Origin of the sequence: Thioclava sp. F34-6 (assembly GCF_002213235.1) — a bacterium.
Taxonomy (GTDB): Bacteria; Pseudomonadota; Alphaproteobacteria; order Rhodobacterales; family Rhodobacteraceae; genus Thioclava; species Thioclava nitratireducens.
The window spans coordinates 1-55645 of record NZ_NBOA01000001.1 but is presented as its reverse complement, the minus strand read 5'-3'; the positions used below and the strand labels follow the sequence as shown (position 1 = coordinate 55645).

Annotated in this window: 54 protein-coding genes and 1 pseudogene; 26 read left to right on the top strand and 29 right to left on the bottom strand. The window is 64.4% G+C overall.

The genetic code is table 11. The features are described 5' to 3' along the window. The first annotated feature begins 523 nt into the window (after nucleotides 1-523). A complete protein-coding gene (locus B6V72_RS00275) occupies nucleotides 524-940 on the top strand; it encodes a universal stress protein (RefSeq protein WP_075777047.1) in 417 nt (138 codons plus the stop codon). A 141-nt stretch (nucleotides 941-1081) separates the two neighbouring features. Here the strand turns inward: B6V72_RS00275 and B6V72_RS00270 are convergent, their stop codons facing one another. The 9 genes from B6V72_RS00270 to B6V72_RS00230 all read right to left on the bottom strand — a co-directional run bounded on the left by B6V72_RS00270 (nucleotide 1082) and on the right by B6V72_RS00230 (nucleotide 12038). Beyond that, on the bottom strand, nucleotides 1082-2131 hold the full coding sequence (locus B6V72_RS00270; RefSeq protein ID WP_075777046.1) for a betaine/proline/choline family ABC transporter ATP-binding protein: 1050 nt from the start codon (nucleotides 2129-2131) through the stop codon (nucleotides 1082-1084). Nucleotides 2132-2141: 10 nt separating this feature from the next. Further along, nucleotides 2142-3185, bottom strand: a complete 1044-nt coding sequence (locus tag B6V72_RS00265; RefSeq protein ID WP_075777045.1) for an ABC transporter permease subunit — start codon at nucleotides 3183-3185, stop codon at nucleotides 2142-2144. A 114-nt stretch (nucleotides 3186-3299) separates the two neighbouring features. Further along, nucleotides 3300-4295, bottom strand: a complete 996-nt coding sequence (locus tag B6V72_RS00260) for an ABC transporter substrate-binding protein (RefSeq protein ID WP_088718383.1) — start codon at nucleotides 4293-4295, stop codon at nucleotides 3300-3302. Between the two features lie 426 nt (nucleotides 4296-4721). Continuing rightward, a complete protein-coding gene (locus tag B6V72_RS00255) occupies nucleotides 4722-5765 on the bottom strand; it encodes an ABC transporter ATP-binding protein (protein WP_075777043.1) in 1044 nt (347 codons plus the stop codon). Nucleotide 5766: 1 nt separating this feature from the next. Beyond that, on the bottom strand, nucleotides 5767-7035 hold the full coding sequence (locus tag B6V72_RS00250; RefSeq protein WP_240497659.1) for a hypothetical protein: 1269 nt from the start codon (nucleotides 7033-7035) through the stop codon (nucleotides 5767-5769). Nucleotides 7036-7038: 3 nt separating this feature from the next. Beyond that, nucleotides 7039-8253, bottom strand: a complete 1215-nt coding sequence (locus B6V72_RS00245) for a carbohydrate ABC transporter permease (RefSeq protein ID WP_088734117.1) — start codon at nucleotides 8251-8253, stop codon at nucleotides 7039-7041. Then, nucleotides 8250-9485 carry a sugar ABC transporter permease gene (locus B6V72_RS00240; protein WP_075777041.1) on the bottom strand — a complete coding sequence of 412 codons (1236 nt, stop codon included), beginning with the start codon at nucleotides 9483-9485 and terminating at the stop codon, nucleotides 8250-8252. The genes B6V72_RS00245 and B6V72_RS00240 overlap by 4 nt, the downstream gene beginning before the upstream one ends. 81 nt (nucleotides 9486-9566) lie before the next feature. Beyond that, entirely contained in the window at nucleotides 9567-10928 is a 1362-nt protein-coding gene (locus B6V72_RS00235; protein ID WP_088718379.1) for an extracellular solute-binding protein, read from the bottom strand. A gap of 30 nt (nucleotides 10929-10958) precedes the next feature. Beyond that, nucleotides 10959-12038, bottom strand: a complete 1080-nt coding sequence (locus B6V72_RS00230) for a LacI family DNA-binding transcriptional regulator (protein ID WP_088734115.1) — start codon at nucleotides 12036-12038, stop codon at nucleotides 10959-10961. Nucleotides 12039-12555: 517 nt separating this feature from the next. On the opposite strand from B6V72_RS00230, the gene B6V72_RS00225 reads away from it, so the two are divergent. Together B6V72_RS00225 and B6V72_RS00220 are read left to right on the top strand one after the other, a co-directional pair. Continuing rightward, nucleotides 12556-13635, top strand: coding sequence for a type III polyketide synthase (locus B6V72_RS00225; RefSeq protein WP_075777039.1), 1080 nt, complete (start codon nucleotides 12556-12558; stop codon nucleotides 13633-13635). Further along, nucleotides 13635-14132: an isoprenylcysteine carboxylmethyltransferase family protein gene (locus B6V72_RS00220; protein ID WP_088724472.1), complete on the top strand. Its 498-nt coding sequence runs from the start codon at nucleotides 13635-13637 to the stop codon at nucleotides 14130-14132. Before B6V72_RS00225 ends, B6V72_RS00220 begins: the two co-directional genes overlap by 1 nt. Nucleotides 14133-14191: 59 nt before the next feature. Here the strand turns inward: B6V72_RS00220 and B6V72_RS00215 are convergent, their stop codons facing one another. The 10 genes from B6V72_RS00215 to pcaD are packed head-to-tail and all read right to left on the bottom strand — an operon-like array spanning nucleotide 14192 to nucleotide 22945. Continuing rightward, complete coding sequence (locus B6V72_RS00215) at nucleotides 14192-15547, bottom strand: TRAP transporter large permease subunit (protein WP_075777037.1); 1356 nt, start codon at nucleotides 15545-15547, stop codon at nucleotides 14192-14194. Next, nucleotides 15547-16029, bottom strand: coding sequence for a TRAP transporter small permease subunit (locus B6V72_RS00210; RefSeq protein ID WP_075777036.1), 483 nt, complete (start codon nucleotides 16027-16029; stop codon nucleotides 15547-15549). The genes B6V72_RS00215 and B6V72_RS00210 overlap by 1 nt, the downstream gene beginning before the upstream one ends. A gap of 20 nt (nucleotides 16030-16049) precedes the next feature. Next, nucleotides 16050-17099, bottom strand: a complete 1050-nt coding sequence (locus tag B6V72_RS00205; RefSeq protein WP_075777035.1) for a TRAP transporter substrate-binding protein — start codon at nucleotides 17097-17099, stop codon at nucleotides 16050-16052. 47 nt (nucleotides 17100-17146) lie between these two features. After that, entirely contained in the window at nucleotides 17147-18316 is a 1170-nt protein-coding gene (gene pobA, locus B6V72_RS00200) for a 4-hydroxybenzoate 3-monooxygenase (protein ID WP_088718375.1), read from the bottom strand. Beyond that, entirely contained in the window at nucleotides 18313-19632 is a 1320-nt protein-coding gene (locus B6V72_RS00195; protein ID WP_168172983.1) for a lyase family protein, read from the bottom strand. The genes pobA and B6V72_RS00195 overlap by 4 nt, the downstream gene beginning before the upstream one ends. Then, on the bottom strand, nucleotides 19629-20471 hold the full coding sequence (locus tag B6V72_RS00190; RefSeq protein WP_088719343.1) for a 3-keto-5-aminohexanoate cleavage protein: 843 nt from the start codon (nucleotides 20469-20471) through the stop codon (nucleotides 19629-19631). Before B6V72_RS00190 ends, B6V72_RS00195 begins: the two co-directional genes overlap by 4 nt. Nucleotides 20472-20474: 3 nt before the next feature. Beyond that, a complete protein-coding gene (pcaG, locus tag B6V72_RS00185) occupies nucleotides 20475-21074 on the bottom strand; it encodes a protocatechuate 3,4-dioxygenase subunit alpha (protein ID WP_088718373.1) in 600 nt (199 codons plus the stop codon). Then, a complete protein-coding gene (gene pcaH / locus B6V72_RS00180) occupies nucleotides 21074-21796 on the bottom strand; it encodes a protocatechuate 3,4-dioxygenase subunit beta (protein ID WP_088718372.1) in 723 nt (240 codons plus the stop codon). Before pcaH ends, pcaG begins: the two co-directional genes overlap by 1 nt. Next, nucleotides 21793-22167 carry a 4-carboxymuconolactone decarboxylase gene (gene pcaC, locus B6V72_RS00175; RefSeq protein WP_206184168.1) on the bottom strand — a complete coding sequence of 125 codons (375 nt, stop codon included), beginning with the start codon at nucleotides 22165-22167 and terminating at the stop codon, nucleotides 21793-21795. The genes pcaH and pcaC overlap by 4 nt, the downstream gene beginning before the upstream one ends. Beyond that, nucleotides 22160-22945: a 3-oxoadipate enol-lactonase gene (gene pcaD, locus B6V72_RS00170; RefSeq protein WP_088734111.1), complete on the bottom strand. Its 786-nt coding sequence runs from the start codon at nucleotides 22943-22945 to the stop codon at nucleotides 22160-22162. Before pcaD ends, pcaC begins: the two co-directional genes overlap by 8 nt. A gap of 76 nt (nucleotides 22946-23021) precedes the next feature. On the opposite strand from pcaD, the gene B6V72_RS00165 reads away from it, so the two are divergent. The 4 genes from B6V72_RS00165 to B6V72_RS00150 all read left to right on the top strand — a co-directional run bounded on the left by B6V72_RS00165 (nucleotide 23022) and on the right by B6V72_RS00150 (nucleotide 27613). Continuing rightward, nucleotides 23022-23942, top strand: a complete 921-nt coding sequence (locus tag B6V72_RS00165; protein WP_088734109.1) for a LysR substrate-binding domain-containing protein — start codon at nucleotides 23022-23024, stop codon at nucleotides 23940-23942. 171 nt (nucleotides 23943-24113) lie between these two features. Beyond that, nucleotides 24114-25058, top strand: coding sequence for a phosphoadenosine phosphosulfate reductase (locus B6V72_RS00160; protein WP_088734107.1), 945 nt, complete (start codon nucleotides 24114-24116; stop codon nucleotides 25056-25058). A 36-nt stretch (nucleotides 25059-25094) separates the two neighbouring features. Beyond that, a complete protein-coding gene (locus B6V72_RS00155; protein WP_088734105.1) occupies nucleotides 25095-25940 on the top strand; it encodes a hypothetical protein in 846 nt (281 codons plus the stop codon). 278 nt (nucleotides 25941-26218) lie between these two features. Further along, nucleotides 26219-27613: an MATE family efflux transporter gene (locus B6V72_RS00150; RefSeq protein ID WP_088734103.1), complete on the top strand. Its 1395-nt coding sequence runs from the start codon at nucleotides 26219-26221 to the stop codon at nucleotides 27611-27613. A gap of 161 nt (nucleotides 27614-27774) precedes the next feature. On the opposite strand, the gene B6V72_RS00145 is transcribed toward B6V72_RS00150, so the two are convergent. Then, complete coding sequence (locus tag B6V72_RS00145; protein WP_088734101.1) at nucleotides 27775-28233, bottom strand: hypothetical protein; 459 nt, start codon at nucleotides 28231-28233, stop codon at nucleotides 27775-27777. A 194-nt stretch (nucleotides 28234-28427) separates the two neighbouring features. On the opposite strand from B6V72_RS00145, the gene B6V72_RS00140 reads away from it, so the two are divergent. Then, a complete protein-coding gene (locus B6V72_RS00140; RefSeq protein WP_088734099.1) occupies nucleotides 28428-28667 on the top strand; it encodes a hypothetical protein in 240 nt (79 codons plus the stop codon). Here B6V72_RS00140 and B6V72_RS00135 read toward each other — a convergent pair. After that, complete coding sequence (locus tag B6V72_RS00135; RefSeq protein WP_240497122.1) at nucleotides 28639-29595, bottom strand: LysR family transcriptional regulator; 957 nt, start codon at nucleotides 29593-29595, stop codon at nucleotides 28639-28641. The genes B6V72_RS00140 and B6V72_RS00135 overlap by 29 nt on opposite strands. Before the next feature lie 120 nt (nucleotides 29596-29715). On the opposite strand from B6V72_RS00135, the gene B6V72_RS00130 reads away from it, so the two are divergent. Genes B6V72_RS00130 through B6V72_RS00120 form a run of 3 tightly spaced genes read left to right on the top strand, consistent with a single transcriptional unit; the run spans nucleotide 29716 to nucleotide 34096 of the window. Beyond that, the gene (locus tag B6V72_RS00130) at nucleotides 29716-30945 is read left to right on the top strand and encodes an aromatic ring-hydroxylating dioxygenase subunit alpha (RefSeq protein WP_088734097.1); all 1230 of its coding nucleotides are present in this window, start codon (nucleotides 29716-29718) and stop codon (nucleotides 30943-30945) included. 4 nt (nucleotides 30946-30949) lie between these two features. Further along, a complete protein-coding gene (locus tag B6V72_RS00125; protein ID WP_088718364.1) occupies nucleotides 30950-32020 on the top strand; it encodes a hybrid-cluster NAD(P)-dependent oxidoreductase in 1071 nt (356 codons plus the stop codon). 39 nt (nucleotides 32021-32059) lie between these two features. Further along, a complete protein-coding gene (locus B6V72_RS00120; protein WP_088734095.1) occupies nucleotides 32060-34096 on the top strand; it encodes an NADH:flavin oxidoreductase in 2037 nt (678 codons plus the stop codon). Between the two features lie 52 nt (nucleotides 34097-34148). Here the strand turns inward: B6V72_RS00120 and B6V72_RS00115 are convergent, their stop codons facing one another. From B6V72_RS00115 to B6V72_RS00105, 3 genes are read right to left on the bottom strand one after another with little or no spacing between them, the layout of a single operon-like run. Continuing rightward, on the bottom strand, nucleotides 34149-34898 hold the full coding sequence (locus tag B6V72_RS00115; RefSeq protein ID WP_088726348.1) for an SUMF1/EgtB/PvdO family nonheme iron enzyme: 750 nt from the start codon (nucleotides 34896-34898) through the stop codon (nucleotides 34149-34151). A 16-nt stretch (nucleotides 34899-34914) separates the two neighbouring features. Beyond that, the gene (nirK, locus tag B6V72_RS00110; protein WP_075777019.1) at nucleotides 34915-36138 is read right to left on the bottom strand and encodes a copper-containing nitrite reductase; all 1224 of its coding nucleotides are present in this window, start codon (nucleotides 36136-36138) and stop codon (nucleotides 34915-34917) included. 59 nt (nucleotides 36139-36197) lie between these two features. Continuing rightward, on the bottom strand, nucleotides 36198-36626 hold the full coding sequence (locus B6V72_RS00105) for a pseudoazurin (RefSeq protein ID WP_075777018.1): 429 nt from the start codon (nucleotides 36624-36626) through the stop codon (nucleotides 36198-36200). 209 nt (nucleotides 36627-36835) lie between these two features. Here B6V72_RS00105 and B6V72_RS00100 point away from each other — a divergent pair, with 209 nt between their 5' ends. Then, nucleotides 36836-37543 carry a Crp/Fnr family transcriptional regulator gene (locus tag B6V72_RS00100; protein WP_075777077.1) on the top strand — a complete coding sequence of 236 codons (708 nt, stop codon included), beginning with the start codon at nucleotides 36836-36838 and terminating at the stop codon, nucleotides 37541-37543. A gap of 16 nt (nucleotides 37544-37559) precedes the next feature. On the opposite strand, the gene B6V72_RS00095 is transcribed toward B6V72_RS00100, so the two are convergent. Further along, nucleotides 37560-37775: a DUF1858 domain-containing protein gene (locus tag B6V72_RS00095; RefSeq protein ID WP_075777017.1), complete on the bottom strand. Its 216-nt coding sequence runs from the start codon at nucleotides 37773-37775 to the stop codon at nucleotides 37560-37562. Nucleotides 37776-37899: 124 nt separating this feature from the next. On the opposite strand from B6V72_RS00095, the gene B6V72_RS00090 reads away from it, so the two are divergent. Genes B6V72_RS00090 through B6V72_RS00055 form a run of 8 tightly spaced genes read left to right on the top strand, consistent with a single transcriptional unit; the run spans nucleotide 37900 to nucleotide 44696 of the window. Next, entirely contained in the window at nucleotides 37900-38352 is a 453-nt protein-coding gene (locus B6V72_RS00090; protein ID WP_075777016.1) for a cytochrome c, read from the top strand. Between the two features lie 12 nt (nucleotides 38353-38364). Further along, entirely contained in the window at nucleotides 38365-39714 is a 1350-nt protein-coding gene (locus B6V72_RS00085) for a cbb3-type cytochrome c oxidase subunit I (protein WP_075777015.1), read from the top strand. Between the two features lie 2 nt (nucleotides 39715-39716). Further along, nucleotides 39717-40514, top strand: coding sequence for a CbbQ/NirQ/NorQ/GpvN family protein (locus B6V72_RS00080; protein WP_088734093.1), 798 nt, complete (start codon nucleotides 39717-39719; stop codon nucleotides 40512-40514). Between the two features lie 10 nt (nucleotides 40515-40524). Continuing rightward, on the top strand, nucleotides 40525-42429 hold the full coding sequence (locus B6V72_RS00075; protein WP_088734091.1) for a VWA domain-containing protein: 1905 nt from the start codon (nucleotides 40525-40527) through the stop codon (nucleotides 42427-42429). Nucleotide 42430: 1 nt separating this feature from the next. Continuing rightward, a complete protein-coding gene (locus tag B6V72_RS00070) occupies nucleotides 42431-42604 on the top strand; it encodes a protein NnrT (RefSeq protein ID WP_075777012.1) in 174 nt (57 codons plus the stop codon). Continuing rightward, nucleotides 42601-42825 carry an NnrT protein gene (locus B6V72_RS00065; RefSeq protein WP_075777011.1) on the top strand — a complete coding sequence of 75 codons (225 nt, stop codon included), beginning with the start codon at nucleotides 42601-42603 and terminating at the stop codon, nucleotides 42823-42825. The genes B6V72_RS00070 and B6V72_RS00065 overlap by 4 nt, the downstream gene beginning before the upstream one ends. A 12-nt stretch (nucleotides 42826-42837) precedes the next feature. Next, complete coding sequence (locus B6V72_RS00060; protein WP_088734089.1) at nucleotides 42838-44037, top strand: NnrS family protein; 1200 nt, start codon at nucleotides 42838-42840, stop codon at nucleotides 44035-44037. Beyond that, complete coding sequence (locus B6V72_RS00055) at nucleotides 44034-44696, top strand: NnrU family protein (RefSeq protein WP_088734087.1); 663 nt, start codon at nucleotides 44034-44036, stop codon at nucleotides 44694-44696. Before B6V72_RS00060 ends, B6V72_RS00055 begins: the two co-directional genes overlap by 4 nt. Nucleotides 44697-44704: 8 nt before the next feature. Here the strand turns inward: B6V72_RS00055 and B6V72_RS00050 are convergent, their stop codons facing one another. Continuing rightward, nucleotides 44705-46918 carry a heavy metal translocating P-type ATPase gene (locus tag B6V72_RS00050; RefSeq protein WP_240497658.1) on the bottom strand — a complete coding sequence of 738 codons (2214 nt, stop codon included), beginning with the start codon at nucleotides 46916-46918 and terminating at the stop codon, nucleotides 44705-44707. 109 nt (nucleotides 46919-47027) lie between these two features. Here B6V72_RS00050 and B6V72_RS00045 point away from each other — a divergent pair, with 109 nt between their 5' ends. Both B6V72_RS00045 and B6V72_RS00040 read left to right on the top strand, forming a co-directional pair. After that, nucleotides 47028-47456: a helix-turn-helix domain-containing protein gene (locus tag B6V72_RS00045; protein ID WP_088724489.1), complete on the top strand. Its 429-nt coding sequence runs from the start codon at nucleotides 47028-47030 to the stop codon at nucleotides 47454-47456. Between the two features lie 330 nt (nucleotides 47457-47786). Continuing rightward, nucleotides 47787-49238 (top strand): MFS transporter, encoded by a 1452-nt coding sequence (locus B6V72_RS00040; protein WP_075777006.1) that lies wholly within the window; start codon nucleotides 47787-47789, stop codon nucleotides 49236-49238. A gap of 352 nt (nucleotides 49239-49590) precedes the next feature. Here the strand turns inward: B6V72_RS00040 and B6V72_RS00035 are convergent, their stop codons facing one another. Next, complete coding sequence (locus B6V72_RS00035) at nucleotides 49591-50124, bottom strand: hypothetical protein (protein WP_088734084.1); 534 nt, start codon at nucleotides 50122-50124, stop codon at nucleotides 49591-49593. Nucleotides 50125-50345: 221 nt separating this feature from the next. Further along, nucleotides 50346-51527, bottom strand: coding sequence for an NO-inducible flavohemoprotein (hmpA, locus tag B6V72_RS00030; protein WP_088734082.1), 1182 nt, complete (start codon nucleotides 51525-51527; stop codon nucleotides 50346-50348). A gap of 154 nt (nucleotides 51528-51681) precedes the next feature. Between hmpA and B6V72_RS00025 the strand changes: the two genes are divergently transcribed. The 4 genes and pseudogenes from B6V72_RS00025 (at nucleotide 51682) to B6V72_RS00010 (ending at nucleotide 55182) form a co-directional block, all read left to right on the top strand. Next, entirely contained in the window at nucleotides 51682-52107 is a 426-nt protein-coding gene (locus B6V72_RS00025; protein WP_075777003.1) for an Rrf2 family transcriptional regulator, read from the top strand. Nucleotides 52108-52159: 52 nt separating this feature from the next. Continuing rightward, nucleotides 52160-52746: pseudogene (locus B6V72_RS00020) on the top strand (DDE-type integrase/transposase/recombinase); the annotation flags it as partial. Nucleotides 52747-53162: 416 nt separating this feature from the next. Further along, nucleotides 53163-54269, top strand: a complete 1107-nt coding sequence (locus B6V72_RS00015; RefSeq protein ID WP_088734078.1) for a glycosyltransferase family 4 protein — start codon at nucleotides 53163-53165, stop codon at nucleotides 54267-54269. A 121-nt stretch (nucleotides 54270-54390) separates the two neighbouring features. After that, nucleotides 54391-55182 carry a glycosyltransferase family 25 protein gene (locus B6V72_RS00010; protein ID WP_346394060.1) on the top strand — a complete coding sequence of 264 codons (792 nt, stop codon included), beginning with the start codon at nucleotides 54391-54393 and terminating at the stop codon, nucleotides 55180-55182. Nucleotides 55183-55355: 173 nt separating this feature from the next. Here the strand turns inward: B6V72_RS00010 and B6V72_RS19340 are convergent. Further along, a partial coding sequence (locus B6V72_RS19340) for an IS3 family transposase (protein WP_240497656.1) occupies nucleotides 55356-55645 on the bottom strand: 290 nt, incomplete at its 5' end.

Below are 55645 nucleotides of genomic sequence, written 5' to 3'. Positions count from 1 at the left end.
CATCACGACTGACGGTCTTTTCGAGCGCTCAGCGGGAACCTGCCGCCGACCTTCGCGAAGGTTCGGATATTGTTGGCAAAGTTCGTTTCATGGCTGTCGGCGCGTTATCGCCTGAAGATTTTGCGACTATCGTTATGGTTGTATTAATTCCCGAAACTCAACCGAGTTCCCCTGCTATCATCGCGATTTCTCGTTGAGCCGCCTCGTCCGAAACCAGCCCCATCGCGTCAAAACACACGTCGAAAGCGAGGCCCAAAAGAGACTGTGCACGGACGCGTGTGAAAGCCTCCTTCCTGCATGCTCGCGCGGCAGCGTCGTTGCGAGGCCTTCGCGGCGATACGCAGGGGGCCTGAATGCACTGTGGCGCTCTTTGCGGGCGCCTATGTCGCTGCGCGACATCGGAGTGACGCTTATGCCCATTTCGAGCTCCGGAATTCGTCGTAGGGGCGAGGCTGTTTCAATCCGGGTACGCGCCCGGTCGCCACGAGGTTCATTTTCCGCCTCGAACTTCCCGGAGGCCATCATGGCACGCCAGACAAAGCTCATCCTCTGCCCCATCAACCTGCGCCACGCCCAAGTCGAACATCATGCCTACATGGAAGCCGTAGAGATGGCGCGGCGGCGCCAAGCCAAGCTGATCGTCGCGACGATCGCGCCCGAGATCGAGCGCAATCTCAACATCTACAACTCCGATACCTATTGGGGCCAGCAGCTGCGCAAGTTCGTCAACGACAATCCCGCCAGCGGGGTGCCCGAGATCGAGATGGTCGTACGCAAGGGCGCCGTGCATCGTCAGATCGTCAAGCTGGCGGACGAGCGCAAGGTGGACCTCATCGTGATGGAAGCCGCCAACCCGAAGGTGAAGGACTATCTGCTGGGCACCACGGCGTCGCATGTCGTGACCCATGCGGAGTGCTCGGTCTACGTCGTGCGCAGCTAAGGACACGGCCCGGGATGCGACAGCACACCGGGCAGCGCGCACCCCGCTCCTGCGGCATCCCACGCTTATATTTGGGAAAAGCCCGCGCCTGTCGCGCGGCGGGTCGGACCCGCCCCAATACAGGGGCGGATCCCTTTCTTCTTACCTCTTGGCGGTTTCGCCCGAGGATTGCGCGGGCACCAGCGCGCGCATGATCGAGGGCATGGTGAGGCTGCCCACCGGCTCGCCCCCCATCATCACGCGGTAGCGGCGGTCGAGCGCCCCTTCCGCCTTGGCGATGACGCTCTCGAGGTTGTCGTTGCCGTCGATATCGCCCGACATCTCGCCTTCCGGCGCGCCGCGCTCCATCACCGAGCGCACGCGCAGCACGCGGGCGCGGTTGATGTCGGCCACGAAGTCCTCGATGTAGGGATCCGCCGGGTTGAGAAGGATCTCCTGCGGTTCGCCCTGCTGGACCACTCGACCGTCATTCAGGATCACCAGGTGATCGGCGAGCTTGAGCGCCTCGTCCAGATCGTGGGTGATGAAGATGATGGTCTTGTGCAGCTCGGCCTGAAGCTCGAGCAGCAGGTCCTGCATGTCGGTCCGGATCAGCGGATCGAGCGCCGAGAAGGCTTCGTCCATCAGCATGATGTCCGAGTTCGACGCCAGCGCCCGGGCGATCCCCACGCGCTGCTGCATCCCGCCCGAGAGCTGGTGCGGGTGGTGGTCCCCGTAGCCCCCGAGCCCGACACGGTCGAGCCATTTCTCGGCCTCCGCGACATAGTCGGAGGCCGGGAAGCCGCGGGTGGCCAGCGCCATCGCCGTGTTCTCCGCCACCGTGCGGTGCGGCAGAAGGGCGAATTTCTGGAACACCATCGACATCCGCTCGCGCCGCAGCTTGCGCAGCTGCGCCTCGTTATAGTCGAGGATGTTCTCGCCATTGACGAGAACTTCCCCCGCGGTCGGCTCGATGAGCCGGTTGAGGTGCCGGATCAGCGTGGATTTACCCGAGCCCGAAAGCCCCATGATGACGGTGATCTCACCCTCTTTCATGTCCACGTTGATGTCGCTGAGCCCGAGCACGTGGTTGCGCTTCTCGAGCAGTTCCGGCTTGCCCATGCCTGCCTTCACGTCTTCCAGCGCCGCTTGCGGATCCGACCCGAAGATCTTGTAGAGATGTCGGATCGAGACCTTGATTTCCTTGGTCATGCCTGTCTCCTCACTTGCCGCTCTTGCTGGTGTCGATCCGCGCCAGCGAGGCTTTCGTCACGCGGTCGAGCAGGATCGCGATGATCACGATGCCGAAGCCCGCCACGAGACCAACACCCAGTTCGAGCGACCGGATACCGCGCAGCACGAGCACGCCCAGACCCGGGGCCGAGACGAGCGAAGCGATCACCACCATGGCGAGGCTCATCATGATCGTCTGGTTCACGCCGGCCATGATGTTGGGCAGCGCGAGCGGGATCTGCACGCCGAACAGCTTCTGGCGCTTGGTCATGCCGAAGGCGTCGGCTGCCTCGATCACGTCGGGATCGACCAGTCGGATGCCGAGATCGGTCAGGCGCACCACGGGCACGATCGCGTAGAGGATGATCGCGATACCGTAGAGCTTCGGCTCGGTCACCGAGAACAGGAAGATCAGCGGGATCAGGTAGACGAAGGGCGGCAGCGTCTGCAGCATGTCGAGGATCGGGATCACGGTGCGCTGGAGCCTGTCGCTCCGCGACATCGCGATACCTATGGGCACGCCGAAGAGAACGCATATGAACGCACAGACGAAGATGATCGCCAGCGTCTGCATCGCCGCGTCGTAATGGTTGATGAAGGCGAGGAAGGCGATCGAGACCAGCACGAAGACCACAAGTCTCCAGGACCGCGTTACCAGCCAGGTGATCAGCATCAGGATCGGCACCATCAGCCACCACGGCGTGTTGGTCATGATCCAGAGCATGTCGCGCAGCGCCCAGCTCAGCGGCTGGGTCAGCGGGTCGACGACGGCACGCAGACCGCCACGGATCGCGAGAAATCCGTCTTCGAGGCCCTGCGTCACGTCGCGCGAGGGCGGGATCGCCGCGCAGGCCTTGTTGAGGGCGTCGAGCGAGGGAAAGGGCCAGTTCCACAGGGAGGGGCCTTGCGTCGTGGTGCCGTCGGTCTGTGCGATCAGGTCGGCCATCGACGTCATGCCGCCGCCACCGTCACCGCCAGCCGAGCACCAGTCCTTCAGCCCCACGGCGTTAAAGAAATTCTCGTAAGCTGCCATTGGTTTTCCGGGTCATTGGGGAGGACCCGCCCCATGTTGTTGCGTGATGGATCGAAAAAGGACGGGGCCTGCCTCGGCCCCGTCCAAGGTGTGCGCATCAAGCGCGCGTCACGATCATCCGCCGATCAGCTTCGAAAGCTTCTTCTGAGCGTCGGCGTTGAGCCAGTTCTTCCAGGTGTCCTGATAGTTCTTGATGAAGTAGACCGCGGTCTCTTCACCCGACGCCTTGTTCTCGTCCTGCCACGCGAGCAGTTTCGACATGGTGTCGGTCTTGAAGCTCATCTTCGAGAAGAACTCGGTCTCGGCCGGGTGGGTCTTCGCGAAGTCGCTCGTCACCGAGGTCAGCACGGGCGCTGCCGGGAAGTCGGAAACCTGCGGATCCTTGGTGTCCTTGTTCTGGAGCTTGTCGAACTTGGCCTTGTCGTAGTCACCAAGCTTGACGCGGGTCATGTCATAGTTGCCCATGACCACGGTCGGGCCCCAGTAGTAGCCGAACCACGGCTTCTTGTCGGCGAAGGCCGAACCGATCGACGAGGCGAGCGTCTGGCCGGAGCCGTGGTTGAACACCTCGATGCCCGAGCTCTTGAGGTCGAGCGCCTTGATCAGGTTGTCGCTCACGACGCGGCAACCCCAGCCGTCCGGGCAGTTGTTGAACGTGCCGCCGACCCAGTCGGGGTGCGCCATCACGCCCTCGATGGTCTTCAGCTCGGGGTGCTCCTTGGCGAGGTAGGTGGGGATCCACCAGCCTTCGACGCCGCCCGGCTGGAGCGTCTTGGCGACGCGCTTGATCTTGCCTTCGCTCTCGAGCTTCTTGTAGGCGTCGCCGGCCGAGTTCAGCCACAGGTTGGTGACGACGTCGGGGCGGCCGTTTTCCGCGATCGAGGTGATGGCCGGGATGGTGTCGGATTTGACCAGGCTGGTGTTACAGCCGTAGCCTTGGTCCAGCATGAATTTCGCGATGTTGGTGGTGACCTCGGCAGCGGCCCAGTTCATCTGGGCGATCGAGATGTCGCCGCACTGCTCGGCAGCGCGGGCAGTCCCGGTCTGAGCTGCAAAACCGGTCACAATTGCAGTCGCACCGGCGACCGCGAGAAGTGTCGTCTTCCGCATGTGTTTTCCTCTCATCCGTTGGATTGTTTGCGATCGTTGTCGGACCGCATTCGCTTTGCGCGTGATGAGACCGCCTGACCTCCCCGCACGGGCGTGTTTTCTCACCCGGAGGAGCGTCTCGGCCCATCGTCGACCATCAGGTTGCGCAATGCACGCGAATGCGCCCGCTCGACGATTGCCGCAAAACCTAGCCTCCACGGCCCCGATCAGCAATCGTCCGCCGGTAACATTAATTTGAGAAAAGCGTCACGGAACCCAATGATTATTGAGAAAAATTATGTAAACGCCGCCGCTTGCCCGACCTTCCGCCAGTACAACAGCCCGATCGCCAAAAGGCATCGGACTGCCGATTTCGGTGCCTTTGAACGGCGAGCTAAGGCCTGCGCCCTGCCCTGCGGCCCGGGATGAGCGCCCGGGCGCGCGGTTTCAGACCGCCATGCCGTCGGCGTCGAAGAACACCGTGCGGTCGGCCTCGAAGGCCAACCCAGAGACATCGCCCGGGCGCAGGTCGGTATCGCCCGCGACGCGCACATTGATCGCGCCCAGCGGTCCGCAATCGAACAGGATGAACGTATCGGCGCCCAGGAATTCCACCACATCGACGCGACCGTCGCATTGCCCCTCGCCCTCAGCCACGAGCGAGATATGCTCGGGCCGGATACCAAGCTGCGTGGTCTGCGGCGCGGGACAGGCCCCGCTGCGCCCGCCTTCGAGGCTGTAGCGGCCATCCGAGACCGCGCAGGGCATCACGTTCATCTTCGGGCTGCCGATGAATTGCGCCACGAACAGGTTCGCGGGCTTCTCGTAAAGCTCGCGCGGGGTGCCGACCTGCGCGATCTTGCCATATTCCAGCACCACGATCCGGTCCGCCAGCGTCATCGCCTCGACCTGGTCATGGGTGACGTAGATCATCGTGCGCTTGAGATTGCGGTGCAGCCGCGCGATCTCAAGCCGCATCTCCACGCGCAGCGCCGCATCGAGGTTCGACAGCGGCTCGTCGAAAAGGAACGCGGTCGGGTCGCGCACGATCGAGCGCCCGATTGCCACGCGCTGACGCTGGCCGCCAGACAGGTCCTTGGGCCGCCGGTCGAGGAAGCTCTGCAGTTTCAGGATGTCCGCAGCCTCGTCGACCTTGGCGCGCCATTCGCCCTGCGGCGCCCCGGCCATCTTGAGCGAGAAGCCCATATTCTCGGCCACCGACATATGCGGGTAGAGCGCGTAGGACTGGAACACCATCGCGAGGCCGCGTTTCGAGGGCGGCTGATCGGTGACGTTCGCGCCGTCGATCTCGATCGCCCCGCGCGAGGTATCCTCGAGCCCGCCGATCATCCGCAGAAGCGTGGACTTGCCGCAGCCGGACGGGCCCACGAAGACGACGAATTCGCCATCCTTGATCTCGAGGTCGATCCCCTTGATGACCTGCACCTCGCCGAACCATTTCTCGACACCGTTTAACGTGATCGAACCCATGTCAGCCCTCCTTGCCGGCCCAGGCGAGCCAGACGGCCGCCGTCCAGGTGAATGCCTTGCCGCCCGCAGCCGCTCCCGTCATCGGGTCGAAATACTCGACGAAACCGTAGCGCCCGATCACCTCGCGAGTGCGCTTGCGGACCTCTTCGCCAAGCGTGACGCCCCGTTCCGAGGCGCCCTCGCCGATCATCATGTTCATCATCCCCCAGGTCGGGCCGCGCCAGTAGCGCTTCGCGTCGAAGCGCGGATCGAACGGCGCGAGCGAGGGCACGCCATAGGGCGCGGCATCTAGCACGCGGGCGAGGTGTTGCTCCATCTGCGGCGCGTCGAGCCCGCCGAACCAGCACAGGAAGGAGGCGTTGGTCAGCGCGTTCGACCAGATGCCGTTGTTGCAGTTGTAGCTGTCGTAAAAGCCCATGCCGGGGTTCCACAGCGCCTGAGCACCGGCCCCCAGTTCGGCCAGCTGCGCGGCCATGTCGCCGGTATCGAGATCCTGCGCCTCACCTGCCGCCAGAAGGTCGCGCAGGCCCCGCATCAGGATGAAATGCATGGTCGGATCGGCCACCTTGAACGGGTTGTCCTCGGCGACCTTGGCATCGTCCCAATCCAGCGCCTTGGCACGCTGCACCAGCCAGATATAGCGGTCGTAATCGTATTTCGTGGGCCGCATCGAGGCGTCGACATGCTGGGTGTCGCGGCGCTCGTAATAGCCCACGTCCTGCGGGTCGATCTTGCTCATCGCGTCGTCCCAGTCCGGCGCATTGTCGCGGCCGGATTCCCACGGATGGATCACGAAGATCGCGCCCTTCTCGTCACGGCGCCATTTCAGGAACCACTCCGCCCATTTGCGCATCTTCGGATAAAGGGCCGCGAAGCGAGCTTTCCCCGCCTCCGGATCGGCCGCCAGAAGCCGCGTCGCGAAGCTGAGTGCCACGGGCGGCTGGGTGATGCCCGAGGACGCGATCGGCCCGTTGCAACCCCAGACGTCGGGACCGGGGAAATAGCCCGGATCGGGTTTGTGGAAGATGATATGGGGGACCATGCCGCTGTCCCATTGCCCGGTGAACAGCGTCTCGATTTCCTGCCAGGCGCGGTCCAGGTCGAATTCGGCGAAACCGAGACTCGCAAAGGCGCTGTCCCAGTTCCACTGGTAGGGATAGAGGCCATCGGTCGGCACGGTATAGCCGCCCCGGTCGTTCTGCGTAAGGATTTCGCGCGCCGCAGCGTCCCGGTCGGAGAAATCGGTGGCGGCCACAGTTTCGGTCATCATGTCTTATCCTTTCACCGCGCCGGCCGTCAGGCCGCGGGTCATGAAACGTTCGAGCCCGAGGAACAGCGCCATGATCGGCACCGTCGCGATGACGGCGCCCGCCATCAGGTGCTGGCGCGGGATCTCGGAGGAGTTGAGCGAAGCGATGCCTCGCGTGAGGGTGAATTTGCTGGGATCGTCGAGCAGCATGAAGGCGAGCAGGAACTCGTTCCACGCGATCATGAAGACATAGAGCCCGACCGAGGCCATCGCGGGCAGCGCCAGCGGCAGCGTGATCTTCCAGATCACCTTGAGCCGCGAGAGCCCGTCCATCAGCCCCGCCTCCTCGACCTCGACGGGGAGGCCGCGGAAATAGCCCTGCAGCATGTAGAGCGCGACGGGAATAGTGGTGACCGGATAGATCATCACGATCCCGAGGATCGAGTTGCGCAGACCCACCATCGAATAGGCGATGTAGATCGGCAGCGCGAGCACGATCATCGGCACCATGTAGATCAGCAGGATACCGCGCGAGAACACTTTCTGCCCGCGGAAGCGCAGCCGCGCCACCGCATAGGCGCCGGGCACCGAGAACAGCAGCGTCAGCAGCACGGTCAGCACCGAGACGTAGAAGCTCGTCCAGAGGTAGCGGCCGAAATGGAACCGCGTCATCAGCTCGTAATAGCTGTCGAACAGGTGCCAGCCCCGGCTCAGGTCGATCGAGAAATCGAGCGGGTTGAGCATCAGCTGCTGCTGCGACTTCATCGAGGTCATGACCATCACGTAGAACGGGATGACCACGATCGCGGTGAAGAAGATGTAGCCGAAACCGGTCAGGAAGCGGATCACCGCATCCTCGAATTGGTGGCGGGTGAGCGCGCCGAATTGCAGCTCGCGCAGGATCGAGTTGAGCGGGATCGACACCGTGCCCGCGAGCACAACGCTGAGGACGACGCGCCAGACAAAGTTGAAGCTTTCGTCGAATTGCAGCGCGCCGAGGCCCACCGCCATCAGCACCAGCGCCACGATCACCGCCACCGCATCCGCAGCCCATCGATTGGCGATGCGCACGCGGGCAAACCCGGTCGCAAGCCCGAGGATCAGCGAGCCGATCAGCGCAGGCTTGGCCGCAGCCCCGGTGGCGAAGGAAATCGCGACCCCCAGCGTGACCGACATGACCAGCGCCCAGAGCGCTCCGATGATCGGTCCGGCGAGATAGCCTTTGTGCAGGATTTTCATAGCCCTTCCTCCCGGCTCATGGTGCGGAAGAACAGCCCCGAGAAAACCAGAAGGCAGGCGAAGATCACCACGGCGACCGCGGCACCCGCACCGATATTCGACACCGCGAAAGCCTGTTCGTAGACATTGACCGTCAGGACCCGCGTGCCGGCATTACCGCCGGTGAGCAGGAAGATGTCGTCGAACTTGTTGAAGGTCCAGATGAAGCGCAGCAGGAACAGGACCGAGAGGATCCCCAGCAGCTGCGGCATCGAGAGATACCAGAATTTCTGGAACGGCGAGGCCCCGTCCATATCCGCCGCCTCGTACATATCCGTGTCGATGCTCTGCATCCGCGCGAGGATGAAAAGGAACGAGAGCGGGAAATAGCGCCAGATCTCGAACACCGTCACCATGATCAGCGCGAGCGGCTTGGCCCCGAAGAAGTTGATCGCGCCTTCGCTCACGCCCATCTGCACCAGCAGCGCGTTGGCGGAGCCGGAATAGGGATCGAACAGCGTGATCCAGGTGAAGGCCACCGCGATCACCGGGGCCACATAGGGAAACAGGTAAAGCCCGCGCAGGATACCCTGCCCGCGGAAGCTCTTGTTGAGCAGCAGCGCCGCGAACAGCCCCACGACCAGCGCGCCCAGCGTGCCGAAGACCGTGTAGAACAGCGTGATGCCCAGAACGCTCCAGAACTCGCTGCCCGAAAAGAGCCGGCGGAAGTTCTCGAGCGTGAAGGTGGAATTCGTCAGGACGTTCGAGACGTGACCGGTCGCCGTGACCTCGGCGTCACGCATCGCGCGCTCTGCCGCGCGGGTATCGCCGGTCACCTGCGCATCGACGCGGAACCGCTCGTTCGCGCCGGGTTCGAGCGTGCCGAAATCGCAAGACAGGTCCTGCCCGTCCATCGCGCAGCCCTGAGGCAGATCGCCGGTCAGCGTCACGCCCTCGGGCAGGGTCACATTCAACCCCGCCTTGGTCATCTCCTGCTCGCCCGACGGATTGATCACGCGCAACTCGAGAAGCGGCTGATCGCCCCGCTCGCGCAGCGCCACCCGCGTGCGGATCTCGGCCGGACGCAGATCGCCCAACGTCACCGGCTTCACGGAGATCCAGAAGATCGCCAGCAGCGGCACGATCACGACGAGCGCCACGATCGCGATGGTCGGGAACAGCAGGCCCCAGGCGAGACGCGCTTCGCGACGGGCAAGCGCGCCGCGCCCCTTGGGCGGCGATATGTCGGTCATGACAGTCTCCAATGCATGCAGTCAGAGCGGGCTTCGGCCCCGGGGCAAGGCGCGACCGCCCTGCCCCGGCCAGAGGTCGGATCAGTTGATCTTGCCCAGCTCGTCGTTCATCTTCGCGACCGCATCCTCGGCCGAGATGTTGCCGTCGATGAAGTCGCGCACAACCCGGTTGATGACCTGGCTGTTGAGCATCTTCGAGGCCAGCGCGAGCTGCCCGTCTTTCACGCCCCAGCGCTGTGCAGTGTCGAGACCCTTGGTGATCTCGTCGACCACGGCCGGATCGTAGAGATCCTTGAGCGGCGCCTTGCGATCCACGCCCACCGGCAGGGTCGCCCAGAGCTTGGTGAACTTCTCCGGATCCTCATCGGTGCCGCGACGCGTCGGGAACTTGCCCTCGGGCGCGATCGACAGCGTCTGCTCGTAGCCGTCATTCATCGAGTAATCGACGAATTTCTCGGCCGCATCGGTGTCGGCGTCGGCGGTGATGGTGAAGTAACGCAGGTCCGCCCAGCTCGCACCGTCGGGGTTCGACGGGCCCGCGAGGTTGGTCACGACGCCAGTATCCTTCGACAGCTCGGTCGAGGTCGGATCGTCGTTGATCATCGGCGGGGCGCTGTCACGCAGACCGGCCAGTTCGTCGAGGATGAAGGGCGACCACATGATCATCGCCGCCTTGCCCGCGAAATACAGCTCGCGCGACTGCTTCCAGTAGTTCTCGCCGGGCGGGGAAGCGTCGGCCAGCTTCTTGTAGAAGTTCAGCACTTCGACCGTCTTCTTCTCGTCGAGCGGCTTGAAGCCGTCCGGCCCCACCGGCGAGACGCCGTTGGCGAGGAAGATCTGCTCGAGGATCTGGCTCATGTAGTTGTCGTCGACCTTGGTCGCGGCGACGAAACCATACATGTTCGGCGGATCGTTGAGCTTGTCGAGCGCGGCCTCGATCGATTTGAAATCGGTCGGCGGCGCGAGGCCCGCCTTGTCGAACAGATCCTTGCGGTAGAGGATCATCTGCGTCCAGCCATCGACCGGCACGGCGGCATAATCGCCATCGGTCTCGACCATCTTCAGCGCGCCGGGGGCGAAGGTCGCCGGATCGAGCTTGTCGACCACGTCCGAGCTCGCCAGCGTGTCGAGAATGCCCGCATCGGTCCAAGGCAGCACGTTCTGCAGCGGCGTGTAGATCACGTCGGGCAGGTCCCCCGCCGCGAAGGCTGCGGTCGCGCGCTGGTTCAGGTCGCTTTCGGTGACCGGGATCACGTCGACGGTGATGCCGGTCTTGGCCTTGAAGTCGTCGGCCATCTGCTGCTGCTTGGCCAGACGCTCGGGCTGTTCCTCGGTGGTCCAGAACTTGATCGTCTGCGCCTGCACCGCGACGGCGCCCGCCATCAGCGCAAGCACGGTCGAGCCCATCAGCATCGCCGTTTTATGTCCAAGTATCGATTTCATTTACTTTCCTCCCGGTAGATTGCGTTACTCTTATGGGTCGACGGGCGGCCCGTCGGAGCCTCCCGGTTCCAGTTGCGCCGCCACCAGTTCCGTCAGCTCACCGGGCGGCGCACCACGGAGCTGCGCGATCAGCAGCGACGCGAGACGCGCGCCCGCATGCTGGCTGTCGACTGCGAATGTCGTGAGGGGCGGATCAACCATCCGGCCCTCGGGAATGCCGTCATAGGAGATGACCGACAGATCGCGCCCGATCGTCAGCCCCCGCTCGCGCGCCACGTCATAGGCGCCGAGCGCCGTCGCGTCGGTGGAGTAGACGATCGCCGTCGCGGGCTCGGCCAGATCGAGCAACTGGCGCGCGGCCTCTGCCCCTTCCGCGCGGTTCGAGACCTCCATCACCTCGAGCGCGGGATCGAAGGGCAATCCGGCCTCTTCCAGCCCCTTTCGGTAGCCGTCTCGGCGCAACAGCGCGAAATTGTAGCTCATATGCGACCCGGCGAAGGCGATGCGGCGATGGCCGAAACCCGCCAGACGCGCGACGGCGGCGCGCATCGCCCCCTCGCCATCGACGTCGAACCACGACAGGCCCGGATCGGGCTTGCCGTGACCGGTGCGGCCGAACAGAACGAAGGGCACATGTTTCGATTGCAGGAATTTCACCCTCGGGTCGACGACCTGCGTTCGCGGCAGGATGAAACCATCGACCTTGTGCTCCTGCAGAAGCCGCGTGACCGTGTCCTCCATCTCCTCGCGCGAATTCGACGAGGCGATCGTCAGGGTCCAGCCTTCCAGCGAGGCTTCCTGCGTGATCCCGCCCAGAAAATCCGTAAGGAACGGGCCGTAGCGGTCCGGTGCGTCCAGTTCGAGCACCAGCCCCAGCGCCCGCACCCGCCCCGTACGCACCGCCTGCGCATAGGGCATCGGCGCGTAGCCCATCTCGGCTGCCACCCGCGCCACGCGTTCGCGGGTTTCGGGCGAGATGTCGGAATAGTTGTTGAGCGCGCGCGACACGGTGCTCTTGGTCAGCCCCAGCGCCTGCGCAAGGTCAGAGATCCGAACTCGGCGCGGTGCCGGCTCGGACGGTTTCTTATCGGTGTCGCGAATCTCCTCCATGGCGAGAGACTAGGTCACCGAAACCGATTTCGTAAAGCCGAAACCGGTTTCGAAGCGCGATTTCAGCCTCAAGTCGCCGTGTGCCGCACTGCGGCGTCGCCGTCGCGGATCATTTCGGTTGGGGGCGCGCCGGTTTCGAGAAATCATTCAAAACCAAAGCACTATGAGGCGACTTTAAAGTGACAAAATGCCGCCGCAGGTTCCGCTCACGTGCCTGCCTTTCGTCGATGACGAAAGCTGACCGTGGAACCGATGCGCCAGCCAACGATCACAGCTTGGTGTTGAGGTCGGAAAGCTGCGCAGGTCCATTCACACGAAACCAAGCGCTTTCAGGCACCTACAAGGCGACCTTAAACCTAGAGGACAACGTCGCGTGTCCCCGCTTTCTCCTCCTTGCGGCTGAACCAAACCCGGCTCCGGGCCGTTGTCTTACAGGGCAATCCAGCGCGCCCCCGAGATTTTCGAACAGTTTCCTCAAGGACTGACCAGCATCAGCCTTCAGCGAAAAGGAATTGCCATGTCAGTTTACCTCCACGGTCTCTCCACCGCCCTGCCGCCGCATTGCCTCGCGCAATCCGAGGTGCGCGAGCGGGCCGAGATCATCTTCGGCGAGACCTACCCGCAATTCGAGCGGCTCTCGAAAACCTTCGACACGGCGGGGATCGACCGGCGTTATTCGGTCGTGCCGATCGACTGGTTCTCGGAAGCCCACGGCTGGGCGGATCGCAACGCGGCGTTCATGGAGGGCGCGAAAGCGCTGTTCATCGACGCGGCGCAGGCGGCGCTCGACGCCGCAGGCTGGCAGGGTTCGGAGGTCGATTGCGTGGTCACCGTCTGCTCGACCGGCCTCGCGACGCCCTCGCTGGAGGCGCAGGTTCTGGGCGAGATGGGCTTTCGCGACGACATCATGCGCGTGCCGATCTTCGGCCTGGGCTGCGCGGGCGGCGTTTCGGGACTGTCGACGGCGCAATCCATCGCGGCAGGCCGTCCGGGCGCGAAGGTGCTGCTCGTCGTGGTCGAGACCTGCTCGCTCTCGTTTCGCGCCGACCGGATGCAGAAGGCCGATATCGTCGCTGCCGTCCTCTTCGCCGATGGCGCGGCTGCGGCCTGTATCAGCACCGAGGCGCCGGGCGCGGGTCAGGTGATCTCGCTCGGTCAGGGGCACCAGAAGACATGGCCCGACACGCTCGACATCATGGGCTGGGACGTCGACGAGATCGGCTTCGGCGTGATCTTCGACCGCTCGATCCCGGGCTTCGTCAATTCCGAATTCGCGACGGCGGCGGAGGGCGCGCTGCGGGCCGCGAACCTCGATCACGCCGATATCGACCGCTATGTCTGCCATCCGGGCGGCGCGAAGGTCGTGGAGGCGATCGAGGCCGCGTTGCATCTGGAACAGGGCGTGCTGGATGCCGAGCGCAACGTGCTGCGCGAGGCGGGCAACATGTCGGCGCCGACCATGCTCTTCGTGATGCGCGCGGTGTTGGATGCGGGCAAGACCGGGCAGATGATGGGCTGCGCGCTCGGGCCGGGCTTTACCGCCTCGTTCCTGCCCTTCCATGTCGGCCCGCCCCAAATCGAGGCGGAGGCCGCGTGATGTCCCTCCCGAGCGTTCTCTTTCTGGCCTTCATCATCGTGCAACGGCTGAGCGAGCTTGTCATCGCCAGGCGCAACACCGCCCGGCTTCTGGCGCGTGGAGCCCATGAGGTCGGCGCGGCGCATTACCCGGTGATGGTCGCGATGCACAGCGCGTGGATTCTGTGCCTGATCGTCTTCGGCCTCGGCCAGCCCGTACACTTCGGCTGGCTCGCTCTCTTTGCGGTGCTGCAGGTGCTGCGCATCTGGATCCTCACCAGCCTCGGCGGACGCTGGACGACACGGATCATCATCCTCGAAGAGCCGCTGGTCGCGCGCGGGCCGTTCAAATACGCCTCGCACCCCAATTACATGCTGGTCGTGGCCGAGATCTTCGTCGCCCCGATGGTACTGGGCCTGCTCTGGGTCGCAGTTCTGTTCACCGTACTGAACGCCGCAATGCTCTGGGTGCGGATCGGGGTCGAGAACAAGGCCCTCGCCCCGATGCGCGCGGGGTGAATGCGAAACGGGGGGCAATTGCGCCCCCCGTTCCGTCTCATCCGCTTGTCTTGAGTGGATCAGCCACCAAGCACGCGAGGCAGCCACAGCGTCAGCGCCGGGAAGCCTAGCAGAAGCGCGACGCGCACGAGCTCGGACAGGAAGAACGGGAAGACACCGCGGAAGGTGGTGCCCATCGGAACGTTCTTCGCCAGCGCCGAGATCACGAAGACATTCATCCCCACCGGCGGCGTGATCAGCCCCAGCTCCACCACGACAAGCGCAAGGATACCGAACCAGACCTTCAGCTCGTCGGTCGAGAGGCCGAAGCCCGAGCCGTCCGCCATCTGGTAGAGACCGCCATTGATCTCGACCAGCACCGGCCAGAAGAAGGGCAACACCAGCAGGATCATCGACATCGAGTCCATCAGGCAGCCCAGCACGATCAGCGCGATCAGCAGGATCGCCATCACCATCATGGGCGGCAAGCCGGAATTCACCGCCATATCGGCAGCCGCCTGCGGCACCCCTGCCCGCGACATGAAGATCTTCAGAAGCTCCGCGCCCAGCAGGATCAGGTAGATCATGCCAGTGGTGCCCGCCGTCTCGAGGATGGACGAGCGCAGGGCTTCGCGCGACATCAGCCCGCGGAAGAGGCCGTAGACGAAGACCGCGAAGACGCCGATCGCAGCGGCGGGCGTCGGGTTGTAGAAGCCCGCATAGATGCCGCCGATGACGACGCCGAAGATGCCCAGCACCGGGAGCACGCCGCGCGTGGCCGCCCAGAACTCGGCCTTGTCCGACACGCCCTGCGCGGGGCCCGCGCTCGGCACGAGGCGGACATAGATCGCGATGGTCAGCAGGAACAGAGCGACCGCGATCAGGCCGGGCACCAGTGCCGCCATGAACATCGTGACGATATTGGCCTCCACGATCACCGCGTAGATCACAAGGATCACCGAAGGCGGGATCAGGATGCCCAGCACGCCGCCTGCCGCGACCGAACCGGTCGCGAGCGCGGGAGAGTAGTTGTAGCGCTCCAGCTCCGGCAGGGCGACCTTGCCCATCGTCGAGGCGGTTGCGAGCGAGGAGCCGCAGACCGCGCCGAAGCCCGCACAGGCGGCGATCGAGGCCATCGCGGTGCCGCCGCGCATCCAGCCGAACCACGCATTGGCGGCGCGGAACATGTCGCGCGACAGGCCCGTCTTGGTGGCCAGCGCCCCCATCAGGACGAACATCGGCACGACCGAGAGGTCATAGATCGAGAATTGACCGTAAGCGAGCGTCTTGAGCTGGCTCAACAAGATCGCCGGGCCGTTGATGATCGCGGTGCCCCCAGCGCCCACGAGGATCATCGCGTAAGCGATGGGCACACGCATGACGATAAGCGCCACGAGAATGGCGAGGCCAAGCAGGCCGAGAGTAATCGGGTCCATCAGGCACGCCCCGTCCAGTTGTCCCGCAGGCTCAGCGCTGCGGCGATGAAAAGTAGCGCAAGCGAGGCAAGCGCGGGAAGGTAAGCCCACCAGACCGGGATCTGCAGGATCGTGGTGGCGAGCGAATATGATTTCTGATCGAGCATCCCGAAATACATCCGCCACAGCAGAAGCGCGGCAAACCCCAGCGCCAGCACCGAGCCGATGGCCGAGAAGCGACGCTGCACGGCGGCGCTAAGTTTCGAGGTGAAGATATCCGCCGTGACGTTCTGATCGGCCAATTGGCAGTAGGGCAGGAACATGAAGGCCGCGATGGCGACCCCCATCTCCGTCAGTTCGAAGTCCCCCGCGAAGGGCAGCCCGATAAAGCCGCCCAACACTGTCCAGACGTTTACGGCGACGATCGCTGCAAGCACCCCGCCTCCGGCGAGGGCCCAGGCATAGATCGCCTTGCGCAAGAAAGTCTCAGTTGCAGAATGCATGATCGTCGCCGCTCCGTTGGTTACTGGCTCGCCAGGTTCTTTTCTTCTTCAGCGGTCAGCTCGCGGGCTTCTTTCACCAGCGCCGGACCGTCGATGCCCTGGCCTTTCACCTCGTCTTCCCAACGGGTGACGACCGGCTGCATCGCATCCTTGAAGGCTTGGGTCTCGTCGGCCGAGAGCGTGATCAGCTCGTTGCCATCCGCTTCGGCGGCCTTGATCCCGTTATTGTCGCTGGTGCGCCAGATCTGGCCGACTTCCTTCAGCCACTCCTCGTCGGAGGCCTTGCGGAACGCCGCCTTGACGTCATCGGGCAGGCTGTCCCATTTCGCCTTGTTCATCGACACCTGGAAGATCGAGGTGCCCAGACGCCAATGGTCCTGCCCTTCGATCTGGTACTGTGTCTGCTGCTGCAGCTTCAGCGCGGGGATGATTTCCCACGGGATAAGCGCCCCGTCGACGACCTTCTTCGACAGCGCCTGCGGCAGTTCCGGCACCGGCATCGCGACCGGCTGCGCGTTCAGCGCCTCGATCACCCAGGCCCCCGTGCGCGACGGCGTGCGCAGCTTCAGGCCCTTCACGTCGGCGGGGCTGTGAACCGGGGTATCGACGGTGTGGATGCCGTTGCCCGCATGGGCGTGCAGGAACATCACTTCGAGGCCCTTGTCCTCGTATTCCTGCTTCAGTTCCTTGTCGAACATGTCGCGCATCGCGAGGTTGGTCGCGGCCGGGTCGTTGTTATAGACCGTCGGCAGCTCGAACACCTCGGTCCGCGGGAAGAGACCCGGCGTGTAGCCGTTGAGCGTCCAGATCAGATCGACCACACCATCGCGCGCCTGCTGCACGAGTTCCGGCGGGCGACCGCCCAGCGTCATCGCCGGGTAGATGTCGATCTTGACCTTGCCGTTCGACAGCTCTTCGACGCGCTTGGCCCAGGGCTCCAGCATCTGCGTCTGCACCGGCGCCTTGGCACCAAGGAAATGGTGCAGCTTGAGGGTGATCTCCTGTGCGAAGCTCCCGCTTGCCCAGAGCATGGCTGCGGCGCTCAGGCCCAGCAGTTTCGTAAGTTTCATCGTTATTTCCTCCCTTTGTGCCCCTTGCGCGGGGGCGGTTCGGCCCGTCAGTAAGGCAGGCCCACGTAGTTTTCGGCAAAGCTCTTGCGTGCGGTCTCCGACATCTGGAGATACTCGAACTCCGCGCGCTGCATCCGGCGCTCGAACGCACCCGTTTCCGGGAAATCGTGCAGCATCGAGGTCATCCACCACGAGAAGCGCTCGCATTTCCAGACCCGCGACAACGCCGTCTCGGAATAGGCGTCGAGCCCTTCGGACGTGCCGTGGTTGTAGAACCGATCGAAAGCGCGGTGCAGATAATAGACATCCGAGGCCGCGAGGTTCAGGCCCTTCGCGCCGGTCGGCGGCACGATATGGGCGCTGTCGCCAGCCAGGAACAAACGCCCGTGGCGCATCGGCTCGGAGACGAAGCTGCGCAGCGGCGCAATCGACATCTCCAGCGGCTCGCCGGTGACCAGCGTCTCGGCCACATCGGCCGGGATGCGGGTGCGCAGCTCGTCCCAGAACCGCTCTGCGGGCCAGTCTTCCAGCTTTTCGCTCAGCGGCACCTGCACGTAATAGCGGCTCAGCGTGGGCGAGCGCATCGAACACAGCGCAAAGCCCCGATCATGGGCCGCGTAGATCAGCTCGGGCGCGGCGGGCGGCGTCTCGGACAGAAGGCCAAGCCAGCCGAACGGATAGGCACGCTCGAATTCCTGTCGGTGGCTCTCCGGGATCGCCTTGCGCGACGGCCCGTGGAAGCCGTCGCAGCCCGCGACGAAATCGGCGGTCAGGGTCTTGGCCTCGCCCTCATGGGTGAAATGCACGGTGACGCCGTCGCCCTCGATCCCCTCGATTGCCGTTACCTCGGCCTCGTGCAGCACGGTGCCGCCGCGCGCATCGCGGGCGGTGTAGAGGTCCTGCGTCACCTCGGTCTGGCCATAGACCATTACCCCTCGGCCCGTCAGGCTCTTGATGTCTATATTGAGCCGCTCGTCGTGCCACGAGATCTCGACACCGTCGTGGATTTCGCCCTGACGGTCCATTCGCGCGCCCACTTCGGCGGCGCGCAGCAGATCGACGGTGCCCTGTTCGAGCACCCCGGCCCGGATGCGCGACAGCACGTAATCGCGCGAGCGGCGCTCCAGCACGACGCTCTCGATCCCGTGCAGGTCGAGCAATTGCGAAAGCAGCAGCCCGGCCGGGCCACCGCCGATGATGGCGACTTGAGTCTTCATGCGTTTCCTCCGCAAAGGTCATTGCAGCGCTGCGCGAAAGCGCGCGCCTGCACCGGGGCCTGCCCTGCCGCAAGAAGCGGATTGGTCAGGGTGTCCCCGTCGAGTTCGGGATGGGCGGCCAGAAGCGCCGCCACGGGATCGGGTGCGGCCATCGCCTCTTGCACCGCTTTCTTCGCCGCGTTGCGCGGCAGCGTCTTCGCGAGCGTAAAGATCGCGCGCTCGGCATAGGGGCCGAAGCCCGCAGCCTCGAGATTGGCGCGCATCCGGGGGGCGTCGGCCTCGAGCCCTTCCAGCATCTCTCCGGCAAGGCGCAGCGACGCGCCACAGGCCACGAGGATCGGGCGCAGGCTCATCCATTCCAGCGCCCAGGCGGCGCCGTCGCGGAACTGACCATGGAGCGCGGATTCAAACAGGCTCCCCTGCAGATGCGCCGCGTGACGCGCCAGCGCCACCAGCGCCTCGGCGGCCACGGGGTTCGATTTATGCGGCATGGTGGACGAGCCCCCCCCCGAGATCCGCACCTCGTTGATCCCCGATTGCGCGAGGGTCACGACATCCATGCCGATCTTGCCCAGCGACCCGGTCAACAACACCGCCTGCGCGCCGAGCCCGGCCATCGCGTCGCGGCGGCTGTGCCACGGCTGATCCTCGGCCTGAAGCCCCAGCGCCTCCGCCATGCGGTTACGTACCGCCTGCGCCTTGTCGCCCAGCGCCGCGTCGGTGCCGACGGCCCCATGGAGCGCGACCCGCCCAGCGCCCTGCATCACCGCCATGCGCGCCGCCGCGTCGATCAGCGGCTGGCCCCAGGACGCGACCAGCGCGCCGAAAGTCACCGGCAAACCGATTTGGCTGCGGGTTCGCCCGGCCATCACCGTCTCCGCCTCGCGCCCGGCCAACTCGCCGGTCACGCGGATCACGCGCCGCAGCCGCGCCGCGATCACGGCGAGCGCCTGCGTCATCAAAAGCGCCGTCGCGCTGTCGATGATGTCCTGCGAGGTCGCGCCCCAATGGATCGCCTGCCCCGCCTCTTCCGACAGCTTGGCGCGCAGATCGCTCAGCAGCGCCGGAACCGGCACGCCGTCGCGCGCGGCCCCCTCGGCCAGTGTCGCCGGATCGGGCTGGTAACCGGTCAGCTTCTCGGCAATCTCGGTCGCCGCAGCCTCGGACACGACGCCTTCGGCCGCGCAGGCCTCGGCCAGCGCCACTTCGACGCGCACCATCGCCGCCAACAATGCGGCATCGTCGAGCATCGCACCCAGTTCCGCATCGCCGTAGAGACCGGACCAGAGCGGGCTGTCGAGGGGAGAGAGGCTCATGCGGCCCCCTTCATGGGCAGCGCGAGGATTTCGCGCGCCTGCTGCCATGTGGCAACCGGACGGCCCGCTTTTTCACACAGATCGACCGTGCGCTGGACAAGCGCCGCGTTCGAAGGTGCGAGCGTTTCGCGATCCAGCCGGATATTGTCCTCCAGACCGGTGCGGCAATGCCCGCCGGTCTCGATGCACCATTGGTTGACGACCACCTGCCCCGGCCCAACGCCTGCCGCGCACCACGTCGCCTCGGGCAGAACGCGGGCGCGGGTCTCGCGCATGAAATCGAACGCCGCGCGGTCGACCGGCATCGCGTTCTTCACGCCCATCACGAATTGCACATGGACATTCGCGGGCAGCCGCCCGTCGCCGACCAGTTTCGCGGCCTGAAAGATGTGGCTGAGATCGAAACACTCGATCTCGGGACGCACATCGTAGGTCTTCATCTCGCAGGCCAGCCAGTCGACCAGATCCGGAGGGTTCTCATAGACCCGCGTCGGGAAGTTGTTCGACCCGACCGAGAGCGAGGCCATGTCGGGCCGCAAGGGCAGCATCCCGCCGCGCGTCTTGCCCGCGCCGGAGCGCCCACCGGTGGAAAGCTGCACGATCATGCCGGGACAATGTTCATGCAACCCCTCCATCAGTCGTGCGAAGCGGTCGGGATCGGAACTGGGCGAGCCGTCCTCGTTGCGGACGTGGCAATGCGCAATAGTCGCACCCGCCTCGAACGCGGCCTGCGTCGACTCGATCTGCTCGGAGATCGTGATCGGCACCGCCGGATTGTCGGATTGCTGCGGCACGGAGCCGGTGATCGCGACACATATGATGCAGGGGTCCTGGGTCATGGCTCAGATATCGAAGAAGACGGTTTCGCCCGCGCCTTGCAGGCGGATGTCGAAGCGGTATTCGCCCGGGCCGGTCGCCTCGGCGACCATCGTGGCGATCCGGTCGCGATGCTCGATCCGCGCCAGAAGCGGGTCGCCCGACAGATCGTCCTCGGGGAAATACATCCGGGTGTGCAGCCCGTGATTGATCCCGCGCGCGAAGATCCAGAACGAGATATGCGGCGGCGTCTCGCGGTCGCCCGAAAGCGCAATCGCGCCGGGCTTGATCGTTTCGAAAATGATCTCGCCCGTGCTGAAATCCGCGGGGATGCGACCGAAGCCGGAGACCGCCGGATCTGCCCCCTCCTGGCCGGGATAGATCCCGGCGGCATCGGCCTGCCAGGTCTCCACCAGACAATCGCGCAGCGGCAGATCGCCGCCATCGACGACGCGGCAGGTCACCTTGATCCGCTCGCCCTTCGCCTCCGGCCCGGCGATCTCGCGGCCCAGCGTCTCGAAAGGAGCCCCCTCGATGCCGCCCGCCTCGGGAGCGAGCCCGATATGGACGTAAGGCCCTGCCGTCTGCGAGGGCGTCAGGATCGGCTTGTCGAATTTCTGCACCATTACATGCCCTCCGGACGGTTCTCGAAATGGGTCTGGCGGTGGCCGCGCAGCACGATGTCGAAGCGATAGGCGATCGCGTCCATCGGTTTCGTCTCGCTCATGTCGAGCGCCGCCACGAGCCGGTCGAGCGCGGCCTTGTCGGGGATCGTCTGCGCGATCGGGCAGCGTGCGATCAGCGGATCGCCCTCGAAATACATCTGCGAGATCAGGCGCTGGCCGAAGCTGTGCCCAAAGATCGAGAAGTGGATGTGGGCCGGGCGCCATTCGTTCGGACCGTTGGGCCACGGATAGGCGCCGGGCTTCACGGTGCGGAACGCGTAGGAGCCGTCCTCGCCCGTGATCGTGCGCCCGCAGCCGCCGAAATCGGGATCGAGCGCCGCCAGATAGCCGTCTTTCTTGTGGCGGTAACGCCCGCCCGCATTGGCTTGCCAGATTTCGATCAGCGCGTTCGGGATCGGACGGTTGTTCTCGTCGAGAAGCCGGCCATGCACGATGATCCGCTCGCCAATGGCGCTGGTGCCGGGGCGGGCATAGTTCAGCAGCAGGTCGTTATCGAGCGCGCCGAGCTTCACATGGCCGAAGGTCGGCCCGGTCTCTTCGCTGGGCGAGCTGTCGAAGGCGATCAGCGCGCGCTGCGGACTGCGCAGCACCGAGGTCTTGTAGGCCGGCGTGAAGAGAGGCGGGTGGATACCGGCCTCGCGGGGGATCAAACGACCGGTCATTGGCCCATCTCCTTCAGCGTTTCCTTGATGATCTTGATCGCGTGATTGGCGCGCGGCACGCCCGCATAGACCGCGACATGCAGCATCGCTTCTCGCAGATCCGAAGGCGTGGCGCCGGTATTGGCGGTGGCGCGGGTATGCATCGCGATTTCCTCGTGATTGCCCTGCGCCGCCAGAAGCGCGATCGTCACGATGGAGCGTTCGCGCGGCGTCAGGTCAGGCCGCGACCAGACCGAGCCCCAGGCGCCCTCGGTGATGAACTCCTGAAACGGCGCGTCGAACTCGGTCTTGCTCGCATCGGCGCGGTCGACATGGGCGTCGCCCAACACACGGCGGCGCGTTTCCATCCCTGCTTCATATCGCTCAGACAAGCTCGTGCTCCTTCAGAAATTCAGTGATGAGGCGCGCCACCTGCTCGGGCGCCTCGATTGCGGGAATATGCCCCGCGCCTTCAATCAATTCGGCCCGCGCGCCGGGAATGGCGGCGGCCATTTCCATGACCTGCTCGGGCGGGGTCGCGCCGTCATGGCTGCCCGCGATCACCAGCGTCGGGGCGGAAATCTCGGGCAGCGCGTCGCGCAGATCAGCTCCGGCGAGCGCCTTGCAGCAATTCGCATAGCCCTTGGCATCCATGCGCGCGACTTCCGTCACCCAGAGCGCGCAGTCGGGATGGGCGCGGAACGCGGGGCCGAACCAGCGCTCGATCACGCCTTCCGCCATCGCGGGCAGACCTTGACTTTCCACCGTGGCGATCCGCTCTGCCCAGCTTTCCTCGGTGCCGATCTTGGCGGCCGTGTTGCTGAGCACCAACGCACGCACCCGCTCGGGGGCGATCCGCGCGATCTCCTGCGCGATCATGCCGCCGATGGAGCAGCCGACGAACACTCCCGCCTCGATACCCAGATGATCGGCGACCGTCAGCGCATCCTGCGCCAGATCGGTGATCGTGGGGGCGGCGTCAGAGGTCGCGCTCAACCCGTGACCGCGCTTGTCCATGCGCACAAGACGATAGCCGGAGAGCGGGGCGACAAGGCCTTCCCACATCCGCAAATCGGTGCCCAGCGAGTTCAGACATATAACCGGGACGCCCTGCGCCGCGCCGTCTTCGCGGTAATGGATATGCCCCCAGTCGCAATTAAGTGCGTGCATCCTCTTCCTCCCGCCATAATCTTTTCTGAAGTTTTCGCTTGAGCCAAATATAAAATGCACGTTAATCCATAACCCCATGGCTATGCATAAAGGTCTCAAGCTCCGTCACATCCGCGCCTTTCTCGACACGATCGAGGCAGGCGGGGTCTCGGCTGCGGCGCGTAAGCAGGGGATTTCACAGCCTGCCTTGTCGAAGACCCTCTCCGAGATGGAGGCAATGCTGGGCGGTGCGCTGCTGGAGCGACGCGGGCGGCGGTTGACCGTGACGCCGGCGGGCGAGGCGTTTCGCCGCCATGCGATACAGGCGTTGCAGGAACTGGAGGCCGGCGCGGCTGCGCTCAGCGGCGACGGGATCGGCGACGTGATCAATGTGGGCGCGCTGCCGACGGTGGCGGGCTCGATCTTTCCGGGCGTAGCCCTCGAGTTCAGCCGCGCCCATCCGGGCACGCGGCTCTCGATCAGCACCGGGCCCAACCTGTATCTGCTCGACCGTCTGCGCTCGGGGGCGATCGACCTGATGATCGGACGGATGCCCGCCGCCGCCGACATGCCGGGGCTGCGTTTCGATTTTCTCTACGAGGAAGAGGTCATTCTAGCCGCGCGCGCGGGCCATCCATTCGCGCGCCGCCCCGCCCCCGAGGCGCTGCGCCAATGCGACGTGATCCTGCCTACGCGCGGCGCGATCATCCGGCGCATCGTCGACGATTATCTGGGCGCGCAGGGCATCACCGAGCCGCGCTGCCCGATCGAGACCGTGTCGCTCGCGACCGGACTCGGGCTGTTGGAAGGGTCGGAAATGCTGTGGTTCATCTCGCGCGGCGTGGTCGCTCGCGAACTGGCCTCGGGGCTTCTGGTGAGCCTGCCGCTGGGCGCGCAGTTCATGTCGGGCGCTGTCGGCTTGACGATGAAGCACGAGATGACCGAGCGCCCCGAGGTCGCCCGGCTGACCGCGATGATGCATGAGGCCGCCCGGTTGCGCGCGGCCACGTCCGGTTGAGGCTTGGCCGAGCCGCCCTGCCCCAGTGCGCCAAGCCGCGTGCTGCAGGCTGGACCCCATTCGTGCTATCCGCCATATTGTGAACGATTTTTCATGATTTCTCGCCCCCGAGAGGCGCCCGACATGGCCACGATTTCGGGCCCCGCCAAACCGCCGAGATAGGTTACACCAATGCCTGATACCGCCTTGAAAGACCGCCAGATCGCCTGGACTGGGCAGCTCGAACGGATCGGGGCGGATCATGGTTTCTACCGCCGCCTCGATGCCGAGCATAAGGCACTATTCGTCGAGGGCGACGACACGCTGGTCGTGACCTTCGACAATCTCGACGATGCGCGCCAGAAGGTCGAAGAGCGCCTGCCCTGGGGCGTGAATTTCATCAACTCGCAGGGCTGGTCGGCGCTTGGCATCGGGGCGCATGGCTGGACATGGTACCGCGCCGAAGCGGTCTATGATTTCTTCGACGAGATGCGCGAGACCGGATTTTTCGAGCGGTTCCGCCGCGTGGTGTTCTACGGCACCTCGATGGCGGGCTACGCGGCAGCGGCGTTTTCCTCGGCAGCTCCCGGCGCCACGGTGCTCGCACTCTCGCCGCAAGCCACGCTCGACCGCGACGTGACCGGCGGCTGGGAAGGGCGCTATCGCGCGGTCTGGCGGCGCAATTTCACCGACCGCTACGGCTATGCGCCCGATGAGGCCGCACAGGCGGCGCAGATGTGGCTCCTCTACGATCCGACGGTGCGCGAGGATTCGATGCACGCGACCTTGTTCCGCGCGCCCAACGTGACCCGGATCCGCTGTCGACGCTTCGGCCATCGGCTGGGGTCATCGCTTACCGCGATGGGCGTTCTGAAACCGATCACGCAACGGGTGGTCGCGGGCGACGCGACCCCGGCGGAGATCTACGCTTTGCTGCGTGCGCGCCGCTCCGTGCCCGCCTATCAGAAAACCCTGCTGAAACAGCTTCTCGCGATGAAGCGGCCGCGCCTGACCTATGACTATGCCCATGCGGTGCTGAGATCCTCCCACCCCGCGCGGCGACCGCATTACCGCAAGGCGATGGACGAGATCGCCAAGCAATTCGACTGGCCCAGCTACACCCCGCCTGCCGTCTGAGCGCCGCGAAAGACCCTTCCGAACAGGAGCCTACCCTTGTCCCAATTGCCGACGATCGCAACCCTGTGGATCGGTGACCGCCTGTCCTGGCTCGAACAGCTGAGCCTGAAATCCTTCGTCGATGCGGGCCATGACACCCTGCTCTATTGCTACAACCTGATCCCGAACGCCCCGCCCGGCGTGACGCTGCGCGATGCGCGCGACATATTTCCGGGCGACGAGATCATCCGCCACAAGCGCACGGGAAGCCCGGCTATCCATGCCGATCTGTGGCGGCTGCACCTGATGGAGAAGACCGATTACATCTGGGTTGATGCCGATGTGCTTTGCGTGAAACCCTTCGATTTCACGGATGACTACGTATTCGGGCTCGAGAAACCGCACCTGATCTGCAACGCGGTGATGCGCCTGCCGGCGGAGTCGCAAACCCTGCGCGGGCTGCTGGATTTCGTGGCCGACCCTTACGCGATCGGGCCATGGCTGAAGGAAGAGCAGCAAGAGGAATTGCGCGCAGCCCGCGATCGCGGCAAACCGGTGCATTTCTCCGAGCAGGAATGGGGACTGACCGGCCCGGCCGCGCTGAGCCACTTCCTGCGCGAGACCGGCGAGTGGGACCATGCGCTCTCGCAACAGGCCTTCTATCCGATCTCCTTCAAGGACCGGAACAAGATGATCATGTCGCGCTTCGACGTGGAGGCGGATTTCCTCACCGACGAGACCTATGCAGTGCATATGTGGGCGCGTCGGATGAAACCGCGTCTGGAAGAGGCCGAGAACAACCGCCCCCGGCGCGGAAGCTACATGCACAAGGCGCTGCTGAAACACGGCATCACGCCCTCCGAAGCGCCGATCCCGCCGAAGGTGAAGCCCGTCGACGCCTGACGCAATGGCGCGTCGCCGCGTCGACATCGGCAACGCGCGCGCCCAAGGCGTGGCAGAGGGACATCATGCGCTGCGAGAAACGGATCCGGCCGAGCTGCGCCATATTGCCCGAGCGGTGATTTGCGGCTATCGAACGGACAGGTGCCGGGCACCTGCCGCCTGCAGACAAACGTCACGGTGAAGCCCGGAGCAAGATGACATCTCACCCTCGATGCATTTCGCAGGTGGGCAATGCAGGCACCCTCCCCATTCGAAATGCCTCTGCGGAGGAGTGAGCGATGTCTGTTGGACCCGCTTCGAACACTGTTGAAAACCGCTTTCTGACCCGCCCCGTCGGGCGATTGTTCCTCTCGAATGCGCTCCCCATGGCGGTTGTCATGTCCACCGGGGGGCTGTTGAACGTGATCGACGGCATCTTCGTCGGTCGTTTCATCGGCGCTGAAGCCTTGGCCGCCGTCAGCCTGGGCTTTCCGGTCGTCATGTTGCTCACCGCGCTGACCGCCCTGGGCGGCGGCGGCATGTCGAGCCTGCTCGCCCGCCATCTCGGAGCCGGCGATCGAAGCAAGGCGGGCGCCGTGTTCGCCCGCGCGCACGGCTTGGCGCTCGCGATCAGCGCGGGGTTGATCGCCACGGCGCTGACTCTCGGCCCGTCCGTCGTCGCCGCCCTCGCCGCCGGGAACGAAGCGGTCGCGGCGGAAACACGCAGCTACCTGCTGATCCTTATCCTCGGCGCGCCGGTCCAGTTCACCTTGGGGCTGCACGCCGATGCCCTTCGCAACGAAGGACGCGCGGGGCTGATCGCGCTGCTCTCGGTGCTGGTGAACCTGCTGAACATCGCGGCGAACTATGTCGCGATCGTGCTCCTCGGGCTGGGCGTCGCGGGCTCTGCCCTCGGCACCGTGAGCGCGCAGATCCTCGGGCTGGCGCTGGTGCTGATCGTGCGGGCGCGCGATCGGGATCTGCTGCCGCTCGGGGCCCTCGTGCAGGCCAGTTGGCTGTCGGGTTGGGTGCGGATTCTCGCGCTCGGCCTGCCGCTGTCGCTGACCTTCATCGGGATGGCGCTGGTGAGCAGCACCGTTCTTCTTCTGATCGGCACCACCTCCGCGTATCACGCGAGCTATGTCGCGGCCTATGGTGTGGTGACGCGCATCCTCGGGCTGGCCTTCCTGCCGCAGATGGCGATCGCGCTGACGACGCAGAGCATTACCGGAAACAATGTCGGCGCAGGCCGCATCGCGCGCGCCAGTGCGGCCCTGCGCCTTGCAATCGCTGTCGTGTCTCTCTGGTGTGCCGGTGTGGCGCTGACGTGTCTGGTCGCGGGTGAACCGCTTGGTGCGATGTTTTCGGAGGATCCGCAGGTCACGGCTGCAGTCGCCGCGATCCTGCGACCGATGACGGCGCTCTACGTCTTCACCGGGCCGATACTCGTTCTCGCGATGCACTTTCAGGCGATGGGCCATCCGCTGCGGACGGCGGTGCTGACACTGGTGAAACCCTGGTTGTTGGTGCCGGCCCTGCTGGTCCTCATGAATGCGCTGGCCGGTATCGAGGGCCTGTGGTTCGCCTTTCCGATTGCGGATGCAGTTCTGCTTGGCCTCGCGCTGCTCCTGATCAGGCGGGTCCGTCCTATAGCCTCCCTCTCGGCGGCCCCGTCTGCCGAGAAAGCGGCCTGACATCGCCGCTCCCGAGATCGCGTCGGCCTAGGCCGGATGACGCGGCTGCGAACGGACGCGCGCCCCCAACCGGGGCGCGTGTCTGTATGTGACCCGACCTTTCCAAATGCGATCGGCCGCTTCGCCTTACCGGCCCACCAGTCGGCAACGAGATCGCGTTATCAGCCGTCGGACCGGTTCCAGACGGCGCTGGAAGACGCGGGCCTCAGGCCGGGCGGCGCGGTCTCGAGATAACGCCGGAACTGCCGGACCAATTCGTCGGCGATCACCGGCTTTTCGAATTCCGCGACGATGTTCGGGAACTTGGATCGTTCGAAATTGACGACCTCCGCACCGCTGCCGACGATGACCGCGGGAATCCCGTGCCGTTTCAGCCAGGGAAGCGCTTGGGCAGCGGCGGCTTCGTGCAGCGTGACGTCAATCACCGCCGCCAGAATCCCGCCCGGGCCATAGGCCTTCAGCTCACTCACATCGCACGTGGCGCAATGCGCGACGCGGAATCCGGCCTCTTCCAGCACCTGCTCGAGGTCGAGCGCGAGGACTGTTTCACTCGTAAAAAGCACAACAGGGCGAGAACGAACCAGATCGCCTTGATATGTCTCTGCGTTCTTCTGTTCCATGTGTGAAGTCTAGCATAAATTTGAGGTTTTCGGTATTCATTTCAATTACATAAACTTAACACCCTCGGCCACTTGACAACCTTGACTGCGAGCAGTTCGTGACCTCCCTGCCCTCAATTGACAAACTGCTCGAAGGTATTAACCTTGGGTAAGCTGATTTAAGTTGAGTAAGTTTAGTCGGTCCGGAGGGTTTCATGGCGAACGACCGCGGCAAGCGCCTGACCAGACTCCAGATCATGGTTTCGGACGACGAAATCAAAGCACTGGATGACTGGCGTTTTTCCCAGCGGATGCCGAGCCGTGCTGCCGCCATTCGCGAACTGCTCCGACGCGGCCTCGGGGCCGAAGGCTATATCGAAGAGGCCGGCAAGCAAGGCGATTCCAGCAGTTTCGGCGTCATTGACGTCAACCCTGATCGCCCGACATCGCGGTGATGCGCGCTCGGGCGCTGTCCGTCGTGACGCTCTGCGCGACGAGCCAGTCGCGGAATTTCTTCGCCTTTGCGGAGGCGCGCCGGTGAACCTTGATGTAGAAGCACTGCGGTGACACGACGCTTTCCGCCCCGAGCGTGACGAGCTCTCCGGCCTCGATCAGGTGACCCACGAGGCCGTCCCAGCCCAGCAAGGCACCGATGCCTTCCTTCGCCATCTGCAACCCGATCATGTAATTGTTGACGGTGATCCGTTTGCCGGTCGGCTGCGGGCACCCAAGCTCGGACAGCCAGTCGGGCCATTCGGTCCAGCGATGGCGCTCGCGGGTGATGTGGATCAGCGGGACACGATGCAGGTCATGCGCGGAGGCGATGCCGTAACGCGCGGCAAAAGCCTCCGAGCCGACCGCGCAGATACGGTCCTGAAAGAGCTGCGTGCAGCTTTCGTCCCCTTCGGGGAACACGCCGTAATGCAGGCTCAGATCGACGGTCGCTTCCAAATCCACCGCGTCGCTCACGATCTGCGAGACGTTGATGTCCGGGTGGGTCAGCCAGAATTCCGTCAATCTCGGGGTGAGCCAAAGCGAACTCACCGCGGTCGAGGCCAGCACCATCACGTCGTCTTCCGCGACGGGCCCGCGCATGTCGCGCACCACGTCGGAAATGGCTTCGAAGCTGCGCTGCACCGCGTTGAAAAGATAGGCCCCGGCTTCGGTCAATTCGACGCCGCGATGCTGGCGGCGGAAAAGCTGCTGGCCAAGCTCCGTCTCGAGCGCCCGAATCTGATGGCTGACGGCCGTCGGGGTCACGTTCAGCTCTGAAGCCGCCGCCTTGAAGCTTAATTTTCGGGCAGCCGCCTCGAAACAATTCAGTGAGCTAAGCGAGGGAAGATCATAGGGGCGCTGCATGATGTCGGTTTCGAACCATTCCATGTCGAAATATGTCTTGGATGAGTTCAATTCACCCCGGATGAATATTTATGACGTTGAGAGGCACAGAAAAGCAAATTTGAAATGAGGTGAAATCACGCTTGGATAGGAAAGGCCGCGCCCGTGACACCTCCTCTTGCCGATCTGCTCGCACATCGCAAACCCGGATATTCGCTCGACCGGGCCTTCTATACCGACCCGGGCATATTCGAGGCGGATCTCGAGCATATCTTCTATCGCCAGTGGCTCTTCGCCATTCCCGCCTGCCAGCTGGTCAAGACCGGCGACTATGCGCGCCTGAAGATCGGGGCCTATGACGTCGTTCTGGTCAAGGGCAGCGACGGCGAGATCCGGGGCTTTCACAACACCTGTCGTCACCGTGGCTCGATCCTGTGCAAGACGAGCGCGGGCCGCGTGGCCAAGCTGGTCTGCCCCTATCACCAGTGGACCTACGATCTCGATGGCAGCCTGCTCTGGGCGCGCGACATGGGGCCGGATTTCGACCCGGCAGCGCACAGGCTGCGCCCGGTTCAGACCCGCGACCTCTGCGGTCTGATCTATATCTGCCTTGCCGATGACGCCCCCGATTTCGAGGCCTTCGCCGCGATGGCCCACCCCTATCTGGAGGTCCACGACCTGCACCGGGGCAAGGTCGCCTTCACGTCTTCAATCATCGAGGAAGGCAACTGGAAGCTGGTCTGGGAGAACAACCGCGAGTGTTATCACTGCTCGAGCAACCACCCCGAGCTGTGCAACTCCTTCCCGCTCGACCCGGAAGTCGCGGGCGTTTCCCCAGATGGCTCGATCTCGAGCCGGCTGCAGGGACATTTCGACCGCTGTGAGGCATCCGGCGCCCCGGCGCAGTTCCGTCTGGGTGGCGACGGCCAATACCGCCTCGCGCGGATGCCGCTGCAGGACAACGCCGTCAGCTACACAATGGACGGTCAGGCGGCGGTGCGCCGCCCCCTCGGACGCGTCGCCCTGCCCGATGCCGGCTCGCTTTTGAAATTCCACTACCCGTCGACCTGGAACCATTTCCTGCCCGACATTTCGCTGACCTTCCGGGTGATGCCGATCAGCCCCACGCAGACCGAGGTGACGACCTGCTGGATCGTGGATCGCGATGCGGTCGAGGGGGTCGATTACGATCTGCAACGGCTGACCGAAGTCTGGATCGCCACCAACGATCAGGATCGCGAGATCGTCGAGGACAACCAGCGCGGCATCAATTCTCCGGCCTATACGCCGGGCCCCTACAGCCCGGACTGGGAATCGGGCGTGATCCAGTTCGTCGACTGGTATGCCGCCACCATGACCCGCGCGGTTGCCCCGCGCAGCCTCGCAGCGGAGTAGGCTCATGGCTGCAAATGCTCAACCGCTCCTTCAGTTCTGGACCGACGACGAACCGCTGGAGTGCGTCAACTTCCTGCCCGAGGCCCCGAATACGGCGAGCTTCACCTTTCGCCCGCCCTCAGGGGCGCTGTTTCACTTCAATGCCGGGCAGTTCGTGACGCTGGAATTGCCGGTGGCGGGCGGCCCGCTGCACCGGACCTTCACGATCTCCTCCTCGCCGTCGCGGCCCACCTCCCTGACAGTCACGGTCAAGGCACAGCCGACCTCGCTCGGCACGCGCTGGATGCTCGACAATCTGCGCCCCGGCATGCGGATCAAGGCATTGGGGCCTGCGGGGATGTTCTCGAACGTCGTGCATCCGGCGTCGAAATACCTGTTCATCTCGGCAGGCTCCGGCATCACCCCGATGATGTCGATGACGACGCAGCTCTATGATGCGGGCAGCGACCCGGACATCGTCTTCATCAACTGCGCGCGTCGTCCGTCCGAGATCATCTTTCGCGAACGGCTGGAGCATATGGCCTCGCGCCTGCCCGGCATCGCACTGACATGGGTGGTTGAAGAGCAGGATCCCTACGCGCCCTGGACCGGGATCAAGGGGCAGCTCAACCAGCTCATCCTTGGCCTCGCAGCCCCCGATTACCTCGAGCGCGAAGTGTTCTGCTGCGGCCCCGAGCCCTTCATGCGCGCGGTGCGCGAGGCGCTGACCGGGTTGGGTTTCGACATGGACCACTACCACCAGGAGAGCTTCAACGCGCCGGTCGCCGACCGCCCCGTCGAGCCCGAAGACGACGTGACCCCCGACGAGGATGCCGCCGTCGAGGTCACCTTCGCCAAATCCGGCAAGACCGCGAAGATCAAGGAGACCGAAACCCTGCTCGCCGCCGCGAAAGCTGCGGGCGTGCCGCTGCCGTCCGGCTGCACTTTCGGGGTCTGCGGCACCTGCAAGATCAAGACCAAGGGCGGTCAGGTCCACATGGTCCACAATGGCGGCATCACCGATGACGAGATCGAAGACGGCTACGTCCTCGCCTGCTGCTCGAACCCGATCGGGGATGTCTCGATCGACGCCTGAGCCCCCTGCCCTCAAGACCCGACCTCAAGGAGTCCGCCCATGTCCAGTGATCCGCTTCTGCAACCCTATCAGCTCAAGCATCTGACGCTGAAGAACCGCCTGATGATCACGAGCCACGAGCCCGCCTATCCCGAGGACGGGATGCCGAAGGAGCGTTACCGTGCCTATCACGTCGAGCGGGCCCGCGCGGGCGTGGCGCTGACGATGACGGCGGGCTCTGCCTCCGTCGCCCGCGACAGCCCGCCGGTCTTCAACAACGTCCTCGCGTGGAAAGACGAGGTCGTCGGCTGGATGAAAGAGCTGACGGATGCCTGCCACGAGCACGACTGCGCCGTGATGATCCAGTTGACCCATCTCGGACGCCGCACCCGCTGGGACAAGGCAGACTGGCTTCCGGTCGTCTCGCCCAGCCACGAACGCGAAGCCTCGCACAAGGCCTTTCCGAAGAAGGCCGAGGATTGGGACATCTCGCGCATCATCGAGGACTATGCCGACGCCGCCGAACGCATGAAAGCGGCAGGGCTCGACGGGATCGAGCTGCAAGCCTATGGCCACCTGATGGATCAGTTCTGGTCGCCTCTGACGAACGAACTGGAAGGGCCTTACGGCGGCAGCCTGGAGAACCGGCTGCGCTTTACCTTCGACACGCTCAAGGCGATCCGCGCGCGGGTGGGCGACGAGTTCATCGTCGGCGTGCGCTACACCGGCGACGAGGACCTGCCCGGCGGCATCACCCGCGAAGAAGGGTTGGAAATCTCGCGGCGGCTGAAAGACAGCGGCATGGTCGATTTCCTTAACGTGGTGAAGGGCCATATCGACACCGACGCGGGGCTGACCGACGTGATACCGGTGCAGGGCATGCGCAGCGCGCCGCATCTCGACTTCGCCGGAGAGATCCGCGCCGCCACCCAGTTCCCGACCTTCCACGCCGCCAAGATTCAGGATGTCGCCACCGCGCGGCACGCCATCGCGGAGGGCAAACTCGACATGGTCGGCATGACCCGCGCCCACATGGCCGACCCCCATATCGTCGCCAAGATCATGCGCGGCGAGGAAGAGCGTATCCGGCCCTGCGTGGGCGCGAATTACTGCCTCGACCGGATCTATCAGGGCGGCATGGCGCTGTGCCTGCACAACCCATCGACCGGGCGCGAACTGGAAATGCCGCATGAGATTACCAAGGCCGACGCGTCGCGCCGGGTGGTCATCGTCGGCGCCGGTCCGGCCGGACTGGAGGCCGCGCGCGTGGCCGCCGAACGCGGCCATGAGGTCATCGTGCACGAGGCCGCCAACGATCCCGGCGGACAAGTACGCCTCACGGCGCAATCCAAGCGCCGCCACGAGATGATCCAGCTGATCCAGTGGCGTTTCGCGGAATGCGAGCGTCTTGGCGTGAGTTTCCGCTTCAACAGCTATGCCGATGCGGACACCATCCGCGCAGAACAGCCCGATGTCGTCGTGATCGCGACCGGCGGGCTGCCGCATACCGAGGTGCTGGCCGCAGGCGATGATCTTGTCGTCTCGAGCTGGGATATCCTCTCGGGCGACGCCCGCCCCGGCAGCAATGTGCTGCTCTACGACGACGCCGGGGATTACGCGGCGCTACAGGCCGCCGAAACCCTCGCCGCCAGCGGTGCCAAGGTCGAGGTCATGACGCGCGACCGCAATTTCTCCTCCGAGGTCATGGCGATGTCCCTGACCCCGTCCTTGCGCGAATTGCAGGCCCGCGACGTGACCTTCACCGTGCTCTGGAAGCTGACGGGCGTGGCGAAGGAGGGCAACGGCCTGGTCGCGACCATCGGCAGCGATTACGGCGACTTCACCCGCGAGCGGCATGTCGATCAGGTCGTCGTCAATCACGGCACCCGACCGCTGGACGACATCTATTTCGATCTGCGCGACGGCTCGAGCAATCAGGGCGAGGTCGATTACGAGGCTCTGATCGCGGGCGAACCGCAGAGGGTCGCGCGGAACCCGGATGGCACCTATCAGCTTTTCCGGATCGGCGACGCGGTCGCGGCGCGCAACACTCACGCCGCAATCTACGACGCGCTGCGGCTGGTGCGGACGGTCTGATGCGCTCGTGACGGCTCGATGGCGCGGGGCCGACAGCCGAGGCCCTTGCGCATCAAATCCGGGTCTCGCTGACGAGGCGCAGGCCCAGATGCGCGGGCGGGCTTCCGACGGCACAGCCGCCCCGCGCCGGATCTCGCACCAGAAACGGGATAGCTGCGACATGCTCGCCGCCCGCGAAAAAGGCCGCGCAGCGCTTCGGATCGACCGGGCCGCCACCCTCCCCGCCATAGCAGTCCTGCGTCCATTCCCAGACCGACCCGTCGAGATCGACGATCCCCTCGGCGCTGGTCGAGAAGCTGCCCCGCGGCGACAGCTTGCGCGGCGCGAGACCGCTCGTCAGGTAGGTCGAGGCCCAGGTCAGGTCAGGATCGGTGAAGATCGGGTCTTCCTTCTCTGGCAGCACGTCCTTGGCCATGAACTGCCACTCGGCGATCGTCGGCAGCCGGAATTCGTGACGCGCCTTGCGGTTGATCCAGCCGAGATACTGCTCGACGTCGACATGGCTCAGCCCGGTCGCCGGGGTGGCCTCCGGCGCACTGCCGTGCGGCGCGCGCAAGGCAAGCTCGCAGGCGCCGTCCGCGTGGCAACGGTTCCACTCCGCGACGGTCACCTCGTATTTCTGAACGTAGAGCGCGTGGCCGTCGGGCAGCGTCACCGCCCGCTCGGCCATCTGAGGCACGTAATCGAGATCGGGGCCGCGCAGGAAACCCCACGCGGCCCCGAGGGCGAGGATCGCCGCACCCGCCGCAAGCACCTGACGAAGGGAAAGACGTGGTGCGCGCGAACTGAGCTTGGCGATCATCTCCGGTCTCCTTCGATCAGGTTTCCACCACGTGGGGCGGCATCACCTGCTCCATCAGGGCGTTGTCCCAGGCACCGTCCACCACGAAGTGGGCCGTCGCGCCCAGCAGGGCCGCCTCGATCAGGTTGTGGTTGACGTAGGCATAGACGCCGGGCTGCAGGAAGGTGTACATCGCCGCCCCCGCGCTGCCGCCGCGGATGAACCAGGTCTCCTGATCCTTCTGCGGGGGATTGGCGAATTTGCCGTTCTCCCAGACATAGTCGCCATGACCGCCGATCAGGTGCGGACGGGTGTCGCGGTTCGCCTGATTGTGGATCATCAGAACCGTGTCGCCGACCTTGGCCTTGAACGCGTTCTCGCCCGTCAGAGCCCCGACCGAACCGTTGAACACGGAGTGGGTCGGCGTGAGCGTGCGCATCGCCTCGACGCTGTCGGAGAAGTCCTCGCCGGCGACCTCGTAGGTCTTGTAATCGCCGTTCTCGTCCATCGGCAGATAGAAGTCCTGCTCGCCGATATAGGCGATCGTGTCGTAGCGCAGCGGGTTGCCCTCGGCATCCTTGAGCCCGTCACGCGGCAGCACCATCAGCGTGCCGTTCATGCCGTGGGTGACGTGGTAGGGGATCATCGCCCCGCCCGGCGCGCAGTGATAGGTGAACACGCCCGGCCGCGTCGCCTTGAAGCGCAGCACCGTTTCCTCGCCGGGATAGACATGGGTCAGGCCACCGCCGCCCAGCGCGCCCGAGGAGGCGTGGAAGTCGATATTGTGCTCCATCTGCGAGTCGGCGGGGTTGGCGAGGGTCAGTTCGACATAGTCGTCCTGGTGCACGATGATCAGCGGGCCGGGAACCGAGCCGTTATAGGTCAGCGCCCAGATGCTCGCGCCGGTATCCTCGTCCACCGTCAGCAGAACCTCCTTGGTCTCCATCCGGATCTCGACGATTTTCGGGCCACCCGTCGCGACCTGTTCGTGTGCGGGAGCAAAAGGCGGCGCGACCAGCTCCTGGCGGACGCGGGTATAGCCCGACAGGTCCACCTTCGGAGCGGCGACCTGCGCCTCGGCTTCGGCGAGGATGAATTTCGGCGCGGCAGGGCGCGGCGCGACATGGGGCGCCATGCGCTTGGACGGGGTTCCGGCCATCCCGGCCCCTGCGGTCATCGCCGCGGCACCTGCCAGAAGCGACCCGCGCAGCACATTGCGCCGATTGGTTTTCACGAGAGCTGGATTGATAAATTTAGGCATTTTAGCCTCCGATGGTTAAAAGTAGCAGGAAGTTGTCGCGCGTTTCCTGCCGCGGGCGCTCACAGCGCGCCCAATTCCGCTTCGAAGCGTTCCTTGGCTTTCTTCGGCACACGGCCCTCGAGGAACCCTTCGGGTGCCTTGGCGTCGCCCACCGAGATCAGCATCACCATGCCCATCGCGTAGTGCGGCTTGCAGCGCACCGCATAGAGCCCTTCGGTGTCGAGCGTGACCTCGACGTCCTTGTTGACCTTGCCGGCGAAGCCCTCGGCCCCGTCCGGGATCATGCCGTCGATGGTTTCGGCGTTATGGCCCTTGTCGGTGGGAACGAAGCGGATCGTGTCGCCGGGGGCGGCCTTCACGAAGGCCGGTTCGAAGACCATCACGCCCTTTTCGCCCTTGTTGAGCATGTGGACTTCATAGGTCTCGGCGCTTGCCGCCCCGCCCAGAAGGGCGGTCATCGCGAGGGCGGAAATCAGGGTGCGGATCATCTCTTGTCCTTTCCTTGCATCCTTGGATTGCCCTTGGTTTAGCGATGTCCGCGCCGACGTTTTTTGTTCTGGCGCAAACTTCGCGGCGCTTTTCACGAAATCGCGATATTTTTTCACCCGCCGCTCGCGCGCGTGTGACTTTTCGTATTGGACGTGGCGGGGGCCGTATGTTTAGAGAAGGCATGAGCGCGCCTGCCCCCCGCAAGACCATGCCGCGGCTCGACGAGAGCCTGCTGACGCCGATGCCCCCGTTCTCCCGACTGGAGAAACGGCAAATTCGCGAGATTCTCGATCTCGCCAGCGTACGCCGCTTCGACGAGGGCGTGGCCGTATTCGAGGAAGGCGCCCCGGCCGAACGGTTCTACATGCTGCTCGACGGCTATATCCGGGTGATGCGGATCACCCCCACGGGCGAGCAGGTGATCGCGCTGCATATCCCCTCGGGGCAGCTTTTCGGGATCGCGCAGGCGATCGGGCGTACCACCTACCCCGCCACTTCAGTCACCGCTTCGGAGGCGATCGTGCTGGGCTGGCCGATGCGGCTCTGGGATCAGTTCGTGGCGCAATATGACGGCTTCGCGACAGAGACCTACAAGACCGTCGGACAGCGTCTTGGCGAGATGAACAACCGCATCGTCGAGATGGCCACCCAACAGGTCGAGCAGCGGGTCGCCAATTCGCTTCTACGACTGATCAATCAGACCGGGCGCAAGGTCGAGGCCGGAATCGAGATCGATTTCCCGATCACCCGGCAGGATCTCTCGGAGATGACCGGAACGACGCTGCACACGGTCTCGCGGCTGATGAGCGCGTGGGAAAAACAGGGGCTGGTCGCCAGCCGCCGCAAGCGGATCACCGTGACCGATGCGCATCGTCTGGTGCTGATCTGCCGCGGGGAGCTGCCCCCCTCTCGGTAGCTGCCCCGATAGTCGTCTAGGCAGCCGCCTCGATCGCCGCCCCCAGCTCGGCGATGAACGCGTCGAGATCGAGGTGATACTCGGTGCAGGCATCGTCGATCGTGTGGAACGGGTTCACGAGACAGCCGACGCAGAGCATCTTGTGACGCATGAACACCTCGATCGTCGCGGGCCATTCGCGCATCAGCGCGTCAAGCGTGACATCCGGGTTCTTCCAGCTGGGTTTTGACATGGCGTGACCTCTCTGCCGACCACGTTAATCCCAGCAATCCCATCAAACGTTGTGCTGGCGCAAACTTCCCAGTCGCGAACGCCGCTATCCCTCGGGCCATCGACTGACCCCAAGGGAGGCCCCAATGGCTGAAATCCTGACCAAGTCGCGGGCGCGAAACATCTTTTACGGAGGATCCATTTTCTTCGTGCTGGTGTTCATCGCACTGACCGCGCAGAGCCACTTCTATATCGTGAACAACTCAACCGCCTCCGCCCCGCTGACCGAACAGGTCGCGCGCGGCAAGGCCGTCTGGGAACGCAATTCCTGCATCAACTGCCACACCCTGCATGGCGAAGGTGCCTATTTCGCGCCCGAGGTCGGCAACGTGATGACCCGCTGGGGCGTCGCCGACGATCCGCAGGGCGCTTACGAGACGCTCGACGCCTGGATCGCGGCGCAGCCTTCCGGCATCGAGGGCCGCCGCCAGATGCCGCATTTCGACATCAACGAAGAGGACATGCGCGCACTCGCGGAATTCCTCCGCTGGGCCGATCACACCGACACGCAGGGCTGGCCGCCCAATGATGCGGGCTGAGGAGACAAACCGATGAAATACCAATCCCAATCCGTGGCGAAAGCCTATTTCTACTGCGCGATGCTGCTGTTCGGCGTGCAGGTTCTGGGCGGCCTTCTGGCTGGCTGGATCTACGTTTCGCCCAACACGCTGTCCGAAGTCCTGCCCTTCAACGTGATCCGGATGATCCACACCAATGCGCTGATCGTCTGGCTGCTGCTGGGTTTCTTCGGCGCGGCCTATTTCCTCGTGCCCGAGGAAAGCGAGCGCGAGATCTTCTCGGTCAAGCTCGCCTATCTGCAACTCGCGATCCTGATGATCGGGACGCTGGGCGCGGTCGGCTCCTATCTCGTCGGGATCCATGGCGGGCGCGAGTTCCTCGAACAGCCCCTCTGGGTGAAGTTCGGCATCCTCGTCGCCGCGGTGATCTTCCTGATCAACATCTCGCTGACGGTGCTGGCGGGTCGCAAGACCGCGATCACCAACGTCCTGCTGATGGGCCTTTGGCTGCTGTCGCTGCTGTGGATCTTCGCCTTCATCAACCCCGACAACCTGTCGCTCGACAAGATGTACTGGTGGATGGTCGTGCACCTCTGGGTCGAGGCGACCTGGGAACTGGTGATGGCCGCGATCCTCGGCTTCCTGATGCTCAAGCTGACGGGCGTGGACCGCGAGGTAGTCGAGAAATGGCTTTATGTCATCGTCGCGACCGCGCTGTTCTCCGGCATCCTCGGCACCGGGCACCACTTCTACTGGATCGGCACGCCGGGTTACTGGCAGTGGGTGGGCTCGATCTTCTCGACCTTCGAGGTGATCCCGTTCTTCCTGATGATGTCCTTCGCCTTCGTGATGGTCTGGAAGGGCCGCAAGAACCACCCCAACAAGGCAGCGCTCCTGTGGTCGCTGGGGTCGTCGACCGTGGCCTTCTTCGGCGCGGGCGTCTGGGGCTTCCTGCACACGCTGCACGGGGTGAACTTCTACTCCCACGGCACGCAGATCACCGCGGCGCACGGGCACCTCGCCTTCTACGGGGCTTATGTCGCGCTCAATCTCGCGGTCTTCACCTACGCGATGCCGATGCTGCGCGGGCGCGATCCCTACAACCAGGTCCTCAACATGGGCGCGTTCTGGCTGATGACCGGCGGCATGGCCTTCATGACCTTCGTTCTGACCTTCGCAGGCACGATCCAGACCCACATGCAGCGGGTCGTGGGCGACTACTACATGGATGTGCAGGACAGCCTGTCGATCTTCTACCTGATGCGCTTCGGCGCGGGGGCGGCGGTCGTGCTGGGGGCGCTTCTGTTCATCTACTCGCTCGTCGTGGTGCGCCGGCGTGAAGTCATCGCCCCCGGTCCCGCAACCCCCGTGGCAGGAGAATGACGATGTCCCTCGACATGACCAACGACCGCATCCCCTACTACCACCCCACCGGCCGCGAATGTGCCCTGTTCGAGCGCGCGCATGACAACGGTTTGCCCCTTCTTCTGAAGGGGCCGACCGGCTGCGGCAAAACCCGCTTCGTGGAGCATATGGCGGCGCGGCTGAACAAGCCGGTCTACACCGTCGCCTGCCATGACGACCTTTCGGCGGCGGACCTGATCGGGCGCTATCTGCTGAAGGGCGGCGAGACCGAATGGGTCGACGGGCCGCTCACCCGGGCGGTACGCGAAGGGGCGATCTGCTATCTCGACGAGGTGGTGGAGGCGCGCAAGGACGTCACCGTGGTGCTGCACCCGCTCACCGACTCGCGGCGTCGCCTGATCATCGACCGCATCGGCGAGGAGCTGGACGCGCCGGAGGGCTTCATGCTCGTGGCCTCCTACAACCCGGGCTATCAGAGCGTGCTCAAGCGGCTCAAACCCTCGACCCGGCAGCGGTTCCTCTCGATCGCCTTCGACTTCCCCGAACCCGATGCGGAAACCCGCGTGATCACCGCCGAGACCGGCCTGCCGGTGGCGCAGGTGGTGCCGCTGGTGCGCCTCGCCGGGCATATCCGCAAGCTCTCGGGCATGGATCTGGAGGAAGGCGTCTCGACCCGGCTTCTGGTCTATGCCGCGCGGCTGATCGGCGCGGGCATCGCGATCGAGGAGGCGCTGGAGACCGCCGTGGTCCAGGCGCTCAGCGACGAGGCGGACGTGCAGCAGGCGCTGCGCGACCTGATCGCCACGATCTACGGCTGAGGAGCACGCCATGAAACTGATGGACCTGATGGAGCCCGAGGAAACCGTAGGCGAAATCTGGCACGATCTGGCCAAGGATATCGGTCGGGACGATCGCCATCCCGACGCCGCGGTCGAGCTGGCCGCGTTGCGCCCCTCGCTCGCGCTGCTGCTGCGCGCGCTTGGCGGCGGTGCGGATGTCGAAATCGTCGAGGCCCCGGCCACCCCGGTCCGTCACCGCCAACCCGTCCGGCGTCGCCTTGGCGCCGGGCGCGAGACCGAGCGCATCGCCCGCTTCGACGGCGCGCGGCTGCGCCTGCCGCCGGTGATTGATGTCTTCCCCCGATCTGATCTCAACCGCGCGGCCTATTTCTGGCTGACCGCACTGGCTGCGCTCAGCCGCGACGCGATGCCCGATCTGCCCGACGAGACCGACGGCCCGGCGATGGATTGCGCGCAGATCCGTGCCAATGCGCGAGCCTGCGATCTGGCCTATCGCCGCTGCATCGGGCTGCGCGCGCCCTACCACGAGATGGCGGCGCTCACCCTCGCACGTCGCCGCAGATTGTCGCGCCCGGCGGCCGAGGCCGCGCTGGAGGCCGCGCTCTGCGACCAGCTTTCCGCCGATGGCACCCCCGCCCCGCTGCCCGAGACGGCGGGGGGCGCACGCGGTTACATGCCGCTTGCTCCGGTGCCGATCTGGCTGCGCTTCTCTCCAAACACCGCAGGCCGCAGCGCCGCCTCGGAAGAGGCCGACGCGCCCGCCTCTGCCCCGACCGCGATGGCCAGCACGCAGCGCAAGCATGGCGAGCGCCGCGATCTCGATCAGGCGCGCCGCCGCGACAGCTTCATCATCCACCGCTTCGAGTCGATCCTGTCCTGGGTCGAGGCGCTTAACGTCAATCGCTCGGTCGACGACGATGACGAGGACAACGCCGCCAAGGCCGCCGAGGATCAGGACCAGATCACCCTGACGCGGCATGATCGCAAGGCCGCGACGCGGCTGCGGCTGCATCTCGACCTCTCGCCCGCCGAGGCGGAGCACGAGGCGCTGGCGGGCGAGCATGTCTATCCCGAATGGAACCACCGCAGCCGCGCCTACATGGAGGGTCACTGCCGGGTGCTCGACGCGCCCGCGCGGCCCGAAGCCGCGCAAACCTTCCGCGCCGATCCGCGCTATATCCGCGCCGTGCGCCGTCAGTTCGAGGCGCTGCAACCGCGCCGCATCCTGCGCCCGCGCCAGATCGACGGGACCGAGCTGGACCTCGACGCCGTCATCGCCAGCCGCGCCGATCTCGCCGCGACCGGGCGGGGCAGCGACCGGATCTGGCAAAGCCTGCGCAAGGTCGAGCGCGACCTCGCCGTGGCCTTCCTGATCGACACCTCGCGCTCCACCGAGGCCGCGATCGGCGAAAGCTGCGTGATCGACATAGCGCGCGAGGCGATGTCCGCGCTGGCCGAGGGGCTGGACGCGGCGGGCGACCGTTTCGCGATCTGGGGTTTCTCGTCGCTCCGCCGCGACCGGGTGTTCCTGACGCGGGTGAAAGGCTTCGACGCCCAGATGGCCCCGCCGATCCACGCCAACATCGCGGCGCTGCGCCCGGGCCATTACACGCGCCTCGGGACCGCGATCCGTCACGTCTCGGCACAGCTCGCGCAGGAAAGCGCGAGCCGCAAGCTGCTCATCGTGCTGACCGACGGCAAGCCCAACGACTTCGACCATTACGAGGGCCAGCACGGCATCGAGGACAGCCACATGGCCGTGCGCGAGGCCCGCCGCGCGGGCCAGAGCCTGCACGGCGTCATCATCGACGAGGACGGGCAGGACTGGTTCGCACGGATCTTCGGGCGCGGCGGCTTCACCCTGCTGCCCCGGCCCGAACGGCTGCTGCGCGCCCTGCCCGACATTTACCGCTCGCTCACACAGGAGACCTGACATGCGCAAACTGACCCTTCTTCTCGCCCTCGCCCCGCTCACCGCACAGGCGGCAAGCTTCGATCGCCCGATCCCGCAGGCGCAATCGGCCACCGCCGAGTTCTGGTTCGCGCTGGCGGCGCTCGCGCTCGTCGCGGCACTGGCGGTGGTGGCGCGGGTGGTCGCCCGGCGATGAGTGCGCGCTGGTCCCCTGCCCGGATCGCGCTGCTGCTCTACCCGTTCGGCTGGGGCGCTTTCGCGGTTAACGTGTTCTTCGCCTCGCTGATCGGGTCGTGGGTCGGGCTGCCGGTCGCGACTCCGGTCGTCTCGCTGGGGCTGGGCGCGGTGGTCGCCGTGCCTGCGACCTACGCCTTCGCATGTCACATCCGGCGGCTGATGGACGCCGCCGAAAACTGAAAGGAGCCGATCATGGCCATGTCTTCCGCAGAGCAGATGCGCCGCTGGCAAGGCCCGGCGCTGCTGTCGGGCGGTTTTCGCCCGTTCTTCTTCTTCGGCGCCGTCTGGGCCGCTCTGGCGATGGCGCTTTGGGTGCCGGCACTCACCGGGCTGATCGCGTTGCCGACGCGGCTCGACCCGGTCAGTTGGCACGCCCATGCCTTCCTCTTCGGCTATCTCGGCGCGGCGATCGCGGGCTTTCTGCTGACGGCGGTGCCGAACTGGACCGGACGACTGCCTGTCGTGGGCTGGCCGCTGCTTGGCCTCGTCACGCTCTGGGCGCTCGGGCGGCTAGGGTTGCTGGCCTCGGCGGATCTGCCTTTCGCGCTGGTCGCGTGCATCGATCTCGCCTTTCCGCTGGCGCTTGGTGGCGTCGTGCTGCGTGAGATCCTGGCAGGGAAGAACTGGCGCAACCTTCCTGTGTTGTGGCTGCTCGGCGTTTTCACCCTCGCCGACCTTCTGTTCCTGATCGAAGCCGCGCGTGGCGGTTATGCCGCCGACGGCATCGGGATGCGGCTGGGTCTTGCCGCGGTGCTGATGATGGTCGCGCTGATCGGGGGGCGGATCATCCCCTCCTTCACGCGCAATTGGCTGGTCAAGGAGAACCACCCGGCGCGACCCGCCCCGCCGATGCAACGCTTCGACAAGCTCGCGATGCTGGTCGCTGGCGCGGCACTGCTCGCGTGGGTCATTTCGCCAGAGACGCGGCTGACCGCCGCGCTGCTGCTCGCGACCGCCGTGCTGCATCTCGCGCGGCTGTGGCGCTGGAAAGGCGGGCTGACGCTGCGCGCGCCGATCCTTTTCGTTCTCCATCTGGCCTATGCCTGCCTGCCGCTCGGCGCGCTGGCGCTTGGGTTCGCGATCCTGCTTCCCGCCGCCCTCGCCCCCGCGACCGCGATGCACCTGTGGACGGCGGGCGCGCTTGGCGGGATGACGCTGGCGGTGATGAGCCGCGCCTCGCTCGGCCATACCGGTCGCCCGCTGGAGGCCGGCACCGGCACCGTCGCGGTCTATGCAGCCCTCTTCGTCGCGATGATCGCGCGGCTCCTCGCGGGCTGGCTCGCCCTGAGCGCGCTTTATTCGGTCTCCGGCGTGGCGTGGTGCGGTGCTTTCCTCGGCTTCGCGATCCTCTATGCTCCGGTGCTGTGGCAACCCAGACGGAGGGCGCAATGATGTGGCTGGCTTATGGCGGAGTGTTCGCGGCGTTCCTCGCGACCCATTCGATCCCGACACGCCCGACGGTTAGGGCGCGGCTGGTGGCGGCCTTCGGACACGCAGGCTTCGGGCTGGGCTATTCGCTGCTGTCGACGGCAATGCTGCTGATCCTGATCCGCGCCGCCGCATGGCCGGACCCGATTTACCTTTGGCCCACCACTCTTTGGGCGATGGAGGCAACTAAGATCGGGATGGCGCTGGTCTGCATGTGGTTCGCCGTCGCGCTTGGCCATGCCAACCCGTTCTCCTTCGGCGGCAGCCGCCGCAAAAGCTTCGACCCCGAGCGTCCCGGCCTCGTGCGGCTCACGCGCCACCCGATGCTGCTGGGCCTCGCGAGCTGGGCCGGGCTGCACCTGCCGCCGAACGGCGATCTGGCGCATGTCCTGCTGTTCGGTGCGCTCGGCGGCTTCGCCCTGCTCGGAATGCGCCTGATCGACCGCAAACGCCGCCGGGAGAGGGGTCCGGAGGTCTGGGCGGAGACGCTGCGCCGGACGAGAGCGGCGCCCCCCTTCGCGGGGCTTACGCTGGCCGATCTCGGGCGTGCAGCGCTTGGCCTCGTGGCCTATATGGCGCTGCTGCACCTGCATGAATATTTCGCAGGCGTCGCCTTGGTTTAAGCCCAGCGTCAGATGTCATTCGCCTCCGCCTTGAACCGCAGCAGGCGCAGCGCGTTCATCGTGACCAGCACGGTCGCCCCGGTATCGGCCATCACCGCGATCCAGAGACCGGTGAGACCGAGGAGCGTCGTCACCAGAAACACCCCCTTCAGCCCGAGCGCGATGGCGACGTTCTGACGGATGTTAGCCATCGTCGCGCGCGCCAGACGGATCTGCTCGACGACATCGGTGACCCGGTCGCGCAGCAGCGCTCCGTCCGCGGTCTCGAGGGCGACATGGGTGCCCGATCCCATCGCGATGCCGATATGGGCGCTGGCGAGCGCCGGGGCGTCGTTGATGCCGTCGCCCACCATCATCACATGCGCATCCCGCGCCAGATCGCGCACTGCCGTCACTTTGTCCTCGGGCAGCAGCCCGGCACGGGCTTCGATGCCCAACCCGTCGGCAATCGCGCGGGCCGTCACCGGATTGTCGCCCGTCAGCATGACCGAGGATACCCGCATGCGCTTGAGGGTGGAGACCGCCTCCGCCGCATCGGCGCGCGGCTCATCGCGCAGCGCGATGAGGCCCAGAAGGCGCTCGGGCGTGAAGACGGCGACGACGGTCTTGCCCGCGCTTTCCAGCCGGTGGACGGTGGCGCTGTCGGAGGCGCTGAGCACGCCTGTTTCGGTCGCCAGCCGCGGCGCCCCGACATTCCAGACCGCGCCGTCGATCTCGGCGCGCGCACCACGGCCCGGGATCGCCGTGGCTGCGGTGGCCTGTGGCACCGCGATCCCGCGCGCCTCTGCCCGGGCGAGAACCGCCTGTGCGAGCGGGTGACTGCTGCCGGTCTCGACCGCCGCGGCGGTGGCGAGAAGCTCAGCCTCGGTCCCGTCGAGCGGCAGAAGATCGGTGATCTGCGGCCGACCCTCGGTCAGCGTACCGGTCTTGTCAAAGGCGACGAGGCTGGTTTTGGCCGCCGTCTCCATTACCGCGCCGCCCTTCATCAACAACCCGCGGCGCGCCCCGGTCGAGAGCCCGGCGGCGACCGCGGCGGGAACCGAGATCACCAGCGCGCAGGGGCAGCCGATCAGCAAGAGCGCGAGGCCGCGATAGATCCACGTCTCCCAGGGCGCGCCGAAAGCCAGCGGCGGCACGATCGCGGCCAGAAGCGCCACGCCCACCACCGCGGGCATGTAGACGCGGCTGAACCGGTCGATGAACCGCTCCACCGGGGCGCGCGCGCTCTCGGCCTCCTCGACGAGGTGCAGGATGCGCGAGATGGTGTTGTCCTCGGCGGCTTTCTCGACACGGATGCGCAGCTCGCCTTCGGTGTTGATCGCGCCCGCGAAGACAGCATCGCCGGGCTCTTTCAGGACCGGCACGCTCTCGCCGGTCACAGGGCTTTCATCGACCCCCGAACTGCCGGAGACGATTGTGCCATCCGCCGGGATGCGATCGCCCGGACGGGCCTGCACGATCTGTCCGATGGCGAGGCTGTCGGCCGGAACTTCGCGGATGCGCTCACCCGTGGCCAGCCGCGCGGTCTTCGGCACAAGATCGGCCAGCGCCCGGATCGAGCCGCGGGCGCGCGACGCCGCAAGCCCCTCGAGCATCTCGCCCACCGCGAACAGGAAGACGACGAGCGCGGCTTCCTCAGCCGCACCGACGAAGAGCGCGCCGATCGCGGCGATGCTCATCAGCATTTCGATGGTGAAGGGCATCCGCGCCCGCGCCATCAGGGCGGCGCGCCGCGCCACGGGGGCAACGGCGATCACGGTGACGAGCACGAAGACCCAATGCGCGATCGGGCCGCCGACCAGCAGCTCCACCACCCAAGCCGCGGCCAGCAGAAGCCCGGTCACGATCAAGTAGCGCCCCTTCGGGGTCGCATACCACGCGGGATCGGCGGGCGGCGTTGGCGCGCTCTCGACCGCAGGTGTCTCATCCGTCTCGCCCGCCGCCGGAAGGGCGCCCTCGGGAAGAACGAAGCCGCCCTTGGGCTTTTCCGGCGCAGCCCCCTTGGCCGAGACGCCGTAGCCGAGGCGGCGGATCGCCTTCTCCACGCTTTCGCGCGAGGTGGTCGCCGTATCGAGCCGCAGCCGCAGACGCTCGTTCATCAGCGTCACCTCGACCCCGTCGACACCAGGCAGAGCCTCGACCGCGCCGCGCACCTTCGCCGCGCAGGCGCCGCAATCCATGCCCGTCACGCGCCATTCCTGAAGGTCTGCTGTCTCGGTCATCTGCTGTCCTCTCGCGTGGTTTTCTCGACAGAGGGGAAGATAGGAGCTACAGCAACTATAGGTTCAAGGGGGAAATCCGCACTCACGTAACCGTGAAGGGAGGTGCAGCATGCATACGATCGGAACATTGGCCCGCCGCACCGGAACCAAGGTGCAGACGATCCGCTACTACGAGCAGATCGGCCTGATGCCCGAGCCCGGGCGGACCGAGGGCGGCCAGCGGCGCTACGGCGATTCCGATCTCGACCGGCTCGCCTTCATCCGGCACTCGCGCCAGCTGGGCTTCCCGCTCGAAGCGATCCGCGAATTGCTGGACCTGTCGGACCACCCTGCGCGCGATTGCGGGGCCGCAGATTCGATCGCGCGGCGGCAATTGCGAGAGGTCGAGACCCGGATCGCGCGGCTCGAGGCGCTCAAGCGCGAACTGGAACGGATGATCGGCGAATGTCGGGGCGGGCCGACCTCGGAGTGCCGGGTGCTCGAGGTGCTGCGCGACCATTCGGAATGTCTCGCCGACGACCACGACACGATCGGCTGACGCCGCGGCGCCGCGGTTCGACTATGGGCCTTCGGGAAGAGGCTGGCCCGGAAAGCCCGAACGCTGCGTGCGTGGCGACCCGCCGCGACGAGACGAAAAAAGCTTGAGCCCGACGAGCGCGGCGCGATCGCTCGCTCAGCCCCGCGACGGTTTGTCTACGATTTCAATCACATCACAATGCGCGCCCCCGAGGAGAGAGGCGCCCTGCAGCCTCCCATATCCGCAGCGGAGCCCCGGCTTGCGCCACCGGTCGCGTACGCTCGCAGGAACATTCTGGATCAGATCTTGTTGTTTTGAAGCTGATTTGATCGATAGGAATAGGAGGCAGACATGGCTGGCGAGAGCGGCAAAACGGTTCAAACTGACATTCCCGCCCGCATGGACCGCTTGCCGTGGTCTCGATTTCACCTGACGATCATCGTCGCGCTCGGCGTCACGTGGATTCTCGACGGCCTCGAAGTCACCCTGAAAGGGGCCGTCTCCAGCGTTCTTCAGGAACCCGAAAGCCTAGGCTTCACGAGTTCGCAGATCGGGATGATCGCGTCGTTCTACATCACCGGCGCGGTTCTTGGCGCGCTCCTGTTCGGCTATCTCACCGACCGTTTCGGGCGCAGGATGTTCTTCTTCATCACGCTCGCCGTCTATCTCGTCGGTGCGCTGCTGACCGCCTTTTCGTGGAACCTGTGGAGCTTCGTCGCCTTCCGGTTTATCACCGGCCTCGGCATCGGCGGCGAATATGCCGCGATCAACTCCACGATCGACGAGATGATCCCGGCGAGGGTGCGCGGTCAGGTCGCGCTTGGCGTCAACGGCTCCTACTGGCTCGGTGCGGCCCTCGGCGCGCTGTCGACGATCGTGCTGCTCAACCCGGACTACCTCCCGATCGATATCGGCTGGCGTCTGGGCTTCGGTATCGGCGCGGTTCTCGGCGGCATCATCCTCTACATGCGCCGCCATCTGCCGGAGAGCCCGCGCTGGCTCGCCACGCATGACCGGTTGGACGAGGCCGAGGAGGTCGTGAGCGACATCGAGAAGCGCACGAGCGAGCAAACCGGCGAGGAGCTTTCGGAGGTTCCGGACGACGACAAGATCAAGATCCGGCCGCAGAAATCCTTCTCTCTGATGAAGATCGTCAAGGCGATGTTCTCGACGCACCGCAAACGGGCGCTGCTCGGCCTCATCCTGATGAGCTCACAGGCGTTTCTCTACAACGCGATCTTCTTCACCTATGCGCTGGTTCTGTCGAACTTCTTCGACGTGCCCTCGAAGAACACCGGGCTTTACCTCGTGCCCTTCGCCATCGGCAACTTCCTCGGCGTGATCGTTCTGGGGCGGCTGTTCGACAAGATCGGACGCCGCGTGATGATCTCGCTCAGCTACGGCCTGTCTGCCGCACTCCTTATGGCCACCGGCTACATGTTCGCGCAGGGCTACCTCACGGCGATCACGCTCACGGCGCTCTGGTCGGTGATCTTCTTCTTCGCCTCTGCGGCCGCGAGTTCCGCCTATCTCACCGTGAGCGAGGTCTTCCCGCTCGAGACCCGGGCGCTCGCCATCGCGATCTTCTACTCGATCGGCACCGCCGCGGGCGGCATCGTCTCGCCCTGGGTCTTCGGCGCGCTGATCGACACGGGCTCCGCCTGGAACGTGTTCTATGGCTACCTCTTCGCCGGTGCCCTGATGACGGTCGCGGCCGTCACCGAAGCGGTCATCGGGATCGATGCAGAACAGGAGTCGCTGGAGAACGTGGCCGATCCGCTGTCCGCCGAGGGCGCGGAATAGGGGCAGGCCTCTGACGGTGGAGGTATTCCAGTCCTGAGAGAATGCGTGCTGCGAGGCTCCTTGGATGGGGCCTCGCTTCGCTTTGTTACCGCCCTCCCCTTTGCGGGATGGAGGCGGCGCATTGTCCGGTCCCCGATAGCAGCGCTCCGCCCATTGGTGCAAACCCTTCGTTGCCGCCGTGGCGCACCGCAATCGTCATCTTTTGGCCGTCCGCGTAAGCGTGCCGCTGACATCAATCTATTCCACCGCTGATGCGATGGACCGCAGTTGCCCCCGGGTCGAGCGCGACATGAGAAAGCCCCCCGCCGCGTGCGACGAGGGGCTCCGGGGAGGATTTAGGTGTGAGGGTCGATCAGGCGTTGCCGTTGACCACGACGACCAGGTTGCCATCGGTATCGATGAACGCGGTTTCGACGTCATCTGCGGTGTAGCCGGTGCCGTCGAACACGCCGTCCGGCAGCTGGCTGTAATCGGCGTCCACGTCGGCCCCGGTCGCGTTCTTCAGAGCCGCGGAACCATTCTCGGCGCCTTTGCCCTGCAGGTCGGAGAGCGCGACGATCTCCACCTCACCATCGGTTCCGACCTGATAATCGGAGAACTGATCGGTGGAGGCGGCACCGTTCGCCTTCAGGCTCGAGATGAGCTGACCATAGGTCTTGATCGACCCGCCTTGGCCCATGCCGGAGCTCGTGCCCGCATCCGCCGAGGCGCCCGTATCCACATTCGCGCCGACATCGGTGCCCGCACCCTGCGCAGCAACCGAAGCGCTGCCGCCCATGTCAGTCGAAACGCCGGCAGCGGCGTTGCTATCCTGGGCGAAGGCCGCGACGGGAGCCGCAGAGGCGAGAAGGCCGACGAGGGCGATCGATTTGAGGCTATAGGTCATAGTAGTCTCCTTCCATTTCTTGCGCCGACCATCGGCCGGCAGGAGGAGAACACGGGTGAGGTAATTGCCGTTCCGCGGGGCGAAAAGGGTCGGAAGAACCCTGCCCAAACTTCGATTATCGTGAGCGCGATCACGCCGGACAGAGACCGACATTCCGATTGATAACCGGAACCACGGGGCGCGTGCCCGACGCTCGTTCTTCAGAGCGCCGGGCCGCGTTGTCAGCCGATCTGGGCGGCTGCGGGGCCAAAGAACTCGTAGTGGATCCGAGCGTCCGGCACATTGGCGGCCTTCAGGCCCTTGACCATCTCCTGCATGAACCCGGTTGGGCCGCAGATGAAATAGTCGGCCTTTTCTGCATCGCTGATCTGGACCAGCCAGCTGGGATCGACACGTCCGGAATGCACACCGTTCGCAACATCAGTCTCTTCCGGCGCCTCGTAGAAGACATGGGTCTCATGTGCCTTTGTACGGGGCGTATTGCTGAGCGCATGGGTTTGACCATTCCGGGTGGCGTGGACATAGACCATCCGCAGATCGCCGCCGCCGTAGCTCTCGAGCATCGAGATCATGGGCGTGAGACCCACCCCGCCCGACAGAAGCACGATTTCCTGCTTGCCCTTCGGATCGAGGAAGAATTCGCCGGCGGGCGCGGCCACGTCGAATTCGTCGCCGACCTCGACCGTGTCGTGCAGCCAGTTGGAGATCCGCCCGCCGGGTTCGCGCTTGACCGTAATCCGGTAGGACTGGCCATCCGGCGCCGAGGAGATCGAGTAGTTGCGACGATATTCCTCGCCCTCCGCAGGGGTGAAGCGGAAGCTCAGATACTGGCCGGGGCGATGCTTGAGAACCGGCATGCCGTCAACCGGATAGAGCGTGAAGGACGCGATCTCGGAGGTTTCCTTCTCTTTCGCACCAACCCTGAAGCGCCGCCAGCCACGCCAGCCGCCGTCCTGCTCTTCCGCACCGGCGTAAATCTGTTCCTCGCGGGCGATCAGCGTATCGGCGAGGAACCAGTAGGCTTCGCCCCAGGCGTTCAGAATTGCAGGCGTGGCGGCGTCTCCCAACACCTCCGCGACAGCCCCGAGCAATGCTTCGCCGACATGCGGATAATGCTCGGGGAGAATCTGCAGGCCCACGTGTTTTTGCGCGATCCGCTCCAAGGCGTCCGCGAGGACGCCGGGGTTCCGGATATGGGTCGCATAGGCCACCAGGGCGCCCGCGAGCGCCTTGTGCTGCGGCGAGTTGCCATGCTGATGCGACATGTTGAAGAGCGCGCGAATTTCGGGAGCGGCCAGCAGCCGCCGATACATCACGGGCACGATCTGATCGACGTGTTCCGCCACGACCGGCGCAGTAGCTTCAATGATCGCGAGTGTTTCTTCCGAGAGCGGCTTTGCCATTCCTGTCTCCTAGGCTATAAAACATACCAACAAGACGCATCTATTTGCTCAGCCATTAAGATGCCAATCACAGGTATGTTTTCCCGTGCGACATTCTGTCCGGTCTCGTGGTACGAGACGGGTCGCTGAGGAGGCTGCATCAGGAGAAGTGCGAATGCGCTTGAACGACACCACGGACCTCGCCTTGCGGGTGATGATCTACGCCGCTTCGATGAAAGACCGACGTTTCACGATCGATCAACTCGTCGAGGCCTATCGCGCACCACGCAGCACCATGATGAAAGTCGTCAACGCGCTGACCCGGGGGGATTTTCTGGTGGCGCAACGCGGACGCTCCGGCGGGTTGGGACTTGCCCGGCCAGCGCAGGAGATCGGCGTGGGGACGATCGTGCGCCACATGGAGACGGATTTCGACCTCGTGGAATGTATGCGCAGCGGCGGCGACTGCACGATTACCGCCGCATGCCGCCTGATCGCGCCCTTGGCCGAGGCGCGCGCAGCGTTCCTGACGACGCTGGACGCCTACACGATCGCCGATATCGCAATCTCCCCGCGCGATTTTGGCCTCGCCGCGTCGTGACGTGAATGGTCAGGATTGACCGTCTCCGGGTTGCGAGTGTCGGAGGCAGAGCAAGCGGGTAAAAGCGAACCTGCGCAATGACCGCCAGGAAGTCGTCGCTGCGAATGGTGTTTGGGCGATGGATTTCGCTTCGCGGACCTTCGGTTCGTTCACGATCAGCTCGCGTTACCCAAGAAACTGCGGTTTCTGACCATCGTCGACAGTCATTCACGTTACTGTCCAGCGAGGGATGTGCGGTTTCGGTATCGCGGTGAAGATGTCGTTCATACGCTTGAACGGATTTGTAGCAAGCTCGGCCACCCGAGAACGATATGGGTCGATGAGGGCCGTGAGTTCATCTGCCGCGACCTCGATCTCTGCGCTCATGCGAGGCAGGTCACCTTGGGCTTCTCACGGCCCGGAAAGCCAACCGACAACGGCTTCATCGAGACCTTCAACAGCAAGCTGCGGGCCGAGTGTTTAAACGCCCGTCGCCACTGTCGCTCGGCCCAATGGCGCAACATTGGCACCTTCATGAGCCTTGCGGATGCCGCGGAAAACTGGAGGATCGGCGCAAACACTACAACCAAGCCACTAGTGAAGCGCAGGCTTGGCAATTTTCAGAGACAGCCTCTCGACATTCATCTGATACCTCCCTAATTTTCGAAGCTGCAGACATCGAAATAGGAAGCGCAAGTCCATGAAATCAAAGGGAGAGGCACTTAACGGCGCCTGCGCAGACCGTCAGGCAAAGTCGCTCTACCGAGATTTTCGAGATCAAATTTCCGACTGATCTAAGTCAGTGAAATCCTGCGACCTGGAAGATGAAAGCTCTGTAACGAAATCTCAGAAGATATCGAGCGGGCACCGCCCCTTGATAATGCGATGAAAAATCTGGCACATCCACCACGCCGTAATTGATGTGCTTGAAAACTGCGGAAAGTAGCTTCGATTAGTCAAGCAGGAAGACAGAGCGTATTTGGCAATAAGTACTACCCAAGCCCGTGTGGCACCTGCCAATATTAGCTCACTCACACAAGCTGCTTACGTATCGGTGTTGATGTCAGGGCGCCCAAATGAAAAAAACGACAGCTAGCCTATATGTCACGAACTTCAAAAAAAGGTTCACAGGCGTATCTTCAACTGCGGCAGCGGTGTTACGGCAGCAGCAAAATTTACTGAATGTAGCGCTTGTTGGTTACGCATTGCCGAAATGCGCAAAACCGATTGGTTTTTTCCGCGCTCTCCGGGAATGTCGCGAGCCTCCTGCCGGACGTAAATTTTCAATTTGGCACACACGGCGAAACATTGAAATGCAACTTGCTATATTGGCCCGAGATGTCCTGCGCCTGCCAATAAGAATTGTTTTCACCTCAGCCGCACAACGTCGCCATTCAGCTTGGCCACGCTGGCTAATTTCACGAATGGATGCGGTAATTGCAACAACTGAAGAGGCCGCCAAATATGTGCCTAATGTGGTTGCAGTAGTGCCTCATGGAGTGGATACGGAGCACTTCTTCCCCGCCCAAGAAGAAAGCTATAAGCGCAAGTGGAAAGAACTGCAACTTCCCGGGGAATATGGGATCATAACGGTGGGGCGCGTGCGTCCGGAGAAAGGCACGGACCTTTTTATCGACGCTATGATTACTGCGCTTCCGGACCTGCCGGGAGCTTGCGCTATTGTCGTCGGAACGGCGAGACCCGAACACCAAAAATTCCAGGAAAAAATAAAGAAACGTGCTGAAGCAGCTGGGCTTTCAAACCGGATTGTTTTTTTGGGAGAAGTCGACCCTGACAAATTGCAGCAGATATTGCAGGGATGCCGAGCGCTCGTGGCACTCCCCCGTTATGAAGGATATGGGATGACGCCTCTGGAAGCCATGGCTACCGGACTTCCAGTGATTTTGAGTGAGACCGGCTACTTCAAAGAGTTCGTGGGAGAAAATGATACAGACACCGGCTCATGTGGCGCGGTTGTACCAATAGAGGGCGCCGAACTTGCAGCAGAGGCTCTAGTGAGAATTCTCAAAGACAAAGACTTATACCATCAAAAATCGATAGCCGCCAGAAAAAGGGCCGTGCGAAAATTTAGCGTAACTTCCGAAGTGGATGCGATAAATATCGTTTACGAAGACCTATGGTCCCTTGCCAACAAAAACAATAAGATGGCGCGATCGAGTTAACTTATATACGCTAAAGGTTGGGTCCTGAAGCGTTTCAATCAGGTCTTCGATTTGAACCGGCATCCCAATGGACAAAAGGGCGAGATTGAGCTAACAGCAAACCAGACCAAACGCTCGGAGCATGCTTACGCCTATGTACTGCCTGGTAATTAATTTGAGCACTGCGACCGCGCGCATGTCATTTATGGCCGATCAGCTGAACAGGCTGAAAATACCTTTTCAGAGGATCGATGCATTCACGCCAGAAATGGTAATTAATTATGAGAGTTCTTTTGAATGGTCAAGCTGGGAGCGCCCTCTCAAAGACACTGAGAAAGCATGCTTTTTAAGCCATGTGGAAGCGTGGAAATTTTCCGCAGCACAGGATAAAAGCACCCTCATACTAGAAGACGATGCGCTTCTTTCCTATCAGACGCCCAGTGTCCTAAATGCTATTGACGAGATCGAAGGCATTGAGCATGTGACCCTTGAGGTACGGACGCGCAAGAAGATCGTTAGTAAGATTGGGCGCGCGATCGGGTCCAACCACCAACTACTCCGCCTCTATCAACACAGGAGCGGCGCTGCTGCTTACGTAATTTCGCCTTCTGGGGCGCGAAAACTTCTCGCGCGGGCGTCCAAAGAGGTCGCCCTCGCTGATGCGCTGATCTGCAAAGCCTATGAATTGAAAAGCTTTCAACTCGAGCCGACTTGCGGCGTGCAGCTAGACCGCGCGGCGGACTACGGCATTACAAATCCTTTTAATACCGTCTCTCAGATAGACTCAGGAAAACCAACGCCGATAACCAAACAGGCCTCTGGCTTTCGCGCCCGTCGGATCGGTGCGCAGCTCCGCATGGCCGCTCGCGCCCTAAGGCACGTTGGAATAGCTGAACGGCGTGAAATTCGCCTAGACCCCGCGCATTTCCTTTAGGACTGACTTCGTCAGGCTTTCCACCACCGTTTTTTTCGCGCCGGTGCAAGCGGCGCACCCGATTGAAAACCCTTTTCTCAATTTGGAACCGACGCCAAATTTCATTGGGAACCGGCCCCGCAGGTTCGCCCGCCGAACGGATGCAGCCGCCATACTGAATAGCCCCGTGTTTCTTAGACGCCTTCGTGTCTCAGTTTCTGCTGCCGTTCAAAGTCGACGGGCGACAGCATTCCGTTCCGGGCGTGCTTGCGCTTCGGATTGTAGAACATCTCGATGTAGTCGAACACATCCTGCCTGGCTTCTTCGCGGGATCGGTAGGTCCGTCGTCTGATCCGCTGACCTGCCACTGAACTTTCATCCAGCCGCGACCGGAGCCCGGTTGGTGTTGATCCGCACCCCAGAGCTCTACCGCCCTTAGGCAGAGTTTCCCGGCTTTGCTCAGGGTGACGGGCTGGTGACGCCC

Excerpts from the sequence above, each read along its gene's own strand:
- B6V72_RS00015 (WP_088734078.1), top strand. The coding sequence starts at position 53,163 with ATGAAAAAAACGACAGCTAGCCTATATGTCACGAACTTCAAAAAAAGG.
- B6V72_RS00255 (WP_075777043.1), bottom strand. The coding sequence starts at position 5,765 with ATGGGTTCGATCACGTTAAACGGTGTCGAGAAATGGTTCGGCGAGGTG.
- B6V72_RS00230 (WP_088734115.1), bottom strand. The coding sequence starts at position 12,038 with ATGGAGGAGATTCGCGACACCGATAAGAAACCGTCCGAGCCGGCACCG.
- hmpA (WP_088734082.1), bottom strand. The coding sequence starts at position 51,527 with ATGGCAAAGCCGCTCTCGGAAGAAACACTCGCGATCATTGAAGCTACT.
- pcaD (WP_088734111.1), bottom strand. The coding sequence starts at position 22,945 with ATGCACGCACTTAATTGCGACTGGGGGCATATCCATTACCGCGAAGAC.
- B6V72_RS00095 (WP_075777017.1), bottom strand. The coding sequence starts at position 37,775 with ATGTCAAAACCCAGCTGGAAGAACCCGGATGTCACGCTTGACGCGCTG.
- B6V72_RS00250 (WP_240497659.1), bottom strand. The coding sequence starts at position 7,035 with ATGATGACCGAAACTGTGGCCGCCACCGATTTCTCCGACCGGGACGCT.
- B6V72_RS00215 (WP_075777037.1), bottom strand. The coding sequence starts at position 15,547 with ATGGACCCGATTACTCTCGGCCTGCTTGGCCTCGCCATTCTCGTGGCG.
- B6V72_RS00160 (WP_088734107.1), top strand. The coding sequence starts at position 24,114 with ATGCCTGATACCGCCTTGAAAGACCGCCAGATCGCCTGGACTGGGCAG.
- B6V72_RS00240 (WP_075777041.1), bottom strand. The coding sequence starts at position 9,485 with ATGACCGACATATCGCCGCCCAAGGGGCGCGGCGCGCTTGCCCGTCGC.
- B6V72_RS00045 (WP_088724489.1), top strand. The coding sequence starts at position 47,028 with ATGCATACGATCGGAACATTGGCCCGCCGCACCGGAACCAAGGTGCAG.
- B6V72_RS00205 (WP_075777035.1), bottom strand. The coding sequence starts at position 17,099 with ATGAAACTTACGAAACTGCTGGGCCTGAGCGCCGCAGCCATGCTCTGG.
- B6V72_RS00235 (WP_088718379.1), bottom strand. The coding sequence starts at position 10,928 with ATGAAATCGATACTTGGACATAAAACGGCGATGCTGATGGGCTCGACC.
- B6V72_RS00145 (WP_088734101.1), bottom strand. The coding sequence starts at position 28,233 with ATGGAACAGAAGAACGCAGAGACATATCAAGGCGATCTGGTTCGTTCT.
- B6V72_RS00120 (WP_088734095.1), top strand. The coding sequence starts at position 32,060 with ATGTCCAGTGATCCGCTTCTGCAACCCTATCAGCTCAAGCATCTGACG.
- B6V72_RS00035 (WP_088734084.1), bottom strand. The coding sequence starts at position 50,124 with ATGACCTATAGCCTCAAATCGATCGCCCTCGTCGGCCTTCTCGCCTCT.
- pcaH (WP_088718372.1), bottom strand. The coding sequence starts at position 21,796 with ATGACCGGTCGTTTGATCCCCCGCGAGGCCGGTATCCACCCGCCTCTC.
- B6V72_RS00270 (WP_075777046.1), bottom strand. The coding sequence starts at position 2,131 with ATGACCAAGGAAATCAAGGTCTCGATCCGACATCTCTACAAGATCTTC.
- B6V72_RS00195 (WP_168172983.1), bottom strand. The coding sequence starts at position 19,632 with ATGAGCCTCTCTCCCCTCGACAGCCCGCTCTGGTCCGGTCTCTACGGC.
- B6V72_RS00150 (WP_088734103.1), top strand. The coding sequence starts at position 26,219 with ATGTCTGTTGGACCCGCTTCGAACACTGTTGAAAACCGCTTTCTGACC.
- B6V72_RS00210 (WP_075777036.1), bottom strand. The coding sequence starts at position 16,029 with ATGCATTCTGCAACTGAGACTTTCTTGCGCAAGGCGATCTATGCCTGG.
- B6V72_RS00085 (WP_075777015.1), top strand. The coding sequence starts at position 38,365 with ATGAAATACCAATCCCAATCCGTGGCGAAAGCCTATTTCTACTGCGCG.
- B6V72_RS00090 (WP_075777016.1), top strand. The coding sequence starts at position 37,900 with ATGGCTGAAATCCTGACCAAGTCGCGGGCGCGAAACATCTTTTACGGA.
- B6V72_RS00075 (WP_088734091.1), top strand. The coding sequence starts at position 40,525 with ATGAAACTGATGGACCTGATGGAGCCCGAGGAAACCGTAGGCGAAATC.
- pobA (WP_088718375.1), bottom strand. The coding sequence starts at position 18,316 with ATGAAGACTCAAGTCGCCATCATCGGCGGTGGCCCGGCCGGGCTGCTG.
- B6V72_RS00225 (WP_075777039.1), top strand. The coding sequence starts at position 12,556 with ATGTCAGTTTACCTCCACGGTCTCTCCACCGCCCTGCCGCCGCATTGC.
- B6V72_RS00260 (WP_088718383.1), bottom strand. The coding sequence starts at position 4,295 with ATGCGGAAGACGACACTTCTCGCGGTCGCCGGTGCGACTGCAATTGTG.
- B6V72_RS00245 (WP_088734117.1), bottom strand. The coding sequence starts at position 8,253 with ATGAAAATCCTGCACAAAGGCTATCTCGCCGGACCGATCATCGGAGCG.
- B6V72_RS00165 (WP_088734109.1), top strand. The coding sequence starts at position 23,022 with ATGGCTATGCATAAAGGTCTCAAGCTCCGTCACATCCGCGCCTTTCTC.
- B6V72_RS00065 (WP_075777011.1), top strand. The coding sequence starts at position 42,601 with ATGAGTGCGCGCTGGTCCCCTGCCCGGATCGCGCTGCTGCTCTACCCG.
- B6V72_RS00115 (WP_088726348.1), bottom strand. The coding sequence starts at position 34,898 with ATGATCGCCAAGCTCAGTTCGCGCGCACCACGTCTTTCCCTTCGTCAG.
- B6V72_RS00105 (WP_075777018.1), bottom strand. The coding sequence starts at position 36,626 with ATGATCCGCACCCTGATTTCCGCCCTCGCGATGACCGCCCTTCTGGGC.
- B6V72_RS00050 (WP_240497658.1), bottom strand. The coding sequence starts at position 46,918 with ATGACCGAGACAGCAGACCTTCAGGAATGGCGCGTGACGGGCATGGAT.
- B6V72_RS00070 (WP_075777012.1), top strand. The coding sequence starts at position 42,431 with ATGCGCAAACTGACCCTTCTTCTCGCCCTCGCCCCGCTCACCGCACAG.
- B6V72_RS00140 (WP_088734099.1), top strand. The coding sequence starts at position 28,428 with ATGGCGAACGACCGCGGCAAGCGCCTGACCAGACTCCAGATCATGGTT.
- B6V72_RS00040 (WP_075777006.1), top strand. The coding sequence starts at position 47,787 with ATGGCTGGCGAGAGCGGCAAAACGGTTCAAACTGACATTCCCGCCCGC.
- B6V72_RS00135 (WP_240497122.1), bottom strand. The coding sequence starts at position 29,595 with ATGGAATGGTTCGAAACCGACATCATGCAGCGCCCCTATGATCTTCCC.
- B6V72_RS00220 (WP_088724472.1), top strand. The coding sequence starts at position 13,635 with ATGTCCCTCCCGAGCGTTCTCTTTCTGGCCTTCATCATCGTGCAACGG.
- B6V72_RS00275 (WP_075777047.1), top strand. The coding sequence starts at position 524 with ATGGCACGCCAGACAAAGCTCATCCTCTGCCCCATCAACCTGCGCCAC.
- B6V72_RS00125 (WP_088718364.1), top strand. The coding sequence starts at position 30,950 with ATGGCTGCAAATGCTCAACCGCTCCTTCAGTTCTGGACCGACGACGAA.
- B6V72_RS00025 (WP_075777003.1), top strand. The coding sequence starts at position 51,682 with ATGCGCTTGAACGACACCACGGACCTCGCCTTGCGGGTGATGATCTAC.
- B6V72_RS00100 (WP_075777077.1), top strand. The coding sequence starts at position 36,836 with ATGCCGCGGCTCGACGAGAGCCTGCTGACGCCGATGCCCCCGTTCTCC.
- nirK (WP_075777019.1), bottom strand. The coding sequence starts at position 36,138 with ATGCCTAAATTTATCAATCCAGCTCTCGTGAAAACCAATCGGCGCAAT.
- B6V72_RS00055 (WP_088734087.1), top strand. The coding sequence starts at position 44,034 with ATGATGTGGCTGGCTTATGGCGGAGTGTTCGCGGCGTTCCTCGCGACC.
- B6V72_RS00080 (WP_088734093.1), top strand. The coding sequence starts at position 39,717 with ATGTCCCTCGACATGACCAACGACCGCATCCCCTACTACCACCCCACC.
- B6V72_RS00265 (WP_075777045.1), bottom strand. The coding sequence starts at position 3,185 with ATGGCAGCTTACGAGAATTTCTTTAACGCCGTGGGGCTGAAGGACTGG.
- B6V72_RS00060 (WP_088734089.1), top strand. The coding sequence starts at position 42,838 with ATGGCCATGTCTTCCGCAGAGCAGATGCGCCGCTGGCAAGGCCCGGCG.
- B6V72_RS00190 (WP_088719343.1), bottom strand. The coding sequence starts at position 20,471 with ATGACCCAGGACCCCTGCATCATATGTGTCGCGATCACCGGCTCCGTG.
- B6V72_RS00010 (WP_346394060.1), top strand. The coding sequence starts at position 54,391 with ATGCTTACGCCTATGTACTGCCTGGTAATTAATTTGAGCACTGCGACC.
- pcaG (WP_088718373.1), bottom strand. The coding sequence starts at position 21,074 with ATGGTGCAGAAATTCGACAAGCCGATCCTGACGCCCTCGCAGACGGCA.